This window comes from Sunxiuqinia rutila, from assembly GCF_050589705.1.
Lineage (GTDB): Bacteria > Bacteroidota > Bacteroidia > Bacteroidales > Prolixibacteraceae > Sunxiuqinia > Sunxiuqinia rutila.
Map to the genome: position 1 here is coordinate 230,259 of NZ_JBNGOT010000007.1, position 57,671 is coordinate 287,929.

General features: G+C 43.9%; 44 protein-coding genes, 2 tRNA genes and 1 riboswitch (2 of these 47 cut by a window edge). Of the genes, 38 read left to right on the top strand and 8 right to left on the bottom strand.

The genetic code is table 11. The annotated features are described in order from the left end of the window. Both ACRD6K_RS11075 and ACRD6K_RS11080 read right to left on the bottom strand, forming a co-directional pair. On the bottom strand, positions 1-30 hold the start of the coding sequence (locus ACRD6K_RS11075) for a hypothetical protein (protein WP_430973306.1). The gene continues 534 nt to the left of window position 1, outside the view; only the first 30 of its 564 coding nucleotides appear in the window; its start codon is at positions 28-30; the stop codon falls past the left edge of the window. Positions 31-416: 386 nt separating this feature from the next. Further along, positions 417-1,484 carry a hypothetical protein gene (locus ACRD6K_RS11080; RefSeq protein ID WP_430973307.1) on the bottom strand — a complete coding sequence of 356 codons (1,068 nt, stop codon included), beginning with the start codon at positions 1,482-1,484 and terminating at the stop codon, positions 417-419. Between the two features lie 773 nt (positions 1,485-2,257). On the opposite strand from ACRD6K_RS11080, the gene ACRD6K_RS11085 reads away from it, so the two are divergent. After that, positions 2,258-3,007: a DUF6261 family protein gene (locus ACRD6K_RS11085; protein ID WP_430973308.1), complete on the top strand. Its 750-nt coding sequence runs from the start codon at positions 2,258-2,260 to the stop codon at positions 3,005-3,007. An 810-nt stretch (positions 3,008-3,817) separates the two neighbouring features. Here the strand turns inward: ACRD6K_RS11085 and ACRD6K_RS11090 are convergent. Then, a complete protein-coding gene (locus tag ACRD6K_RS11090; protein ID WP_430973309.1) occupies positions 3,818-4,762 on the bottom strand; it encodes a S41 family peptidase in 945 nt (314 codons plus the stop codon). A 1,052-nt stretch (positions 4,763-5,814) separates the two neighbouring features. Between ACRD6K_RS11090 and ACRD6K_RS11095 the strand changes: the two genes are divergently transcribed. The 18 genes from ACRD6K_RS11095 to ACRD6K_RS11180 all read left to right on the top strand — a co-directional run bounded on the left by ACRD6K_RS11095 (position 5,815) and on the right by ACRD6K_RS11180 (position 23,312). After that, a complete protein-coding gene (locus ACRD6K_RS11095) occupies positions 5,815-6,393 on the top strand; it encodes an RNA polymerase sigma factor (RefSeq protein WP_430973310.1) in 579 nt (192 codons plus the stop codon). Positions 6,394-6,449: 56 nt separating this feature from the next. Continuing rightward, entirely contained in the window at positions 6,450-6,866 is a 417-nt protein-coding gene (locus ACRD6K_RS11100; RefSeq protein ID WP_430973311.1) for an anti-sigma factor family protein, read from the top strand. Next, positions 6,866-7,381, top strand: coding sequence for a periplasmic heavy metal sensor (locus ACRD6K_RS11105; RefSeq protein ID WP_430973312.1), 516 nt, complete (start codon positions 6,866-6,868; stop codon positions 7,379-7,381). Before ACRD6K_RS11100 ends, ACRD6K_RS11105 begins: the two co-directional genes overlap by 1 nt. Positions 7,382-7,870: 489 nt before the next feature. Next, positions 7,871-8,368, top strand: coding sequence for a hypothetical protein (locus ACRD6K_RS11110; RefSeq protein WP_430973313.1), 498 nt, complete (start codon positions 7,871-7,873; stop codon positions 8,366-8,368). 19 nt (positions 8,369-8,387) lie between these two features. Continuing rightward, positions 8,388-9,218 (top strand): DUF2202 domain-containing protein, encoded by an 831-nt coding sequence (locus ACRD6K_RS11115; RefSeq protein WP_430973314.1) that lies wholly within the window; start codon positions 8,388-8,390, stop codon positions 9,216-9,218. A 240-nt stretch (positions 9,219-9,458) separates the two neighbouring features. Further along, positions 9,459-10,733: a hypothetical protein gene (locus ACRD6K_RS11120; RefSeq protein ID WP_430973315.1), complete on the top strand. Its 1,275-nt coding sequence runs from the start codon at positions 9,459-9,461 to the stop codon at positions 10,731-10,733. Between the two features lie 400 nt (positions 10,734-11,133). After that, on the top strand, positions 11,134-12,060 hold the full coding sequence (gene mdh / locus ACRD6K_RS11125) for a malate dehydrogenase (RefSeq protein ID WP_430973316.1): 927 nt from the start codon (positions 11,134-11,136) through the stop codon (positions 12,058-12,060). A 63-nt stretch (positions 12,061-12,123) separates the two neighbouring features. Beyond that, entirely contained in the window at positions 12,124-12,558 is a 435-nt protein-coding gene (locus tag ACRD6K_RS11130) for an aspartyl protease family protein (RefSeq protein WP_299582375.1), read from the top strand. 84 nt (positions 12,559-12,642) lie between these two features. Next, entirely contained in the window at positions 12,643-13,050 is a 408-nt protein-coding gene (locus ACRD6K_RS11135; protein ID WP_430973317.1) for a hypothetical protein, read from the top strand. Between the two features lie 113 nt (positions 13,051-13,163). Then, entirely contained in the window at positions 13,164-16,160 is a 2,997-nt protein-coding gene (gene secDF / locus ACRD6K_RS11140) for a protein translocase subunit SecDF (RefSeq protein WP_299582369.1), read from the top strand. A gap of 123 nt (positions 16,161-16,283) precedes the next feature. Further along, entirely contained in the window at positions 16,284-16,724 is a 441-nt protein-coding gene (locus ACRD6K_RS11145) for a twin-arginine translocase TatA/TatE family subunit (protein WP_430973318.1), read from the top strand. A 9-nt stretch (positions 16,725-16,733) separates the two neighbouring features. After that, positions 16,734-17,771 carry a calcium/sodium antiporter gene (locus tag ACRD6K_RS11150; RefSeq protein WP_299582363.1) on the top strand — a complete coding sequence of 346 codons (1,038 nt, stop codon included), beginning with the start codon at positions 16,734-16,736 and terminating at the stop codon, positions 17,769-17,771. 32 nt (positions 17,772-17,803) lie between these two features. Further along, complete coding sequence (locus tag ACRD6K_RS11155) at positions 17,804-18,457, top strand: ABC transporter ATP-binding protein (RefSeq protein ID WP_299582360.1); 654 nt, start codon at positions 17,804-17,806, stop codon at positions 18,455-18,457. A 129-nt stretch (positions 18,458-18,586) separates the two neighbouring features. Beyond that, the gene (locus tag ACRD6K_RS11160) at positions 18,587-19,351 is read left to right on the top strand and encodes a TIGR02757 family protein (RefSeq protein ID WP_430973319.1); all 765 of its coding nucleotides are present in this window, start codon (positions 18,587-18,589) and stop codon (positions 19,349-19,351) included. Between the two features lie 83 nt (positions 19,352-19,434). Further along, entirely contained in the window at positions 19,435-20,211 is a 777-nt protein-coding gene (locus ACRD6K_RS11165) for an NIPSNAP family protein (RefSeq protein ID WP_430973320.1), read from the top strand. A gap of 281 nt (positions 20,212-20,492) precedes the next feature. Beyond that, a complete protein-coding gene (gene nhaA / locus ACRD6K_RS11170) occupies positions 20,493-21,791 on the top strand; it encodes a Na+/H+ antiporter NhaA (RefSeq protein WP_430973321.1) in 1,299 nt (432 codons plus the stop codon). A 235-nt stretch (positions 21,792-22,026) separates the two neighbouring features. Next, the gene (locus tag ACRD6K_RS11175) at positions 22,027-22,569 is read left to right on the top strand and encodes a DUF4251 domain-containing protein (RefSeq protein ID WP_430973322.1); all 543 of its coding nucleotides are present in this window, start codon (positions 22,027-22,029) and stop codon (positions 22,567-22,569) included. Positions 22,570-22,871: 302 nt separating this feature from the next. After that, on the top strand, positions 22,872-23,312 hold the full coding sequence (locus ACRD6K_RS11180; RefSeq protein WP_430973323.1) for a zinc-binding dehydrogenase: 441 nt from the start codon (positions 22,872-22,874) through the stop codon (positions 23,310-23,312). Here the strand turns inward: ACRD6K_RS11180 and ACRD6K_RS11185 are convergent. Then, positions 23,297-23,881 (bottom strand): RNA polymerase sigma-70 factor, encoded by a 585-nt coding sequence (locus ACRD6K_RS11185; protein ID WP_430973352.1) that lies wholly within the window; start codon positions 23,879-23,881, stop codon positions 23,297-23,299. The genes ACRD6K_RS11180 and ACRD6K_RS11185 overlap by 16 nt on opposite strands. A 223-nt stretch (positions 23,882-24,104) precedes the next feature. On the opposite strand from ACRD6K_RS11185, the gene ACRD6K_RS11190 reads away from it, so the two are divergent. From ACRD6K_RS11190 to ACRD6K_RS11240, 11 genes are all read left to right on the top strand, one after another. Further along, positions 24,105-25,091, top strand: coding sequence for a FecR family protein (locus ACRD6K_RS11190; RefSeq protein WP_430973324.1), 987 nt, complete (start codon positions 24,105-24,107; stop codon positions 25,089-25,091). 190 nt (positions 25,092-25,281) lie between these two features. Beyond that, the gene (locus ACRD6K_RS11195; RefSeq protein ID WP_430973325.1) at positions 25,282-28,638 is read left to right on the top strand and encodes a TonB-dependent receptor; all 3,357 of its coding nucleotides are present in this window, start codon (positions 25,282-25,284) and stop codon (positions 28,636-28,638) included. 14 nt (positions 28,639-28,652) lie between these two features. Further along, positions 28,653-30,494 (top strand): RagB/SusD family nutrient uptake outer membrane protein, encoded by a 1,842-nt coding sequence (locus tag ACRD6K_RS11200; RefSeq protein WP_430973326.1) that lies wholly within the window; start codon positions 28,653-28,655, stop codon positions 30,492-30,494. 21 nt (positions 30,495-30,515) lie between these two features. Further along, positions 30,516-31,403 carry a discoidin domain-containing protein gene (locus tag ACRD6K_RS11205; RefSeq protein ID WP_430973327.1) on the top strand — a complete coding sequence of 296 codons (888 nt, stop codon included), beginning with the start codon at positions 30,516-30,518 and terminating at the stop codon, positions 31,401-31,403. A gap of 329 nt (positions 31,404-31,732) precedes the next feature. Then, positions 31,733-34,621, top strand: a complete 2,889-nt coding sequence (locus ACRD6K_RS11210; protein WP_430973328.1) for a M60 family metallopeptidase — start codon at positions 31,733-31,735, stop codon at positions 34,619-34,621. 44 nt (positions 34,622-34,665) lie between these two features. After that, the gene (locus tag ACRD6K_RS11215; RefSeq protein ID WP_430973329.1) at positions 34,666-37,290 is read left to right on the top strand and encodes a beta-N-acetylglucosaminidase domain-containing protein; all 2,625 of its coding nucleotides are present in this window, start codon (positions 34,666-34,668) and stop codon (positions 37,288-37,290) included. A 59-nt stretch (positions 37,291-37,349) separates the two neighbouring features. Then, positions 37,350-38,645: a DUF3472 domain-containing protein gene (locus ACRD6K_RS11220; protein ID WP_430973330.1), complete on the top strand. Its 1,296-nt coding sequence runs from the start codon at positions 37,350-37,352 to the stop codon at positions 38,643-38,645. Positions 38,646-38,861: 216 nt separating this feature from the next. Next, positions 38,862-41,363, top strand: coding sequence for a glycoside hydrolase family 95 protein (locus tag ACRD6K_RS11225; RefSeq protein ID WP_430973331.1), 2,502 nt, complete (start codon positions 38,862-38,864; stop codon positions 41,361-41,363). Between the two features lie 203 nt (positions 41,364-41,566). Then, complete coding sequence (locus ACRD6K_RS11230) at positions 41,567-43,471, top strand: sulfatase family protein (protein ID WP_430973332.1); 1,905 nt, start codon at positions 41,567-41,569, stop codon at positions 43,469-43,471. A 68-nt stretch (positions 43,472-43,539) separates the two neighbouring features. Beyond that, entirely contained in the window at positions 43,540-44,670 is a 1,131-nt protein-coding gene (locus ACRD6K_RS11235) for a glycoside hydrolase family 43 protein (RefSeq protein ID WP_430973333.1), read from the top strand. A 26-nt stretch (positions 44,671-44,696) separates the two neighbouring features. Beyond that, complete coding sequence (locus ACRD6K_RS11240) at positions 44,697-46,232, top strand: sulfatase family protein (RefSeq protein WP_430973334.1); 1,536 nt, start codon at positions 44,697-44,699, stop codon at positions 46,230-46,232. Positions 46,233-46,355: 123 nt separating this feature from the next. On the opposite strand, the gene ACRD6K_RS11245 is transcribed toward ACRD6K_RS11240, so the two are convergent. The 3 genes from ACRD6K_RS11245 to ACRD6K_RS11255 form a co-directional block, all read right to left on the bottom strand. After that, positions 46,356-46,430, bottom strand: a tRNA-Val gene (locus ACRD6K_RS11245). Between the two features lie 191 nt (positions 46,431-46,621). After that, positions 46,622-46,696: transfer RNA gene (locus ACRD6K_RS11250), tRNA-Val, on the bottom strand. 87 nt (positions 46,697-46,783) lie between these two features. Beyond that, entirely contained in the window at positions 46,784-48,085 is a 1,302-nt protein-coding gene (locus tag ACRD6K_RS11255; protein ID WP_430973335.1) for a bifunctional folylpolyglutamate synthase/dihydrofolate synthase, read from the bottom strand. A 126-nt stretch (positions 48,086-48,211) separates the two neighbouring features. Between ACRD6K_RS11255 and ACRD6K_RS11260 the strand changes: the two genes are divergently transcribed. From ACRD6K_RS11260 to ACRD6K_RS11290, 7 genes are all read left to right on the top strand, one after another. Next, positions 48,212-49,549, top strand: coding sequence for a PhoH family protein (locus ACRD6K_RS11260; RefSeq protein WP_430973336.1), 1,338 nt, complete (start codon positions 48,212-48,214; stop codon positions 49,547-49,549). A 60-nt stretch (positions 49,550-49,609) separates the two neighbouring features. Beyond that, a complete protein-coding gene (mtaB, locus tag ACRD6K_RS11265; RefSeq protein ID WP_430973337.1) occupies positions 49,610-50,911 on the top strand; it encodes a tRNA (N(6)-L-threonylcarbamoyladenosine(37)-C(2))-methylthiotransferase MtaB in 1,302 nt (433 codons plus the stop codon). Between the two features lie 26 nt (positions 50,912-50,937). Further along, positions 50,938-51,729, top strand: a complete 792-nt coding sequence (locus ACRD6K_RS11270) for an inositol monophosphatase family protein (RefSeq protein ID WP_430973338.1) — start codon at positions 50,938-50,940, stop codon at positions 51,727-51,729. 110 nt (positions 51,730-51,839) lie between these two features. Continuing rightward, positions 51,840-52,262: a hypothetical protein gene (locus ACRD6K_RS11275; RefSeq protein ID WP_299582289.1), complete on the top strand. Its 423-nt coding sequence runs from the start codon at positions 51,840-51,842 to the stop codon at positions 52,260-52,262. Between the two features lie 13 nt (positions 52,263-52,275). Next, complete coding sequence (locus ACRD6K_RS11280; RefSeq protein ID WP_430973339.1) at positions 52,276-53,304, top strand: glycosyltransferase family 2 protein; 1,029 nt, start codon at positions 52,276-52,278, stop codon at positions 53,302-53,304. Between the two features lie 70 nt (positions 53,305-53,374). Continuing rightward, positions 53,375-54,340 (top strand): zinc transporter ZntB, encoded by a 966-nt coding sequence (locus ACRD6K_RS11285; RefSeq protein ID WP_430973340.1) that lies wholly within the window; start codon positions 53,375-53,377, stop codon positions 54,338-54,340. Positions 54,341-54,498: 158 nt separating this feature from the next. After that, a complete protein-coding gene (locus ACRD6K_RS11290) occupies positions 54,499-55,143 on the top strand; it encodes a hypothetical protein (RefSeq protein WP_430973341.1) in 645 nt (214 codons plus the stop codon). Positions 55,144-55,203: 60 nt separating this feature from the next. Here ACRD6K_RS11290 and ACRD6K_RS11295 read toward each other — a convergent pair whose 3' ends face one another. Beyond that, positions 55,204-55,638 carry an Hsp20/alpha crystallin family protein gene (locus tag ACRD6K_RS11295; protein ID WP_299582281.1) on the bottom strand — a complete coding sequence of 145 codons (435 nt, stop codon included), beginning with the start codon at positions 55,636-55,638 and terminating at the stop codon, positions 55,204-55,206. Between the two features lie 246 nt (positions 55,639-55,884). Beyond that, a riboswitch (TPP riboswitch) is annotated at positions 55,885-55,982 on the top strand. 42 nt (positions 55,983-56,024) lie between these two features. Between ACRD6K_RS11295 and ACRD6K_RS11300 the strand changes: the two genes are divergently transcribed. Then, positions 56,025-57,671, top strand: the 5' portion of a protein-coding gene (locus ACRD6K_RS11300) for a TonB-dependent receptor (RefSeq protein ID WP_430973342.1). 762 nt of this gene lie beyond the right edge of the window; 1,647 of the gene's 2,409 nt are visible here — the first part of the coding sequence; it begins with the start codon at positions 56,025-56,027; its stop codon lies off the right edge, out of view.

The window sequence follows — 57,671 nt, forward strand, 5'->3', positions numbered from 1 at the left end:
CTTGGATAATATTTTATTAGTCAAGTCCATTTTGAGTTGATTTAGTAATTTTGTGTTGGTTGTTAGCTAGTTGTTGCGGGTTTGTTTATATAGCCGTTAACCCCGCGCTGCCGCGCGATTGCATTGCGTGGGCTTTAGACGCTACTTTACAACGATGACATTATTCAATGCCCGCTCTGCTCTTTGTTTGAGCGAAGCGGTCACTAGGGCGAGCTGTTTTTGAGTTTGTAACTCCATCTACAATGTTGTTTGCACATTTACGAATCCTTTTTCACCCGCATAGTTCCGCGCCGCACTGTAAATTGATTAAAAGATATTCATTGTTGTTTTTCAATGCAGTTGGTCTGTGTATTGTCGTTACAAACGACAAACAGTTTACCCCTCGGCACCGCTTCGCTAAGACGAGGGGGAGTGTATTAGCAACCGTTGTTTCTTCCTAATTTATGTATATGACTTTCTCTTCTAATCCATGAGCCAATTGTCCTTAAAACTCTACTGTGCTGAAATTTAAAATTTCTTGTATTACTCAAGGATGATTTCGAAATAAGTCTGCGTTTTTGGCCATCAAAGTCAGTTAGTATTTCAATTCCATCAAATCCAAGTACATAGTTGTTGATAAACTTGATTGCTTCTTTTGAAGAGTCTTCATTTATAGGGTTAAACCTTGCATATGTTAATCTTAATGGCTCTCTGTCAATATTTGTTTTAAACATTGTCCATGCTATTGCGTCAGGGTGACTCATATTATATCTAAGTTTAATGTCAATTGGAGAGGAAACATAGATAAAACACTTGGGCAAATTAGGAAAGTCAGATAGTAAATCTTGAAGCTCATCGTCAAGTTTTGCGCCAATTGCTGGGAAAATGATCCCAAGTTGATTAATTCCACTATTTAAACACAATATTCCTGTCAATTCTTCAATTTCTGGTGCACCTTCGTTGTGAGAATACCGTAGATACTCATCATAAACAGGTTTTGAAACAATTAGTGGAATTCCATAATCACAGTGCCAGTCATTTACAGAAACGGCGTTAAGCAACATGCAATAATCACTATTTGTTCTTGGTTTTATTCTCACTGACCCAAAACCTCCTGTCATCATTTTACCTTTTCCAGATGGGCCAAGGACATTATAAATTTTGTCATGGATATTAGTTTCTCCAACAACGTCTTGAATTCCTTCTATTAAATTCATCTCTCCATCTCTTGTCCAGACTCTACCTGGTAGTTTAGGAGTCCATTCTGTTAAAAAGAAATCTTTTAGCTTGACTATTTGATTATTTTGAAGCTTCGGTTGATTGTTTCTTGAACATTTAAATTCATTTTGCAAGATAGAGCTCCAAAATGATTCTGAAGTTGTAAAAGTAATTGTCAGCTTTGTTGCCTGACGAATTCGCAATTTCAAGTAATCATATACTCTGTAATATCCGAATGTGTCATCAATTAATTTCTTAAAAAAATGTTGTTGGGTCTCGTTTAACATCTTATTTAGTTTTTGCACTCATCAATGGCAGCTTATTTTGATAAAAAAGTTTTACGGATTTTATTTCCACTTTGTCTATCTTAAAGGTGACTTTATACCAAGTCATGCAGGGTATAAGCGTAGTTGGTAACTGTTGACCATATCAAGATCATCTTATCCATCATGATAATATGCTGTTAAATTAGCAATAATAATTGACATTGCTACTCAGTTTTTTTGATGAAAAAAGAATGAAGGATAAAATGGTGTTGGAGGCCTGCCAGCTAGCTCTTGCCCGGAATCAGTGACTTTCAGCACGTAATAGAATTGCAGGTCGCTGTAACTGCCTGATATTTGGGTTCCTGCAGTCGTGCGGCAAGCCAGGAAATCTGTTGGCTCGCTTGCCGCAGTACTGCAGCAAGCAAAAAAATGTTCCGGCTAGCTTGCTGCAGCGCTGCAACATGCTCGCAAACTTCTTGGCTTGCTTCCCGCACGGCTGCGGCAAGCAAAAAAATAAATTGGCTCACCTCTCGCACAGCTGCGGCAAGCCAGCAAACTTCTTGGCTTGGCTCCTGCAGGCGTGCAGCATCCAAACTTTATAAAAAATGAGCTAGTCTTGAAACTTAGTCAAGGGTCAAAATGCTGTGAAGCATAGTTTTAGTCATTGACTTAAGTAATCATTTCCACTAATTTTATTCAATACTTGATCCAAACTCGAAACCATTCAGTGCTTTTCGAGTCCGTAAACAAATAGCCTTTTAGAACATATTCATTTAATCTTTAACTAAAACAACATGATTAAAATTTTAAAACTTCTACTGTATCAACTCCGCAACGGGGAATACTTTCAGTTTATGAGCGATGTTAAAAATTTGCTCCTGGCGCTTAACCCGGCTGCCATCCATTCGGAAGCCGAATTTACGAAGTTTGACAATTCTCTGACCAAACTTGACGAGGAGTTGCGTGTAGATCAGGGCAGTGTATTAACCGAAGAACTGCAAAACCTGGATATGGATCGCGACAATATGTGGCGTGCGATGGATATGCGCATCAATGCGACCTTGCAGTGCACGATTGCCGAAGAAGAGGAAGCAGCCAAGCGCCTGAGGCGACTGTTTGATTTGTATGGCGACCTTCGCCGAATTTCATATAACGAAGAAACAGCAGGTTTGACCAATTTGCTGGGCGATTTGGCCAAGCCGGAAAATGCCGGTTTTGTGACTACTTGTGGGCTCGACACTTGGGTGTCGCGCTTAAACGAACTGAATGTGGCTTTTAAAGCGAAACAAAATGAACGCGACACCGAGCTGGCCAATAAAAACAGCGGCAACGCCAAGGTGGTTCGCCTTGAAATTGATCCGTTGTATGAGTTGATGGTCGAGCGGGTAAATGCTATGATCAGCCTAAACATGCAAACGCCTGAAATGGAGAATTTCGTCAGGGAGCTTAACCAGAAAATTAAAACCCTGGAACTGACCCTGGCTGCCCGCGAGGGGAGAAGTGAGAGCCAAAGAGAAGCGTCGTTGTCCTCCGAAGTCGATTAACCCGATTGTCAATCATCGGCTTTGTTTTTAAAAGCTTAACAGAAGCATCTTTCCTTGGGGGAGGGTGCTTTTGTTTTTGGCTGAATGCAGAGAGCAGCGAGGAAAGCGGAAAAAGGAAACTGGAGATCGCGTTGGGCGCAAAGTCGATTGTCTGGCTAAGAGGATAAAAAAGCAGCTGGGATTCAAGGCAAACATAACAAATCGACAAACACATGAACGTACAAAGGCCGAAGCTAGCAAAACCTAACTCCCCAACTTCACCACCAGGTGAAAAGGATTGGCCTACGAGGGTTTTGAAGCCGGAAACAAGGGAAGGAATCCGCGCGTGCCCTGCTAAGAAAACCCTGTTTGACGACCAACGGGAGGAGTTGGTTTTCGGGGAGTGACTGACCCGTAGTTTTCGTTCAAAAGCATCGTCAGCCTTGATCTTTTCGTTCTTTTGGATCAAACCAAAAGGACAAGTTTTCTTAATGCTGACAACAATCATCCTAACCGCAAAGAACGCAGAGAAAGCGCTAAGAGAGGAAAACACGAACTCAAGAAGTCACGAACGCAGGAACTAAAAAACACCTCTTTTCGCGTTGGACGAAACTCTATTGTCCGGCTCAGGCCGATTTCCCCGCCTGACAAGGAGGGGTGTTCCCGACTTGTCGGGGACGGGGTGGTCAAAACCTGCACCAAGAAGGAACCTGACTAATTCTGAATTGGCAACAAAACCACCTCGTCACTGGTAAACCGGTGCCACACCTCCTTGGAAACAAAGGAGGAGAAAAGAGCAGCCTGCACCTACCCGTGAACCCAGCTATGCTTTTAGGGCGTACTTTTAATCCATGCAATTGCTTGGGGCAAACTTTCTTCTTCGGGGCATTCAACATCTGGAATTATCCCTTTTTGAATGATCGCTTTGTTTTTATCGCAATATTTTTCAACGGCCAAAAGCAGCTTGGCATTACTTTTAAACCCAAATAACCGGCAGTGTGACGTTAGTCCTTTGGTTTCGCTCCCGAAAATTCTGGACTTCTCCTGAAAATCAAAGGCAAGTGCAAGAAATTCGCCTGCACTTGACGTTTTCTCACTAACCAGTACGGCAATCTTTTTCCCTTTATTTTTGAGTTGTGACTCATAAATAAGACTGTCCATCTTAAATTCGCCAAAATAGAAATAGCCATCCTCACATCGAATATTCCGAAAGGCGTTTTGGTTATTGCATGAAATTCCGATTAAGGAATTTTCAAAGAGAGGCGCGAGAGCTAAGCTTTCATTTGACATTTTGCCTCCCCGGTCTTTCGTTAAATCAATGATCCAGCCCGAAAGAGGGGCTGTGTTGTCAAGTTCCAGCAATGACTTTCTTATACTTAAAGCATATTGCCTCGATAGACTATCATTGGCCGTAAAGCCGGGAAGTTTGATGTAGGCAATATCTTCGTTAATAATTCTCGATTCTATTGTTGGAACTGAAAAAGTGTCGATTGTTAATTTGTTGGGGGTGTACGGATCAGCAAAAGAGCTGTGTCCATCATCAATAAGTGTTAACAGATAACCAATCGCATCATATACGGCGTCATTTGAGTTAAAATGAGTTATTGAATCTTTTATCGTTTCTTTTACCTTTTCCCAGTCTGTTTCATTCTTCTTTATCGATTCATTCTTAATGATGGAAAATGCTTGTTCGAAGAAGGGTTCATAGCTGGCTTGTTGCTCCCTTTTGCAGGAAAGCGATAGTATAACGAGTATTAGTAGAAGTTCTATTCTCATAGGTGTCTGTTAGATCTTTTTAGCTTTGGCCGATCAAGTTACAAAACTTTACAAAACATATGCATGAGTTAATTCAGTTTGTTCTTGGTCTATACAATTGGTGTTTTTGATGAACAAGCTCTGGAAGAGAGTCAAGAACAAAGAGCATGGGGCGAAGACCTAAGTGTAAGCTTTGGAAAGAGGAGATTATCGAACCCACAAAGGGCCGCAATTAGTAAAATCTGTTTCTTCAACTTCACCGGCAGGTGAAAAACGTGGCTGGGGTAGTGCGTTGACCAACAGAACCACCACCTCCCTTTCGCGTTGGGCGAAAGTACTCCTCCTGACCAGGAGGAGAAAGGAGTATCGAGCAGTTAATTGCGAATGTACGAATCCAAATTCCAATTATCGGTACAAGGGGAAAGGATTGGCCTACGAGGGTTTTGAACCAGAAAACAAGGGAAGGAATCCGCGCGTGCCCTGCTAAGAAAACCCTGTTTGACGACCAACGGGAGGAGTTGGTTTTCGGGGAGTGACTGACCCGTAGTTTTCGTTCAAAAGCATCGTTCGCCTTGATCTTTTCGTTCTTTTGGATCAAACCAAAAGGACAAGTTTTCTTAATGCTGACAACAATCATCCTAACCGCAAAGAACGCAGAGAAAGCGCTAAGAGAGGAAAACACGAACTCAAGAAGTCACGAACGCAGGAACTAAAAAACACCTCTTTTCGCGTTGGACGAAACTCTATTGTCTGGCTCAGGCCGATTTCCCCGCCTGACAAGGAGGAGAAAAGAACGCATCGGTGAACGGTAGCCCATAACCTGACAACGTCGGAAGGTCCTGTCAGCGTTTAATCGAAACCGACAACTTCTGACCAGTAACAGATCCTGAAACAAGTTCAGGAAGACGCTCAAAGCGGATAACCGAAGACACGAACGTATGAACTCACGGAACTGATAACGGATAACTGACAACTGAAAACTCTCAACTCTCAACCGCGAACTAAAAAAAGTTTATGAATGCACCGCAAGTTTTTTTGCTAACTTGTGTCTGGTAGGTAATGGACTTTGCCCCATGGATGAACGAGCGTTAATTCGAGCCATACAAAACGGAGAAGAACAAGCTTTTAAACAGCTGGTTGACAATTACCAGTTGCTTGTTCGCAACACATGCCTGAGCTTTGTGCGTGATCGGTACGATGCGGAGGATCTTGCCCAGGAAGTGTTTATGGAAGTTTTTCGATCGGCTTCCAAATTCAGGGGCGAGTCTAAGTTGTCCACCTGGATTTACCGCATCGCCGTCAATAAATCACTCAATTTTCAGCGGGATCATAAACGGCGCAATTTTTTCCAGTCGCTGGGTGATGCCTTGTTTGGTGCCGAAAAGGTGCTGGAGGGAGCAACTGCCGCTGTGGAAGAGCATCCGGAGCAACATATGGTGAACCAGGAACGGAAAGAGCGGATTTACCGGGCCATTGAAGAACTGCCGGAGCGGCAAAAAATTGCGTTTAGCCTGAGTAAGCTGGACGACTTGTCGTATCAGGAGATTGCTGAAATTATGCAGTTGTCGCTTTCGTCTGTCGAGTCGTTGATTCACCGGGCGAAGCTCAATTTGCAAAAGAAGTTGTATGCGTGTTATAAAAAAGGCATTTAGGACAGCAAGTTTTTAACTTGTTTGGTGTCAAATAAACCAGAAGTAAGGAGGTTGAAATGAAACATCGAGCCACAAAAGAGAAGTTACTGTTTTTCCTGGAAGACACGTTGTCGGCCCCGGAAAAGCAAAAGGTTGCCGAACACCTGAGTGGGTGTGTTGAATGCCGGCAGCTGTTGGAAGAGCTGCGGCAGGATTGGATGTTGCTGAAGCTTGATAAATACAAGGAGAATGATCCTTATTTTTACACCCGGCTAAAAGCACGGATGGAAAAACCGGTGACTTCAGTTGCTCGCCGGGTATGGCAGCCGGCTTTGTTTGGGGTGCTGCTTGTGCTGGCGGTTAGCCTCGGAACGCTTGTGGGTAAGCAATTCTCGGCAGAACCAGCAGCCGATGTGCGCTTTACTTCGGAGTTGGTGTCTTTTGATGGATTGCAGGAAGAGCCGATTGAACAATTTTTACTAACTTTTGAGTGATGTTTACAAAAGCAAAAATATGGATGTGGTTGGTGATCATTCTGCTGGTTACCAATATTTCTACAATCATCTCATTCCGCTATTATTCACAGAAGGAAGCGCGGCTACCGGCAAAAATGGAATCGGTGGAGGTGCCGGGCGAACAACGAACGCGCTTTTTTAAGGAGCAGCTTGACTTAACACCAGACCAGTTGGTGTTGTTTCGCGAGGCCAACCGGAATTTCAACCGGGAAGCAAGAGCGGTTACGGGGGAGATGGAGCGCCTGCGTGCCGAATTGGTTGCTGAAATGGTTCGAACGGAATCAGACACCCTGCGGCTGGAACAGCTTTCGGCTTTAATTGGTGAGCAACATAAGCTGTTGAAAACAATTACCTATTCCTTTTTTCTGGAGTTGAAAGCCATCTGCTCGCCGGAGCAGAATGAGCAATTGGCTCGTATTTTTCAATCCCTGATTTCTGACGATCAAAATATCCAACTTCCACAGCGGGGTATGCGTCGCAATGGACGAAGGTAAGCGGGGAAGGCCGGAGTCAAGAACCAGGAGCCAGAACCGGAGTGGCTAAGGGCTGAGGTATTTGTGCTTTGACCTGCTTCATTCGTGCGTTATTCACAATCTGAATATTCGGAAGTCCGTTAGCCCGAAAAGCTTCGCTGTTTTAAAATATCCAGACAACGAGCTAGGGTATAATTCTCTCCTCCATTATTTCTAATCGGAAACTCAAGCATTAAACGGCTTTTAAATATTTTCTGAAAAAAAGCATGCCCCTGCGCAAGTTTTTCAGGCAAGCGGTGTCCTATTGGTAAAAACAGTAAATAACCAATTGCTGATGGAGGGGAAGAAATCTTAGGCGCCCGACCAATTCCCGAATGAGCAATTGAAAACAACAATCCATGTCGGATAAGAAAATACGCGCAACAGCCGGTTGTACGAATGGAAAGGTGTAATCAGAAACGGAGAGTTGCTGGGGAATTTTCGGACCGGAACAATTAAAAAGTAATCAAGATGAAACGAATGAACTATTTAGTAGGATTGGTTTTGGCGATGGCCATGGCAACCAGTGTAAGCGGACAAACACAGTCTGGTAAAAATCTCCCATGTTTGAATGGAATCAGCAACCTGACGGCAGATCAGCAAAAGCAGATTGGGGAGTTGGAGCAGACTTATCAGACTCAGATGGAAGCTTTCAGAAAAGAACGGAGAAGTACTTCAAGCCTGGAAGAAAAGCAGCAGGTGTACGAAAAGATGCAAAAAGCGAAAGGAACACACCGCACCCAGGTGCTGAACGTGTTGGATGAAGGACAGAAGCAGGAATACCTGGCTTTGCAGGGAAATGGAAAACGTCAGTTTCAGGCAAATCGCAATGGCGGAAACCGGCCATGCAATGGCGTGCGCGGAAATAGACGTGGAAACGGCCAGGGGAACTTTAAAGGCAAAGGCGGAGGCAATTGCCAGGCTGTTGGAAGAGGTCAGGGACGAAGTGGCCGGAATAGCAATTGGTAATCATTAACGAATGGAAGCCATGAAGAAAATAGCTTATATCATCGCGATAATGGTTGGTGTTCTGGGAGCATGTACTGAAAATGAAATGACGGGAGCAGAACTGAAGAGTGCGTCTCTGCTATCAGTTGCTGCGGATGGAAGCACCTCTGTTAAACTCACTCAGTTGAACGCTGTTTTGGCAGGTGAGGAAACAGAATTGTCGGAAGAAGAATTGGCCGGGCTGATCTGGATGCGTGAGGAGGAAAAACTTGCAGGAGACTTGTATCAAGCTTTTTATGGTTTGTACGATTGGCGAATCTTTGGAAATATCTCTCGCAGCGAGTCTACACATGTTGCTGCAGTACTGAGGTTGTTTGACCTGTTTGGAATTGAAGACAGCACGCCGGATGAAGTTGGCGTTTTTGCCAATGCCGACATTCAGAAATTGTATGAAGACCTGAAAACATCGGGAGAAGTTTCTTTGGTAGAGGCCTTGAAAGTGGGGGCTTATGTTGAAGAGTTGGATATCCTGGACCTGGAAGAGCGGTTGGAGGCAACAAGCAATGCCGATATTCAGCTGGTTTATGAGAACCTGCTGAGGGGATCCCGCAACCATTTGCGTGCGTTTACCCGGGTGCTGGCTCAAAACGATGTTTACTATCAGCCTTTGCTCTTGTCCGATGATTACTTCAATGAAATTGTTGAGGGAGCCATGGAAAGAGGTTCGCAGAACGGGAATTGTGCCTTGGGCTATGGATATGCCAACCGAAATGGTAACAACAACCGGGCTCAGTATAATTCCGAAGATTGTGAAGGCAATCCCCAAAATGGCGTTGGCGGACAACAAAAAAGATACCGGGGAGGAAACTAAATCAACTTCACAGCGGGTTGGTTTTTAGTAAATGGGGTTTGAAGCGTAGAAGTTTCAAGCCCCTTTTGTTTGGTGTGAAGCGGTTTCTGGTTTGTTAGCGATCGGTTGAGAGAAGTAAAGGGGCCTGGTTTTAATTTTGAACGGAATAGAGAAGGAGCTCAACTTCCTTGATTCGGGTGATTTAACCAACAATCGCTTCTCTAATGCGTATAGGATTATTACCTGATAAAATAAAAAGCCATGAAAACTTCATTTTTTAAAAAGGGAAGATTGCAGCCCGTTTTCCTCATCTTATTAACGTCAGTATTCCTTTTGGGCTGTCAAGGAAATTTTATGGAAGCTGAAGAAGAGTTGAACTTAGCGCTGAAAGATGCTCATATCACCGAGATTGACAGCGAGGGTACCCTGCCGGATGGTGCAGCCTATGAAATTGTTCTTCCGGAAAGCTGGAATGCGCTGCCTCTTAAAATTCTAATTGTGTATGCGCATGGCTATGTTGATGTGACAAAGCCGGTAGCGCTGCCTGCCGATAAAATAGATGGGGTTGAAATAAAGGACATTCTTCTTAATGGCATCGATTATATGGGGCAAACATTGCCTGTAGGTTATGCTTCAACAAGCTACCGGGCCAATGGCTTGGTTGTGCTCGATGCTGTTGAGGATATTTTGCAGCTACGCAGTTTGCTGACGACTTTTTTTGAGCAGTCTGAATACGACGAACCAGCTGCAATGCTATTGGCCGGTGTTTCTGAAGGTGGGTTAATTACGGTACTAACCACTGAGCAGAACCCCGGATTGTTTGATGCCGCAATCGCCACTTGCTGTCCTATTGGTAATTTCTATGATCAGCTACAGTATTATGGTCATGCGCATGTGTTGTTTAAGTATTTCTTTGGGCCAAGCGTGAGCGGCATCAACATTGGAAGCCCACGGGGAGTTTCAAAAAATACCATGTACGCCTGGGAAGCAGGTGAGTTGCCTAGGGCTATTGCTGAGGTTCTTCAAAACGATTACAGGTATAATGGAGGAAATAAAATCAGGCAGTTTATTGCCTGTGCCGGTATTCCTGTGAACATGGCAACCCAGGCGCCGGAAGATGTCATTCGTTCATTGGTTGAAGTGTTGCGATTCCCCATCATGGCTACCAATGATGCCATCATGAGGCTGGGAGGAAATCCGTATAATAATAAATACCCACCCGTTCAATACGAGGGATCGGATAACGATCGCAAGCTGAACTTGACGGTGGATCGTATCTGTCGTCCAAACTGGGAGCGGGCTAAAGAGGAAATCGCAAACTATGAAACAACAGGTCTGTTGTATACTCCGCTATTATCCATGCATACTGAATTCGACCATGTCTCCTTGTTTAGTCATCAGGGAGAATATGCAACGAAGGTTGGTGCAAACCCCTTATTTATTCCTGTGCCGGTGTTGGATCGATATGGACATTGTAACTTCACAGTAAGTGAAATTCATGAGGCAATTGGAACCTTGTTAAGTGGAATGCCCTAATCGGGTTTTATGTATTTAAAATAAGACCCCATCTCTGGGTTTTATGCCTCTTTTGAGAGGAGCATTGATGAGCGAAAGCCTTGCTGAATGAAGCAACCTTTTTTTGTTCGGATGAACTTACAATTTGACAGCAAGCAGGAAGGTCCGGATAAAAAAAGAAACGAAAAATAAGGCTTTGCTAAAGGTTCATTTGTAGCCGGAATAAAGGAGGCCGGATCAGGATCATATGATGCCGCTTTTAACCAGCCGTTTTTCAGAGATTATGTGCAGGTCGTAAGATTGAAACGGTTTATCAATCAGTTATTAAATTGTTAACCCGAATCAATATTTTTAGGCTATTTGAAAATACATTTTATCTTTGTCAACGTTAAATTTTTTATAAAATAAAAAAGAAAAAATTATGAAAGTAACAGTTGTTGGTGCAGGTGCTGTAGGTGCTAGTTGTGCTGAATATATCGCCATTAAAGATTTCGCGGACGAGATTGTCTTGGTTGACATCAAAGAAGGTTTTGCCGAAGGGAAAGCCATGGACTTGATGCAAACAGCATCGTTGAATGGTTTCGACTCAACCATTACCGGAACGACAAACGATTATTCAAAAACTGCTGGTAGCGATGTAGCTGTGATTACAAGTGGAATTCCACGTAAACCAGGAATGACTCGTGAAGAATTGATCGGAATCAACGCCGGAATCGTTAAAACCGTTTCAGAAAATTTGATCAAATATTCTCCAAACGTGATCCTGATTGTGGTAAGTAATCCAATGGATACAATGGCTTACCTGGCGCACAAAGCAACTGGTCTTCCTAAAAACCGGATCATCGGTATGGGTGGAGCTTTGGATAGCGCTCGTTTCAAATTCCGTTTAGCTGAAGCGTTGGATTGCCCACAATCTGATGTTGAAGGTATGGTTATCGGTGGTCACTCTGATACAGGCATGGTTCCATTGATTGAGAAAGCCGTACGCAACAGCGTTCCTGTTTCAGAATTCCTGACAGAAGAAAAAATGGCTGAAGTTGTTGAAGCAACTAAAGTTGGTGGTGCTACTTTAACCAAATTGCTGGGAACAAGTGCATGGTACGCTCCAGGTGCTGCTGTTTCTGAATTGGTAAAAGCCATCGCTTTGGATTCTAAAAAGATGTTCCCTTGTTCAGCTTTGTTGGAAGGTGAGTACGGATTGAACGACATCTCTTTGGGTGTTCCATGTATCCTGGGTAAAAACGGTATTGAGAAAATCGTTGAGATTGAGCTTTCTGACGCAGAAAAAGCCAAATTGGCTTCCAGCGCCGAAGGTGTAAGCAATGTGAATGCTTTGCTTGAACTGTAGTAAATCGGATTTTATTATACTATATTTAGTGCCTCTGCATGTGCAGGGGCACTTTTTTTATATATGGCAAAAATACCTGTTGAGTTGATTGAGTTGGAGCACCAAAACTACCACATGTTGGTGCAGGGAACCTTTGAAGATGGAGAAAAAGGCTATTGGATTGTGGATAGTGGCGCGTCAAAAACCGTGTTTGACCGGCAGTTGGAGCAGTATTTTAGCTTGATTGAGCCGACTTCGGATGAAGAATACCAGAGTGCCGGAATCAGCGAAGGCATGGTAGAAACAGCTGTGGGGCAATTGGGGCCGGTGGCTTTCGGGAAACTCAAAATCAAAGAACAGAAAGTGGCGCTGATCAACCTGGACCATGTCAATGAAATTTACCGGAAATACCGCGATATCCGGATTTGTGGTCTGTTGGGAAGCGATTTGTTGAAAAAGTATCACTGCGTGATAGACTACAAGTACGAAACAATTTCATTTTCAAGGCCTCGGAAATGACCGGAACTGTTGTAAAATACGTGCATGTTTTCCATCGATATTTCCCAAAAATGAATATATTTGCGACCAGTTGAATAAAATCTGGTGAAAAGAAGAACACACATATCCAAAAAAATCATGCTGCGCTTGGTGGTGCTTATGGCGCTTGTTGCCGGTGCGGTGGTGTTTGACTTGTGCCACGATCAGCTTCCGGAGCAGGTAGCCAGCCAAACGCAGGATACTTCGGAACACCTGTTTGACCAGTCTCAGGTGGCCTATTGTAACCCGTTGAGCAGTTTTAAAATGCGCACCGGTTCCGACCGATTGATTTCAAAAATATTATTCTCCAAGGGCCAGGATCGTTTCCTGTCGGCCTACCACAACCAGAAAGCGTACCATGTGCTTAAGGCTGAGTCGTTGAACGAACGCTTGCCGCAAAGTGCCCGGATTCATTTTCTGGAATTCATGATTTGTCATCACGCCAGCTCGGATGACAATCCTCCTCTTGCTTAAGATTTTATTCGAATATTAATTCGTTTAAAGGGCTTATCCTAAGTCCTTGTCGGCTGTATGGTTGACTTCATTCAAGAAAATAAATAAACACATACAATCTAAATTTTAGACAAATGCAAAACAAAGGATTAATCAGAACTTTTGCCATTCTACTGGCTTTGGTTTGCGTTTACCAGCTCACCTTTACATTTAAAGCGAAGCAGGTTGAACGCCATGCCCAGGAGTACGCTCAGGGCGATAAAACAAAAGAACGGAATTACCTGGACTCCATTGCCGGTGAGGAAGTTTATAACCTCTTAGGTCTGCGTAGTTATACCTACAAAGAAGTGAAAGCCCTGGAAATGAACCTGGGTCTTGACCTGAAAGGTGGTATGAACGTAACGCTGGAAGTTTCAGTGGTTGACTTGATCAAATCTCTGTCAAACTACAGCGCCGACGAAACATTTAATGCAGCCCTCAAGCGTGCACAGGAATTGCAGCGCGACAGCCAGGACGATTTCGTAACGCTTTTCGGACGTGCTTTTGAAGAGATTGATCCAAACGCGCGTTTGGCAGCCATCTTCAACACCCTGGAGCTGAAAGATAAAGTGAAGTACAACTCAAGCAACGCCGATGTGTTGCAGGTTATTCGTCAGGAAACGGATGCAGCCATTGAAAACTCATTCAACATTATCCGGACTCGTATTGACCGTTTTGGTGTAGCGCAGCCCAATGTGCAGCCATTGCAAACACGCGGTCGTATTTTGGTTGAACTACCAGGAGTTGACAATCCGGAGCGGGTACGTAAACTGTTACAAGGAACAGCGAACCTGGAATTCTGGGAAACTTGGGATAACAGCGAAGTGTATCCTTATATGATGCAAATCAACCAGCAGTTGAAAGAGATTCAATCGTTGGAAGCTGCAGGTGCCAAAACTGAAGAGGCTGCGCAAACAGAAGCTGATCAAACAGCGGATGACGCAACAAGCGAAGATGGCAGCTTGCTGGAAGAGTTGGAAACAGAAGTTGCTGACTCAACTGCCATGGATAATATGGCTGATATCAGAAAGAATTTCCCTTTGTTTGCCGTGTTAACGCCAAGCACAACTGCTGACGGACAATTGTTCCCCGGGCCTGTTGTTGGTACAGCGCATGCCAAAGATACTTCTACAGTAAATACTTACCTGAACATGCCTCAGGTAAAATCAATTATTCCACGAAGCCTGCAGTTTAAGTGGACTTCAAAAGCCGTTGATGAAGGTGGAAACTATTTCCGTCTGATTGCAATTAAAGTTACCAGCCGTGATGGCCGTGCTCCACTGGAAGGCGATGTGATTGTAGATGCCCGTCAGGATTACGAACAATTTGGCAGCCGCCCGGAAGTAAGCATGACCATGAACTCGGAAGGTGCTAAGATCTGGGCTCGTTTGACGAAAGAAAATGTAGGCAAATCAATTGCCATTGTTTTGGATAACTATGTGCGTTCATTCCCCAATGTAAACGGAGAGATTACCGGAGGACGTTCAAGCATTTCCGGACTGGAATCAGTTGAAGAGGCGAAAGACTTGGCAAACATCCTGAAATCAGGTAAAATGCCGGCACCTGCCCGTATCCTTCAGGAAGAAATTGTTGGACCTTCACTGGGACAAGAAGCCATTAGCAGTGGTATGTGGTCATTCTTCATTGCCTTCGTTTTGGTATTGGCCTATATGTTCTTCTTCTACAGTAAAAAGGCTGGTTTGACTGCCAACATGGCGTTGCTGGCCAACTTATTCTTTGTGATTGGTGTACTGGCTTCCTTGGGAGCTGTTTTAACTCTGCCTGGTATTGCCGGTATTGTATTGACGATCGGTATGTCGGTGGATGCCAACGTGCTGATTTTTGAACGTATTCAGGAAGAGCGCCGTGCCGGTAAAGGCTTGAAACTGGCGATTGCCGATGGTTATAAAAACGCCTATTCTGCGATTATCGATGGTCAGGTTACCACGTTGTTGACTGGTATCGTGCTTTACATGTTCGGTTCTGGTCCGATTAAAGGATTTGCGACAACCTTGATTGTGGGTATCTTCACTTCCTTGTTCTCTGCGATTTTCTTGACACGCTTGGTTTTCGAACGTCAGCTGGGTAAGGATGCCAAAATTACCTTCACCTCAAAAATGACGGACAAATGGTTGAGACATTCCGATATCAAATTCCTGGAAAAACGGAAGATTGCTTATATCGTTTCGGGAACCTTGATTGTTATCTCTATTTTTTCCTTCGTTGTACGTGGGTTTAACTATGGTATCGACTTCAAAGGGGGACGTACCTACGTAGTGCGCTTTGACGAGGATGTGAAAGTGGCTGATGTGGGTAAAGCCCTGACAGCAGTTTACGGAGAAGCTCCTGAGGTGAAAACATTTGGTGGAGACAACCAGGTAAAAGTCACCACGGAATATAAGATTGATGATTTGACCGATGATGTGGATAACGAAGTAGAACAACTGTTGCTGAAAGGTTTGCAAGACGGTGGTTTCATTGAGCAAATGGATATGGATACCTTCATCGATGATCACCGGATGAGTTCTCAAAAAGTAGGACCAACCATCTCCGATGATATTAAGAACGATGCGTTGATTGCCATCTCTTTCTCGTTGATTATCATCTTCCTCTACATCCTTATTCGTTTCCGCAACTGGCAGTACGGACTGGGAGCAGTAGCTGCACTGGCGCATGATACCATTATTGTATTGGGAATCTTCTCCGTATTCTATGGATTGTTGCCATTCTCACTGGAAATTGATCAGGCCTTTATTGCGGCGATTTTGACCGTATTAGGATATTCGATTAACGATACTGTGGTAGTCTTTGACCGTATTCGTGAGTACATTGGATTACATCCAAAACGGAACCGCGAAGAAAACGTGGATGATGCCATGAACTCAACCTTACGTCGTACCTTCAGTACGTCATTGAGTACATTCGTGGTATTGCTGGCCATCTTCCTGTTTGGAGGTACATCCATCCAGGGCTTCACCTTTGCCTTGCTGGTAGGGGTGGTGATTGGTACTTATTCTTCGTTGTTCATTGCAACACCGATTTCGTACGATACCCAAAAAAGAGCGGTTAAAATTGCTGCCAAAAGAAAATAATTAACAGCGTTTTAGAAGGGAGCCCTGACTGGTTTAGTCAGGGCTCTTTTTTTTAAAGCGAAAAGTCACTTCGGTTACCGATGTACTGAACTTGTTTGTATATTTGTTGAAAATTTTGAAAAAATGACCCTGCATATGCTGTTTATTAGTGGTGGTGAAATTGTATTGGTGATGATGCTCGCGCTTTTGTTTTTTGGTTCAAAAGCTATTCCGGATATTGCCAAAACCCTGGGAAAGGGAATGCGTGAATTTAAGAAAGCAACCAACGAAATTAAGCGCGAATTTGAAGATAACACCGGCGATTTCAAACGGGATATCGATGATATTCGGTCAACGGTAAAAAGCGAAACTCAAAAAATTGGTCAGGATATCGACCAGGTTTCTTCACGGATGAAAGAAGAAACATCTAAACTATCGCATGAAGTTGAATCAATTTCAGCGCAAACCGCAGAAAAAACGAACAAGCTTGTTGATGAAGTTGAAAAAGCCTCCGTAACAAGCGAGGAGACGAATGCTGACCTTCCTGAAACGAACGACGAAAAATTAAAGGACGGAACCCTTTAACGAAAAATCATGCCAACTCTTTTATACAGTTTGGCAATGCTGCTTTGTTTTGTTTTACTGGCACGCATTGTTGACAAGTTTTTTGTTGTCTCGCTGGATCGTATTTCCAGCGATTTGAAGTTATCGTCTGATGCAGCCGGAGCTACCCTTATGGCTGTTGGCTCCAGTGCCCCCGAGCTGTTTGTAGCGCTTTTTGCTGTTCTGAAAAAAGGAAATCACGAGGCTATTGGAATCGGAAGCATTGTAGGAAGCGCCCTGTTTAACCTACTAGGGATAATCGGCATGGTGGCCTTGGTGCGTAAAACGGTACTAACCTGGCAGCCCGTTGTTCGTGATATCATGTTCTACCTGATTGCCGTTGCTCTTTTGTTGTGGGGCATTTTTGATGGCAGCTTTAGCATGTGGAATGCGGTTGCTTTCCTGATTGTTTATGTCATTTACGTGGTGGCCGTTGTTCGCTGGCGAAAGATATTTCCGTATAAAGATCATGAATATACAGCCGATGAGACTACAGAGGCTGAGGATGAAGCAGAGTCTGCCAATGTGGTTGACAAAGCCTTGGGGCTTTTCTTTCCGAAAGCGGAGAGGTACTACCTCGTTTTCTTCATGTCTATTGTTCTGATTGCTGGTTTAAGCTGGGTGTTGGTCGAGTCGGCCATTCATATGGCTCATGTTCTGAACATTCCGGAAGCCATTATTGGATTGACCATTTTAGCTGTTGGAACTTCGGTGCCCGATTTAATTTCGTCACTTATTGTGGCCAAACAAGGGCGTGGGGATATGGCGGTCAGCAACGCCATAGGATCCAATATTTTTGATATTCTGGTCGGACTGGGGTTCCCGTTTTTGGTGGCGATGCTGCTTTATGGAGGAACAATCAATGCCGGAGGACAGAATCTGCTGGAGTCTTCATTTATTCTTTTTGCATCGGTGGTGGGCTTTGCCTTATTGCTGCTGCTTAAGCGATGGAAAATTGACTGGGTAACCGGCGCAGTGCTGTTGGGCTTATATGTCTTCTATTTGGCTCGCGAAATCATCTTACTTTAATTATCTTTAAAGCTCATTAAAAACTATTTCGTTTGATTGAGGTTCAAAATATAACCAAGTCCTTTGGTAAGCTTCAGGTGCTTAAAGGCATTGATTTGCATATTCCGCAAGGAAAACTTTACAGCATTGTTGGTCCTAGTGGGGCCGGAAAAACCACCCTGTTGCAGATTATGGGTACGCTAAGTAAGCCGGACTCGGGCGAGTTGGCTATTCGCGAGCAAGCTGTTTTTACGATGGATGAAAAACGTTTGGCTGCCTTTCGTAATCGGGAAATTGGTTTCGTGTTTCAGTTTCATTACCTGTTGCCCGAGTTCAATGCCTTGGAGAATGTCTGCATTCCGGCTTTCATTGCTAAAAAATCGAAAAAAGAGGCTGAAGCCAAAGCGGAGGAACTGCTTCATTTTTTGGGGCTGAAAGACCGAATGACTCATAAACCTTCGGAACTGTCTGGTGGCGAACGCCAGCGCGTAGCGGTGGCCCGGGCATTGATCAATGATCCGGCAGTTGTGTTAGCTGATGAGCCATCAGGTAATCTGGACTCCAAAAACCGGGAAGATTTACACGATTTATTTTTTACACTTCGCGACCAGTTTAATCAAACGCTGGTAATCGTTACGCACGATGAAGACTTTGCGCGCCAATCGGATAAAATTATTCGTATGCGCGATGGCTGGATTGAAGAGTAGAAGTTAGTATTTCCATTGTTCGGGCGGGATTGAACAGCTCCTCGTATTTCTTGTTATGTAGTTTTGATGTTGCACAAGGCGTTTTCCGATGCGAGAAGAGCCTTTGCACAATTGGATTAACAAAGGAACATGGAAACATACGAAGAATTGCGCCAACTGCTGGATGAAAAGGCCAGTCAATACAATCACCCGGATTTTATAGCTTCTGATCCCATTCAGATTCCCCGCCAGTTTGCGCAGAAAGAGAATATCGAAATTGCCGGATTTCTCGCTGCTACTATTGCCTGGGGCCAACGGCCAACCATCATCAAAAATGCCTTTAAACTGATGGCCATGATGGATCAAAAACCCTACGAATTTTTAATGCATACTGAGGAACAGGATTGGGGCCACTTTCTAGACTTTAAGCACCGCACGTTCAATGGGGTCGACTGCCTGTTCTTTTTGCGTTCACTTCAAAATATTTACAGGAAGCATGAAGGCTTGGAGGCTGTTTTTACCAAGGGTTACCAAACAGATCAGTCGATGGCATCGGCCTTGCGTTATTTTAGGCAGGTGTTTTTTGAAGTGCCTTTTGAAGCGCGCTCGCAAAAACATGTTTCCAATATTGATAAAGGAGCTTCAGCCAAGCGGCTGAATATGTATCTGCGCTGGATGGTGCGTCAGGACGACTGTGGGGTGGATTTTGGCTTATGGAAGCAGATTCCGATGTCGGCTTTGCTTTTGCCGCTGGATGTCCACACGGGGCGTCAGGCACGCCAACTCGGTTTGCTCACTCGCAAGCAGGATGACTGGAAAGCAGTGCTGGAATTGACCGAAAAACTGCGAGCGTTTGATCCGCATGATCCGGTGAAATATGATTTTGCGCTTTTCGGAATGGGGGCTTTTGAGTAAGCTGCAGAAGATGATTGAGTTATTGCGGATTATTCCGGGTGGTTTTGTATCTTCAAGTCGTTAACCTCTAAACCAAAAAACGAATGAAAAGACGAAACTTCCTGAAAGGCTCGGCCGTATTGGCCGGAGCTACCGTAAGCGGACAGCTTGCAGCGAATGTAGTCGCACCACCTTCAGAAAAGGAAATTTACGAATGGCGCGTGTATCATTTTAAAAATAGCGGACAGCACAATAAGGTCGGTCGCTTTTACCAGGAAGCTTTGATGCCGGTGTTGAATGAAAATGGCGTGAAAGTGGGGGCTTTTGGCGAGTATGGTAAGACTGATCCGCCGACGGGTTATTACTTGATGGTATATCCTTCCATGGCTGAATACTCCCGAGTGAAGAAAGCGGTCTGGAAAAATGAAACTTTCTTAAAACAAGCAAAAGAATATTTTGACGAAACTGCGGAGTATGGCACTTACAGTCGTTTCGAGACTTATTTGATGGAGGCATTTGATGCCATCCCTCAGTTGCGTCAGCCTGATCAGGCACGCGGATTATTTGAATTACGGACTTACGAGAGTAATAACGAAGAAGCGGGGCAGCGTAAGATTAAGATGTTTAATCAGGAAGAACTGGCCCTGTTTGAGCAGGTTGGCTTGCATGCCACATTCTTTGGTGAAATTCTTGCCGGGCCGCAAATGCCGGCTTTGATGTATATGCTTTGGTTCGAAAATATGAAAGAACGCGATGCCAACTGGAAAAAATTTGTTGGCAGTCCGGAGTGGAAGGTCATGAGCCAAAAAGCGGAGTATGTGCATACTGTTAGTGTGGTCAATAAGAAATTTTTGATTCCGTTGGAGTATTCTCAGATTTGACCAGGTGTGCAGAACGAAGATGCAGAAACTCCGAAATTGTTTTCTTGAATAAAAGAAGTGAATAGCATCATCATTTCAGTATTAAATCGACGTTATTTCGGAATGTTTTTGTGAACTTTTTCCCGATTTCTTTGATATGTTTATAGCGATAATTCATCATAAGTGATTCTGACTGGTCACCGTGAAAAGTTTTGTTTGCGGTTTGGCGATTTTGTTTTCACCAATTTTGTATAACGCTGACGATTGAACAGGCTTGAAACGTTGGCACAAATTCTTCATTCATGATTCAGAAAATAATAACACCTTTTCAGAAGTTTGTTAAAATTGAGAGTTTTAGCGGGATTCTCTTATTAACGGCTACCATTTTAGCGTTAGTTTGGGCCAATTCACCGCTAGCCCACCTGTACGAGTCGCTTTGGGACTACAAGCTGGGGTTTACTTCCGAACATTTTAGTTTGAATAAACCCCTGATCCTATGGGTGAATGACGGGTTGATGGCCATTTTCTTTTTTCTGATTGGTCTGGAAATCAAGCGTGAATTATTGATTGGAGAACTGAATTCAGTTAAAAAAGCTGCTTTCCCTTTCTTTGGAGCGATAGGGGGGATGATTGTGCCGGTGGCCTTGTTTCTTTTTCTTAATAAAAACCCTGAAACAGCGCAAGGATGGGGAATCCCGATGGCCACTGATATTGCGTTTTCGCTGGCCATTCTGAATGTGCTCGGGAAACGGGTACCTGTCAGCCTGAAGGTGTTTCTGACTGCCTTTGCAATTATTGATGATTTGGGAGCAGTTATAGCTATTGCCATTTTCTATACGGCCGGCATGCAATGGTCATTACTCTTATATGCCTTTGGCTTACTGGCTCTGCTCTTTATTTTATCTTCGCTGAAATTCTATTCCAAATACCTGTTCTTTGCAGTGGGCGTTGTGGTTTGGGTTCTGTTCCTGAAATCGGGTGTTCATCCAACCATTGCGGGTGTACTAATGGCCTTTACCATTCCTATTCGTCAACGAATTGATGTGCCCAACTACACCAGCAAACTGAAAGGAATATTGGAAGGATTGAAACTGTCGAAGTCAACTTCTACACCAATTTTAACCAATCAGCAGATTGAACAAATGGATGAGCTGGAAGACCTGACAGAAAAGGTACAATCGCCTTTGCAGCACCTTGAACACAGTCTGCATGGCTGGGTGGCTTATTTTATTATTCCTGTTTTTGCTTTGGCCAATGCCGGAATTTCAATTGGAACGGATGTGCAGTTGGATGTGGCACTGATTACTTCCATCGTCGTTGGTTTGGTGGTTGGCAAAACAGTGGGCGTAAGCTTGTTTGCTCTTCTCGGACAAAAAATGAAGCTGGTTGATTTCCCTGATGGCGTGAACCTGAAGAATATTTTAGGCGTTGCCATGCTGGCTGGAGTTGGATTTACCATGTCCATCTTTATCTCAAACCTGGCTTTTGCTGATCCGATTTTGACCGATTCTTCCAAGGTCGGGATTTTGCTTGGTTCGCTGATTGCTGGTGTAGCGGGTTATGTTTTCTTGTACTTCAACGGGACGAACAAAACATCCTGACCTGCTTATTAGTCGATAAAATACATTTTTGGGAAAGCCTCCCGAAATAGAAGATAGATAGCCTGGTAGTTGAAATGCCAGGCTATTTTTGTTTTTGGGAGTTATATCGTAAGGTCATGTCTGTTCCTATTCTGGAATGGAAATGAGGTTAAATTGTGTTAACAGCTGGCGACATTCTATATTTTTGGAATAAAACTTGTATAGTGCTTACACATAAAAGGATAAGGAGGGTAAGATGAAAAAGCTAGTTGTAATTTTGTTGATACTTATGGTTTCGCCAGGAGTATGGGCGCAGCAGGAATCTGAAAGCTCAGCCCCTAGCAAAAAGGAAAAGCGCCAACTGGAACTGGAACAACAGTTTCTGCAAACCCAGGCTTTGCTCGAAAGCCGTGATTTTGTGCTTGAAGCTGATTTCCTGCAAGATCGCTATGGCAATCGAGTGTTCGTAAGTTCCATCATTAACTTCATTGCCATTGATAGTACCGAAGCTGTTATTCAGATAGGATCGAACCACAGCTTTGGCCCGAATGGGCTTGGAGGGGTAACGGCTAAAGGAAGGATTACCAACTGGGAATTGAAAACCAATGAGAAGAGGAAATCATTCCGATTGACCGTGAACGTAATGACCAATATTGGTTTGTATGATGTTAATTTCTCGATCAGTGCATCCGGAAGAGCCACGGCATTACTTACCGGATTAAGACGAGGCAATTTGTCATTTGAAGGAAACCTGATTCCTCTTCAGGAATCATCTGTTTTTGAGGGGAATTCGATTTGAATCAGGACTTGAATATTGAATAGAATCGTTATCTTTTTGAATGAAAGGGTAACGATTTTTTTTTAGGAGAAAGGATAGTTTTTGATTCATTGAATAAAATTATAGGTTACAGTGTTCAGATGTTATGACAAGTAACGTGGTTCAGATAATTCGTAATGCCAATACTATGAGATTGAATGTTTTAATAGTCCGGATAATTTGCTGATGAAAACATGTTCGCTTCCTGTTGTTAAGGATGATGAGGTTTGAATACAAATTGAATAAATCAGTATTTATCGCGTGGACTTCAGAACTGCGAATTGGTGTTGTCGCTCAAAGCCAACGAGCATGTTGATTACCAGACAAAGCCATTTGAACAAGAAGTGAATGATATTGATTTCGTCCTCGATACTATTGGTGGAGATTATATCGATTGCTCCTTAAAGGTAATTAAATCGGGAGCTACAATCATTAGCATCGTTTCAGGACTGAATGAAAGTGTTGTAGAAAAAGTCTCAAGGAAGAAGATGAATGAGCTAACGATGGTTGTGAGATCCAATAGTGATGATATGGAGTGGCTTGCCGACTGGTTTTCTAAGGGGCGTTTATGGGCTCATATTTCCAAAATCTTTTTTTTGGAGAGATGGCAAATGCTCATTTTCTCTTGGATTCCGGACATACAGATGGGAAATTTTCGTAATTCCTTAAGAATTGGGGACTATTGTTTATTGTATAAAACTTCGATTTGTTATAGGTACAAGTAAAGAGGAAGCAGATAAAGGTAATCTTTCAGGTGGACACGCATAATCGTTAATGCTTTGGAGATATGGTACTCAACTGTTTTTACCGAAATATCCAATTCATTAGCAATTTCAGCATAGGTTTTCTCATTGTGACGGCTCATCATGAATATCTTTAAAGTCAGCTCTGGCATTTTCTTAAATGCCAGATTGATTTTTTGCTGAATCTCCTCAATTTCCAAATCACTCAGGTTTGGTGGGGCTTCCACGGTTAATAGCTCAAGCGTTAAATAACGTGCTCCTTTTTTCTTTTCCGTTTTCAGAACATCAAGACATTTATTTCGAACTACTTTGTACAGCCATACTTTTGTTGCTTTGGTAGAGTTAAACTGCTCCCTGATCTGCCAGTAATTCATAAAGGTATCCTGAACAAGATCCTGACTTTGGTCAAAGTCTTGAACAAAGCTAAAGGCGAAATGGCAAAGTTCCGCAAAGTACCGGTCAAATACCTTTCTAAATTCGTCGGATGTAATTGCTTTGTTGATAACTAATCTCCTTTCCCTTTTTTTATTTAATACATCGGTAAAAAGTATATCCTTCGCTTTAAAATATTAATAATTAGAAGAATAATTCCGGTTAATTGCTCGGATAGTGTTTTTTTCTTTTATATACTTTGGTGTGAAAAAAAACACGGCATTAACCTTTTGATATGTAGAGTGTTAAGCGCTGGACGTTACAAAATTAGCAAAAAAAATTACTTTTCAGTTAGGGTGACATCATGTTTTGTCGTTTATGTACTACATAGAAAGATATAACATGAATATGTTTCAGAAGTTGCTTGATGGCTTTATAATAGGAAGAGAAAACAGTCAAATTGATGACAAATTCTTAGAGCGGCTGAGAAAGTCGCCGGAAGATCGGGCAGATGCTCGAAGAAAACTCTATGGAATGTACTTGGTCTTTGGAAGTAAGGCAAGCCAAAGCTGGTTGGATGCTAACTTTATTCAGACTCAAAGAAAAATAAGGCAACGTTTACTCTTCAGAATGGTTTCAAGAGTTGCGGCAGTTGTTGTCGTACTATTATCCCTTGGAGGTATTTTATGGTGGCAACTAACTCCTGCTTCTTCGCTTGAATGGAATAAGGTGGTATTGGGAAGGGGGGAGCATCGAACTATTCTTTTGCCCGATAGCAGCAAGGTAACATTGGCTCCTGCTTCGACATTTGAGTACCCGAATGAATTTTCCGAAACTACCCGAAGAGTGATGATTGATGGTGAGGCTTACTTTGAAATTAGAAAGAATAACGGAAAACCTTTTATTGTAGAGACTCCTCGAAGCCTGGTTCAGGTTACAGGAACCAGTTTTAATCTGCGAAGTTATACAGCTGACTGGAATGAAGAAGTCATGTTGGTTGAGGGAGGAGTAGATGTGCGTTACTTCAGTACGACCGGAGGCATGGTTGGAAAGTGTACTCTTACTCCCTACCGGAAAGCCTTGTTCAATAAAGCAAAAAATACCATTGAAGTCAACAAGTTCGATGTTTCAGAACGACCACTTTGGATGAATGGAACACTCTCATTTCGTGATGTGCGCTTTGATCTTATTGCAAAGATACTGGAAAGACATTACAATGTTGATATTGTTTTTAATGATGAGGCTTTGAGGTCGTTAAAGCTTAATGGCGATTTCAAAAATGAAACGATTGTTGATATCCTTGAGGCAATTAAAATATTGACCCCATATGACTATAACTATAATCAAAACACACAAACAATTTATTTATCAGCCTATCGAGACGAGTAAAATGTAGGGACTAGGCATCCCATTTAAAACAAGCGAAGCATGCGCCAACATGCTTCGCAGAATAACTATGCTTCCGATCAAGGAGGCAAAAATTAAGTTAAGTAAAAATTCAATGTCCTAATTTATGAAAAAAAAATGTTTCAGCCATGCCTGCTGCGATATTTCGCGGTGGCCAAAATGGTTTGTATTTATGAAATTGACAATTTTTATTTTATTAGCCAACATCTTTCTGGCAACTGCCAGTGAGGGGTTTTCTCAAGCACAGCGATTAACAATCAATGTGCAGGATGTGGCGCTGAATGAGGTCTTTAAGCTGATTCGTGAATCCTCCGATTACAAGGTTTTGTATAAGTCAGAAGACGTGGATGGAAATACCTTGGTTGATTTGAAAGTAAAGGATGCCTCCATTCAGGAAGTGATGGACTATTTGTTGAGTGGAAATAAGCTGGGATATACCATTCGTGGAAATCAAGTAGTCATTCATCAAGTTAATAGGAAGGTAGTCCAACAACAATCGAGAACTATTAAAGGAGTGGTAACAGACACCGAAGGGGCACCGATTCCAGGGGTAAGTATCTCCATAAAAGGAACCACTACGGGAACTATTACAGATGCTGACGGGAATTATTCATTGGATGTATCAAAAGGAGATCTTGTTGTATTCTCGTTTGTGGGAATGGAAGCACAGGAAGTACCTATTACTAGTCAGTCGGTCATTAATATATCATTGCGTGAAGAGACCCTTGGCTTGGATGAGGTAACTGTTGTTGGGTATGGAACCCAGCGTAAGGTAAGTATTGTTGGTTCGGTTCAGTCAATTGAACCCGATGTACTGAAAGTTCCCTCCAGTAATATTTCGACTTCATTTGCAGGTAAGCTAGCCGGGGTTATTGCCTTTCAGCGTACTGGCGAACCCGGTGCTGATGGTGCCAACTTTTATATTCGTGGTATTTCAACCTTTAGTGGCGCTACCAACCCTTTGATTATTGTGGATGGGGTGGAAGTTTCTTCTGGAGATTTGAATTCCCTGCCCCCTGAAGTTATTGAAAGCTTTTCAATTCTTAAAGATGCTACTGCAACGGCTTTGTATGGTACGCGTGGTGCTAACGGGGTGATGATTGTAACGACCAAAAGTGGGAAGGACCTGGATAAAGTAAAAGTAAATGTCCGGGTTGAAAACTCCATTTCTGCTCCTACGTCTGTTCCTCAGTTTGCTGATGGGGCCAAGTTTATGGAAATGTACAATGAAGCTGTTATTGGACGAGGAACAGGTGATGTGCCCTACTTGCAAAGTAAAATTGATGGGACACGCCAAGGGATTGATCCTTATCTTTTCCCCAATGTTGATTGGTATAGCGAACTGTTTAAAGACTATACCATGAACCAGAGTGCCAACGTCAGTCTGCTAGGTGGTGGAAAGAAAATGGACTATTTCATGAACGTTTCGGCCAATATGGATAACGGTATTCTGAAAAAGTTCGATATCAACTCCTATGACAATAATGTGAAGGTGAAGCGATACACCTTTCAGAACAATATTAATGCTTATCTGACTCCAACTTCACGCGTTTCCCTTCGCTTAAATACGCAATTACGCGATTATCATGGTCCAGCCATTGGCGCTCAGGATGTTTTTGGCTTAACCATGGAAGCAAACCCGGTTGACTTTCCGATTATGTGGCCCGAACGGATGATTCCTTCTTCCTTTGGAAATGATGGTGTGCTCGACCACATTGCTTTTGGAGGTAAGTCAGGAGGACGATTTAATGATGGGTACCGCAACCCCTTTGCCGAAATGGTAAAAGGATATGCCGATGGTTTTCAAAGCACGGTTATTGCAACCCTTGACGGAGAACAAAAACTGGATTTTGTAACCAAGGGGTTGACATTTAGAGCGATGGCTTCATTCAAAAACTGGAGTAATACAACGGTTAATCGTTCTGGAGGAATAAACCAGTATGCAGTCTCCAATATTCGTGAAAATGATGAGGGCGGTTATGACTACGACTTTGAAATGGTAGGAAATGTGCAGTCTCCTACCCTGGGAACCAGCACTGGTACGTCTGGAGACCGTTCGTTGTATTTTCAAACACAGTTCCAGTACGATCGTACGTTTAACACGCATAACGTATCCGGGATGTTACTTTACACACAGGATGAATACATGGTCAATAATCCTGACGGGCTAATTGCCTCATTACCACAACGTACACAGGGTATTGCCGGGCGTGCTACGTATGGTTATGATGACCGGTACCTGTTTGAAGTTAACTTCGGATACAATGGAAGTGAAAACTTTGCCAAAGGAAAACGCTTTGGATTCTTTCCTTCCGCAGCTGTTGGTTATGTGGTGAGTAATGAAAAGTTTTGGGAGCCTTTAAGTAACGTGGTCTCCTGGCTGAAATTGCGGGCATCATGGGGAAAAGTAGGGAATGACCAAATTGGAGGTGAGCGTTTTGTTTATTTGTCTGATATTAATCTAACCGGCGCGGGCTATACAACAGGTATTGATCAGAACTATGGACGCAGTGGCCCGGTGTATAATCGGTATGAAAACAGTAATATTTCGTGGGAGGTTGGTGAAAAAGTTAACTTAGGGGCTGATTTCCGCTTGTTTGATAAAATTAATGTGGTTGCCGATTTCTATCGGGAAGTGCGTGATGGAATTTTTCTGTCCCGCCAAGTTATCCCAACATCATTTGGAACTGATGGAACAAATATCTATGGAAACCTAGGTAAGGTTGAGAATAAGGGGTTTGATATGTCATTGGATGTCAACCATAAATTTTCATCGGACTTCTCCATGCAGCTAAAAGGTACATTCACTTATGCGCGTAATAAGGTGTTGGAACGTGATGAGCCTGCTTTTAGCCAATACCCAAATCTATCCAGAGTCGGACATCCTGTTAATACCTTGTGGGGGTATGTCGCTGAACGCTTGTTTATCGATGAGGCTGAAATCGCCAACAGTCCGACACAGCAGTTGGGAGGGACGGTTTTACCTGGAGATATTAAGTATACTGATATCACAGCGGATATAGATGATCTGAACCTTATAAACAGTGATGACCGTGTGGCGATGGGGCATCCCACTGTTCCGGAAATTGTTTATGGTTTTGGTCCGTCATTCCAATATAAAAAACTGGATTTCTCGTTCTACTTTCAGGGAGTGGCCCGTACTTCATTCTTTATTAACGGGTTTCATCCGTTCGGTACGAGCAGCATTCGCAACGTCTTGGATTTTATTGCTGAAGACTACTGGAGCATTGAAGATCAAAATGTATATGCGTCTTATCCTCGTTTGAGTAAGTTGGATCATCCCAACAATACGGCCAATTCTTCTTACTGGTTGCGAAATGGCGCATTCCTGAAACTCAAGAATCTGGAAGTTGGCTACACTCATAAGTTTGTACGTGTTTACCTGAGTGGAATGAACTTGCTTACCTTTTCTGAATTTGATTTATGGGATCCGGAAATGGGGGGTGGAAATGGATTGAGATATCCGACTCAGCGTGTATTTAATATTGGTATTCAAATGTCATTGTAAAAAGAAACCGAGTTATGAAGAAAATGTATAAATTATTGATAGCATTACTTTGGGTGACAGCTTTGGCTGGCTGTACGGACTATCTGGATGTTGTTCCGGATGAACGTCCGACGGAAGCAGATGCTTTTAAGAATGTCTATGCTGCCGAGAACTTTCTGTACTCGTGCTACAGCTATATTCCCAATCCACGATCCGGAACCTCTTCTATTGACTTTATGACAGCTGATGAGGTGGTTACCGCATTTGAACATGAGACCTTTGCGCATTTTCCCAAAGGGAACTTTACGGCTTCAAACCCGGTTATTTCTTATTGGAATACCTTATTTAAAGGAATCCGTCAATGTTACCTGCTGATTGATGGAGTTGATCAAACTCCTGGGCTGTCTGAGCAAAACAAAGCGCTTTACAAGGCTGAAGCTAAATTTTTGATTGCTTATTATCACTTCCTGTTGGCGCGCAATTATGGGCCAACCATTATTGTAACTGAAGTAGCTGATATTAATATGGCTTTTGAAGACTTTCCTTCGCGAGCCCATTTTGATGAAGTGATTAATTTTATTGTAACCACACTTGATGAAGCAGCTGCTGATTTACCAGTGCGGTATTCGGCAACAAGTGCTTACGGTCGTGCAACCAGCATTGCCGCTAAGGCAATGAAAGCCCGTACATTGTTGCTGGCTGCCTCGCCTCTGTTTAACGGTGGTGGAGAAGATAAAACCAGCTTTTACACAAATTTTACCGATAAGGAAAACAACCAGTTGATTAGCACGGTTTATGATCCTCAGAAATGGAAAAAGGCAGCAGATGCAGCCAAGGAAGCCATTCAGCTGGCTGAGGCAAACGGTCATGCGTTGTATACTTATAATGAGTCATTGGGTGATTCTTATCCATTGGACGAGGCCGAACGTAACCTGCGTTATACGTTTATTGATCGTTACAGCGAGGAAATCATCTGGGCTGATACGCGTCGGGAAGGATACTATGATTTACAGAATAAATCAACACCTTTCATTCAAGGGCGTGCCTGGAATGGAGTAGCACCCACTTTGAGTATAGTTGAAGCATTTTATACCGAAAACGGCTTGCCTATTGATGTTGATCCGGAGTTTGACTACGATAACCGTTATTCGATTGCAACCGGACCTAACGGGACAACTTTGAAATTGAATCTGGACAGGGAACCTCGTTTTAATGCGTGGATTTCATATCACAACAGTTTTTATGAGGTGATTAGAGATGTGGATGGAGAAGTGGTTGAACAGATTAGAACACAGTTCAGACGTAATGATAACTGTGGAATTCAGGGGCGTAGTAATAACTACTCGCCAACCGGATACTTAAATAAAAAGGGTGTTCACCCCAAACTGGAGCAACCCTCACTAACAGTGCCTTCTCAGCAATATCCCTGGCCGGTAATTCGTTTGGCCGATCTATACCTGATGTATGCCGAAGCACTTATCGAATATGGAAGTGGAGCGGAGTTCAATATTGCCAAACAATACCTTGACTTGGTAAGAGAGCGTGCCGGAGTTCCATCGGTAGATGAAGCATGGGCTGCAGTTGGTGGAGCAACGAACAGGGCTACACTGCGACGCATTGTTCGGGATGAACGAACAATCGAATTCTATTTGGAGAATCAACGATTTTGGGATTTAAGACGCTGGATGGTTGCTGAGACCCATTTGGGAACTCAGGCTGAAGGGATGAACATTCAGGGAGCGACCGACGATGAATTTTTCCGGGTGACAACGGTTCCTTTTCAACGTCAGTTCCGTTCACCGGCTTTCTATCTGATGCCTTTACCACAATCTGAGATTGACAAGAATGAAAAATTGGTTCAAAATCCAGGGTATTAATTAATTTAAAAGCTTTTGACAATGAATAAGATATTATTATTTATCCTGTCTTCATTTTTCCTGGCCTTTGTTGCAGGATGCAATGATGACGAAGACGATAAAACTTACCAGCTCCCCTCACAAGTGAGTGAGATTTCTGTTGAACCAAGGATTGGGGGGGTACTGGTGTCATGGACTATCCCTACTGATTCAAACTACTTCTATGTACAAACCCGTTATGAGAAAAATGGGCGTACAATCAATACCAATTCCAGTATTTATACTGATAGTGTATTGATTGATGGTTTGATAAATAAGAATGAATACGTGTTTGAACTACAAACTTTCAATGAAGCTGTGATTGGTGGAGATATTGTAACAACAGATGCAGTTCGTCCTATTCGTCGTCCGTTGGATATTACTTATGACATCGAAAATGCAACCATGTTGGAGTTGACGGAAGACATGATTGAAACCTTTACACAGGAATCCAGTGAAGGTCCCAAGAAAAACCTGTTGGATGGCAACATCAATACCTATTGGCATTCGGCTTGGTCTTCGGGAGTTGCCCCGCTTCCGCATTATATCCAGGTTACTTTTGCAGAAGTAACCAAGCTTGGTGGAATGCATTATACATTCAGGCAGAATGGTGATAATGGAGGTCGTCCGGATCAGTTTGACTTGCAGGTTAGTGAAGATGGAATAGAATGGGAGACCGTATGGGTTTCATCTGAAAACCTGCCAACAACTCCGGTTGATGATGAAAAAACACTCACGTTTGGTAAAAATCATGAATCGCGTTATTTCCGTATTCGAATTATTTCCAATCCGGGTAATAAAACTTATACACATTTAAGCACGATCCATTTATTTAGTATGGGTGAGCGGATTATAGATCTGGAAGAAGAAGCCGAAAAAGATTACCGCTAGTTTTAGTTGCTGAATTTTATTCAGTTAAGTTTGTGCCGGCAGGTCGGGAATCCTGACCTGCCGGCTTTTTTTATACCCAAAAGGAACCGGAGTTCATTTCCTGATTTCTCGTTCAATGAAATTTTGTTTTTGAGAGTTTACGCCCGAAGCCGTTTGAAAATAGAGTCAACCCCATTCTGTTCGATTTTTTTAGAGATCGCTTTTCTCAATGGTGGAGCTCTGAAGTTTCAGCGATGTTGTAAGATTGTAGTCTGTAGCTTAACTTTCTAGGCTAGATACAAGGGGATTCCGGTAAAGCATTTAATTATTGTAGAACTAAACATGAAACGATGAAAAAAATGAAATTGATCCTGTTATTGATGGGAATACACCTGATGTTGCTCCAGTCGTGCAGCAAAAATTCTGAAGTAACCTTAGCTACTCCCGTTCTTGAGATCGACCAAAGCAAACTTGAAATTGGCTTTTTAGCTCAGGAATCCTCCTCGAACATCCAAGTCAATACCAATGCAGAGAACCTGCAAATTGAAAGCTCTGCCAGCTGGTGTATGACCAGTTACAATAGCCAATCGAAAAACTTAAGTATTTCGGTGGACGAAAATGCGGCTTTAGCATCGCGCAGCACAACAATAAAACTAACGCATGGCAACTTAAGCCAAACCATTTCGGTAATGCAGTTTGGTATTGAACCTTCCATTTTTGTTTCCATCGATACTTTAATGACCGATTTTAGGTCGAAAGATCTTACCATTGAATTGTACTCCAATGTTGGAGTGAAAGCTGAAAGTGAAGTGGATTGGATGGAAAATACGACCCAGCTGAAAAGTGTATCCATCAATCCGGTGAAGTATACCTTCACCTTTAATATTAAAAACCTTTCAGACAGTGATGTTCGTGAGGGACACCTTTATTTCTCGCATGAAGAAGGCGATTTGGCAGATACTGTGTTTGTAAAGCAGTTGATCGTGGTGTCTGATGATTATGAGCCAGGGTCTTCCGATGTTTTTGAGAAGGATCAGAAGCTGCCTGTGCTTTCAGCGACTCTTACACCATCAGATAAGTTCCAGGGTGGCCAGAATATTGACATGAGCTTGGATGGGGAGCTTGGTACTTTATATCACTCACCATGGGGAGGTATGCCCGACAAGCCGGCAATTACATTTGAATATATGCTGGATCCGGAACAATCTTCGGTGATGAATTACCTGGTGCTTCATCCACGGATCAGTGGAGCCAATGGGATCATTAAAACGGCTACTGTGTGGGTGAAAACTCAGGAGAAACCCACCTATGAAAAGGTGGCTGACATTGCTGCAGCCAATAGCAATAATCCTGTGGTCGTGTCTTTCGAAACACCTGTTTTGAACCCCCGAGGGGTTAAAATTATCGTGACCGATGCCTACACGCATGATGCCGGTAAATATTATGTTTCTCTCGCCGAGTTCGAATGTTATGAAAGTAAGTCGCTTAATGCCTTGGATCAGGATTTGAAATTCTTTACTGATGCAACCTTCTCAGAACTTGCTCCTGGCATTGGGATCAATGACCTGGCTCAAATTAAAAACCAATTCTTACAAAATATTGCAGCTTACCTGTTGACCGGGAAATATCCGAAGGAGTTTCGTGTACAGGAATATGAACCATATCGGCCTTTTGGAGAATTAGCTTCAGAGTTGAAAACCAGTGCTTATAGTCAGTTTGAGAATCCAACAGGAATCTATTTTTCTGCCGAAGAAGAAGTGATCCTGTTTGTTGGCGAGAAACAAGGAGCTGACATGCAGTTACGAGTGAAAGACTTTGGCCCATCGGGCGATGACAATTCTTATCCTTTGAAGGAGGGATTGAATGTATTGAGTATGAAAGGCCAGGGAAATGGCTACATTAGCTATTATAGCAACGACTATGAAAGCTTGCCAAAGGTTAAAGTGCACATTGCCTCCGGACAAGTTAATGGCTACTTCGATATAAGCAGACACTCCAACGAAGATGGGCGAACACTTTTGGAGCAGGCTGTTAGTGGGATTATGGATATCAAGGGCGAGCGTGTGCAATTGGCCTATAGTGTCAACTCACTGAAAAACTACAGTCTGAATAGTTTGCACGAACTGACAACCATTTACGACAGTATTGTGAGTAGCCAGCAGACTATGATGGGACTTAGGAAATATAACCGGCTACCTAAAAATCATATGTTGGGGCGGGTTATTTGGGAAGGTTACATGCATGCTGATGGTTGGGGGGCTGCTTTTCATGATAATACCATGAGTACCATCGCCGATCCGCAGAAATTAAGAAATAGCAATTGGGGCCCGGCCCATGAATTTGGTCATGTTAATCAGACACGCCCCGGACTGGTTTGGGTGGGTACCACAGAAGTAACCAATAATATTTTCTCCAAGTGGAGTCAGTTTAACTATACACCCTACAGCATGCGTTTGGAGCATGAGAATGTTGGAGGTATGGTTGGGGGGCGTTTCAACGCTTACATGAATAATGCCTTTATAAACCAACAGGAATGGGGGCTTCAGGCGGGGCCTGATGCAAACTATGGACCCAATGCGAATAATATATGGGGAGGCGACGTGTTTGTTAGTTTGGTTCCGCTGTGGCAGTTGCAGTTGTTTTTTCATATTGCTGGTGAAGGCAATGAATGGCATCGACCTTACTTCTATGCTGATGTTTTTGAAGCCGTTCGGAATACGAATGAGTCTGGGATGCCTCATGGACAGTTGCAATTGAATTTTGTGAAGAATGTATGTGATGCAGTACAATATGATTTGACCGACTTTTTTACTCAAATTGGAATGCTAACACCTGTTGATAAAATGTTTAATGATTATACTAACCGGCAAAAAACCATTACTCAAAGTATGGTTGATGAAACGGTGAGTTACATCAGTCAGTATCCCAAACCGGAGTTGAATCATTCAATACAATATATTTCAGTCAATAGTTATCAGGCCTACAAAAACCGTTTGCCCGTAGTTGGAACTTATGGAGAGGGAGTCGTGGCTCTGAGTAATCAGGTAAAAGTAGATCATGCGGCATGGAGAAATGTCACTATATTTGAAACTTTCTCCGGAGATGAGCTTAGCTGGATAACCATGGTAGGCACAGGCGATGCCAACAATCGGTCTACCTTAGTTGCCTACCCTGCAGGTGCAACCCGAATTGAGGCAGTTGCATTTGACGGTGCGCGAACGCTGGTTTACGGAGAATAGAAGAATACTACTTTTATTACTCTACTACTAATTATTGAAAACAAATGATGTTTAGAAAATGGAGCTTGTTGCTGCTTGGTCTGGAATTGATGGCAGCGACAAGCGGAAGCGCGACGAATGTGCAAGTGGAAGTTGAGGAGACGAAGTCGGATGTGGCGGCCTTACTGGCAGATCAACGACAGTCCGGTTTCGAAATGCCGGACATCTATCCGGTTCCTCAACAAGTGAATCCGAAAGGAGAAAATGTTTTACTGAAGAAAGGACGTACAAGTTGGAAATTAAGTGACCAGCTTGATGCGGCCAGCAGGCAGCTGTTGCATGGCATGCTGGATGGTTTTTCAGTGAAAGTGGTAGCTGCTTTGGCTGGCGAACCGGGAACGAAAAACTACAGTAAGGTTCCGGAACAGGCCGAGGGCTATTTTTTAGCGGTTTCTGCAAAGAAGATTATTCTGGTAGGACGCGATGCTGCGGGGGTTTTTTATGCCGCGCAAAGTTTAAGTCAGCTGTTGGAAAAAACAGAGGATGGCTTGAGCCTGCCGGCCGTTGAGATTGTCGATTGGCCCGATGTTGAATTTCGTGGTACTGTTGAGGGATTCTACGGCAAGCCCTGGAGTCATGCGGACCGACTGAGTCAGCTTGAATTTTATGGAAAGTATAAGCTGAACACTTACATTTATGGGCCGAAGGATGATCCTTTTCACGGGTTTTCCGACCAATGGCGGGAACCTTATCCTGACGATAAAGCCGCTCAGATTACCGAGCTGGCCGAAACGGCCTTGCAAAACCAGATCAACTTTGTTTGGGCCGTTCACCCGGGGAGAGATATTCACTGGACCGACACTGATGGCGACGGATTGATTGACGACTTTGTGGCTTGTTTGCAAAAGTTTGAAATGATGTATGAGCTTGGGGTGCGTTCGTTTGCGGTATTTTTTGACGATATCAGCGGAGAAGGGACTGATGCTTCGCGACAAGCTGAAATGTTGAATTACCTGAATGCCGAATTTGTGCGAAAAAAGGATGATGTTACACCACTGATTATGTGCCCAACGCAATACAATCGAGCCTGGTCGGGTGGTGACTACCTGTCAATTTTGGGTAAGCAGCTGGATCACGATATTAACATCATGTGGACCGGCAATTCGGTGTGCGCCGACATTGAGCGCGATGGCATGGATTGGATCAATGCTCAGATAAACCGGAAAGCCTTTATCTGGTGGAACTGGCCGGTAAGCGATTATGTGCGTACCCGCTTGCTTTTAGGACGAACTTATGGATTGGATCCCAATAATCTGGGAACCCTTTCAGGCTTTGCTTCCAATCCAATGGATAAGCCGGAAGCATCGAAGATTGGCTTGTTTGGAGTAGCTGATTACACCTGGAATATGGCTGGTTTTCAATCGCAGCAGTCGTGGATTGACGGGATTCTGCGTTTGTTTCCGGAGCTGCACAACGAGATGTTGCTTTTTGCAAGTCATAACAGCGACCAGGGACCGAACTCTCATGGCTATCGGCGCGAAGAATCAGTTGCCATTTTACCCTATACTTCGGCTGCCTTGGCTTCCTGCAAGGAACAAAACAACATGACTGATTCTGTGAAAATACGATTGAAGGACGAGTTTGATCATATCATTCAAGCTGCACACCGGCTTCAAAGTCAACTTCCCGAAGTCAATCCGGCACTTTATGATGAGTTGGAGTATTGGTTACTATCGTTTGAAGCTTTAGGCCGGGCCGGAAAAGAGACCATGGCTTTAGCCGAAGTTTCAGCGGCGCAGCCAGAAGATATGTTTAGCCAAATCAACAAGGTGTTTGGGCAGTTGCAGGCAATGGAGCAATACAGCCATCAGCAAAAGTTGAAAGGTGCTCCTGATCGCTGGGCTCGCGGGTGCGAAGTGGGGGGAACCGTGCTCACTCCTTTTGTAAATCAACTTTTTCAGCAATTAGCCCAGGAACGTTTTGCAAAATTTACGGGCAACCAGTATGCTGACATCGCTAACGACAGTCAGGAGCAATATCAGTTGTTGACTTCGGTTGAGGCTTTGAAGCGTGTTCCGGTGAGTCGTCAGGGTAAGTTTGTTACGATAAAACCCATGCTTGAAGTGATTGCCTTGCAGCCGGATGATTTTATAGGCATTGAACTACCGGACGGTATTTATGCCAACTACATTCACCTAAAACTGGACAATCCGGAAGTGAGCGAGCGCGGAGAAGTGCAGGTTTCAACCGATGGAGTGGAATGGAAAACCCAGCCAATGCATAGTGATGAAGCCGAGTTGCAAGCAAGGTTGGATCAGAAGCATCAAATCCGTTATATTCGTTTCCGGAATAAATCTGAAGAAAAGCTTGAGCTTAAGGTTAATCAATTTAAGGTAGATGTGCCGGAAGATGCACGTATCAACAGCGAAACGGCTCTATCTGATGGCGACTTGTTTTCTTTCTACACGGTGCCTCAATCAAGCGAAGCCTTGGTAATTCCAAAGCCGGAAACTGCCTCCGGATCACAAGTATGGGTTGTGGGTGACACCAGTGGTGTGGAAATTATTTATGCCAATGGAACACGGGTGCACTATTCGGATAAAACGGCAGATAAGAGTCAGAAAATCACTGGAGTTCGTATTCTCAATTCAAAACAGCCTACTCAGCTTCAGGAAATTATTTGGGAATAAACGCCAACCTGTGAATGATAATACAAATCAAACAAGTAGAAAAAACTAACAGTAAACATATGAAAAAGCAAAATCAGATTGTAAAAATGTTTGTAGCGGCTTTGCTGGCTTTAGCGCTTCAGGCCGGAATGGTGGCAAAAACGCTTCAGGCTCAGGTATTCATTCCAACCACCGGCAACAGCTGGGTGATCAATAATGGTTCGAAAACAACTGAAAACATTGGCCCGGATGGGATTCACATTCAGAATGGTTATTCTAAAGTATTTCGGACTTTTTTTTATGCTGAAGAAACCGGCACAATTCAGTTGGGAATTAAGGGCCACGTGATGAATGGAAAAGCGCGGCTAAAATTGGCAATGGGGGCACAAGAGAAAACGGTCGAGTTGACAAACGAAACGCCGACCATTCTTTGGGCAGGCGATTTCACGGTGAACAATCCGGGGTACCAACAGCTGGACATCAGCCTGCTTGATGGCGATGCAACTGTTCAAATCAGTGATGTGGCAGTGAACGGAGTGCCGACCGAAAAGGGATTCTATTTTGCGAAAGATGACTTTTACTGGGGCCGCCGGGGACCATCGGTGCATTTGCGTTATCTGGTTCCCGAAACGGTAAAGGATGTTACTTATTTTTACAATGAAATTACTGTTCCTGTTGGCGAAGATGTGATTGGCTCTTACTTTATGGCCAATGGTTTTGGTCAGGGCTATTTCGGTATTCAGGTGAACTCTGCCGAAGAACGTCGTATTTTATTTTCTGTTTGGAGTCCGTTTCATACCGATAATCCCAATGAAATACCGGAAGATCAACGAATCAAAATGCTTCGAAAAGGAGAAGGTGTTCATACGGGTGAATTTGGGAATGAAGGCTCCGGCGGACAAAGCTATAAGAAGTTTATGTGGAAGGCCGGAGTTACTTATGGCTTTTTGTTGAAGGGTGTGCCTAATGGTGATAATTCCACCACATTTACAGCGTGGTTCTTTGATCCTGAAACAGAAGACTGGTCACTGATTGCCAGTTTTGAACGCCCGAAAACAGATACGTACCTCACGGGTTTGCACTCGTTTTTGGAGAACTTTATTCCGCAGGCCGGAACATCGAGCCGAAAGGTGCATTACACCAACCAATGGGTGGTGGATGCGAAAGGAAATTGGACTGAATTGAATCAGGCAGCCTTTTCAGCAGATGCTACGGCTCGCAAAAATTCGCGTTTGGACTATGCCGGGGGCCAGTTTGGCGATACCTTCTTCCTGAAAAATTGTGGGTTCTTCACCGGGAAAACGGATTTTGGCGCACAGTTTACCCGCGAGGCTAAAGGGAAGCGCCCTGCAATTGATTTTAATTCACTGCCTTAATGCAAAAACAGGAGAGACATTCAGAAATAATTGTAGAAGCTTGCAAAATGTAGCTGAAGCTATGAACGCGGGACTTGTTGATTTTTAGTCAACTTTTCCCGTGTTTTATTTCAGATAAGCACCTCTTTGAAGGTTTTCTATTGAATGAAATTATCCTATTTTTAAAACTTTATTTTCAAATCCTGTTTGACTAATCGATATAAAAACACGAAACGAATGATTAAAATAACAATGAAACACCTTATGCTGATAACCTGTTTATTGGCACTTTTGGGGCCTGTTCAGGCCCAAACAACCTACACCAAAGGCTTGTCGGTTTGGTTTGATGAGCCGAATGATCTGAGTGGAAAAGCCATTTGGTACAGTGGTGATGAAAGTCGCTACAAAGGAGAGGACAAACCCATATCTGCTGGAAATTCAGCCCGAAATGCTGATCAGGACTGGGAATCCAAATCGTTGCCTTTGGGTAACGGAAGCCTGGGGGCCAATGTGATGGGATCGGTTGCCACTGAGCGCATCACTCTGAACGAAAAAACGCTGTGGCGGGGAGGTCCCAATACGGCTAAAGGAGCAGCTTATTATTGGAATGCCAACAAGCAGTCGGCTCATTTGCTAGACGATATTCGTCAGGCTTTTGTTGATGGCGACCAGGCGAAAGCAGCCCGCTTGACCCGTGAAAACTTCAATGGTCTGGTGCCTTATGCATCCGATGCTGAGAAACCGTTCCGCTTTGGCAATTTCACAACCATGGGGGAGCTGTACATTGAAACCGGAATTGATGAAACAGCGATAAGCGATTATCAGCGCATTCTGTCAGTGGACTCGGCTTTGGCTGTGGTGCAGTTTCAGGCCGATCAAATTCATTATCAACGACGAACTTTTATTTCTTATCCGGACCAGGCGATGGTCATCCGGTTTTCGGCCACTGAAAAAGGGAAGCAAAACCTGAATTTGAGTTATGCCCCCAATCCGGTGTCGGAAGGTACGATGCAGGCTGATGGACAAAACGGATTGGTTTATACCGGCCGTTTGGATAACAATAACATGCAGTTTGTGATTCGGATTCAGGCTACTGCGAAAGGCGGAACTTTTTCGAATGCGGATGGTAAGCTGAAGGTAACCGGAGCCGATGAAGTGGTTTTTCTGCTTACGGCAGACACCGATTACCAAATGAATTTTGATCCGGACTTTTCAGATCCGAAAACCTATGTGGGAGTTGATCCGCTTGCAACCACTCAAAACCGTATGAAACAGGCAATGAGCAAGGGGTACGATCAACTTTTTAGCAATCATTACCAGGATTATTCCACCCTGTTTAACCGCGTTCGTTTGAACTTGAACCCAACGACAGAAAGCCCGATGTTGCCAACCAACAAGCGTTTGGAGCGTTACCGTGCGGGAGAAAAGGATTTTCACCTGGAAGAATTGTATTACCAGTTTGGACGTTACCTGCTCATTTCCAGCTCTCGGCCAGGTAATTTGCCAGCTAACCTGCAGGGGCTTTGGCACAATAATGTGGATGGTCCATGGCGGGTCGATTACCACAACAACATCAATGTACAAATGAACTACTGGCCAGCCTGCGCCACCAGTTTGGATGAATGTATGCTGCCGATGATTGATTTTATTCGCACGTTGACCAAACCGGGTGCCGAAACGGCCAGGTCCTATTTTGGTGCTCGTGGATGGACTGCTTCCATTTCAGGAAACATCTTTGGTTTTACGGCTCCGCTAACCAGCCAGGATATGTCGTGGAATTTTAACCCAATGGCCGGACCGTGGCTGGCGACCCATGTTTGGGAGTATTACGATTATACGCGCGATAAACAGTTTCTGAAAGAAACAGGCTATGAGCTAATCAAAAGTAGTGCGCAGTTTGCGGTGGACTATTTGTGGCACAAGCCTGATGGAAGCTATACCGCAGCGCCGTCAACGTCTCCGGAACATGGCCCGGTTGATCAGGGAACCACCTTCGTACACGCAGTGGTTCGTGAAATCCTGTTGAATGCCATGGAAGCCAGTGAGATTTTAGGAGTCGACAAGCAGGAACGCAAGCAGTGGGCTGAGGTTTTGGAAAAACTGGCTCCTTATCAAATTGGGCGCTATGGTCAATTGATGGAGTGGTCGGAAGATATTGATGACCCGAAAGATAAGCACCGCCATGTGAACCACCTGTTTGGCTTGCATCCGGGACATACGATTTCGCCTATTGCGACTCCCGAACTGGCAGAAGCTTCGCGCGTGGTTTTGGAGCATCGGGGCGATTTTGCTACCGGATGGAGTATGGGCTGGAAGCTAAACCAGTGGGCGCGCCTGCACGATGGCGATCATGCCTATAAATTGTATGGCAATCTGTTGAAAAACGGAACGCTGGATAACCTGTGGGATACGCATCCTCCGTTTCAGATTGATGGAAACTTTGGCGGGGTAGCCGGAGTTACTGAAATGCTGCTACAAAGTCACATGGGCTTTATTCATTTGTTGCCTGCTCTTCCTGCGGCCTGGGGAAGTGGATCAATCAGCGGACTTTCGGCACGCGGTAATTTTCAGGTTTCATTGGAGTGGAAGGATAACCAACTCTTGCAAGCCACAATTATTTCAAATGCTGGTGAAACTTGCACGGTTCGTTATCTTGATCAGGAATTGACTTTCAAAACAAAAAAAGGAAAAAGCTATAGCATCCGCCAGCGTGATGGAGCATTGAAGCTGGAAAACTAGTCCTCAGAATGGAGGAGATGATTTTAGAAGACCAGGCTTAAAAGCCCTGGCGGAAAAGAGAAGCATTTTTCCGATGCTTCTCTTTTTTTTTAGATCATCCTGTTAAATAGTTCGGCTTTAAATTGATCAGAATCAATTAATTTAGCATATTTATTTCAAATTAAGTTGCTGAAATAAAATAGCCTGAACTAAAGTTACCTCCTATGAACCTCACTAAACCACCGAGAATACTGCTTTGGATACCGTTGCTAGTTGGAAGCACAGCATGGGCACAGCCCAAACCCAACATTTTGTGGATCACCATCGAAGATACTTCGCCCCAATTTATTGGATGCTATGGCAATGAAGATGCCCGGACACCTGTTATTGACCGGTTGGCCGGCGAAGGCGTTCGTTTTACAAATGCGTTTTCTACCGGAACAGTTTGTTCGCCCAGCCGATCAGCCATTATAACCGGCGTGAAGACCTATAAAACAGGCACCGGAAATCACCGGAGCAACTATCCGGTTCCGGAGTTAATCAAAGGATTTCCTTATTACCTGAAATCGGAAGGTTACTACACCACCAACAACAGTAAAACTGACTACAATGTAGCCCGGGCTAAGGACTTTATTAAAGAAGCCTGGCATGAAAGCTCGGGCAAGGCGGGCTGGTGGAACCGACAGCCGGGACAGCCCTTTTTTGCCGTTTTTAACTTGGTAGATAGTCACCAGTCCCGAACGATGACAGAAAGTTATGCGTGGTATGAACAGCATGTGCTGGAACATCTGGAAGAAGCAGAACGCATTGGCGATGACGATTTTGAGATGCCACCATTTTACACGGATAACCCTGAAATGCGCAGGCAGATGGCCCGTGTCTATAATTCCATCAAACTAACGGATAATAAGATTGGAGCTTTGTTGACCCGGCTGAAAAAGGATGGATTGAAAGACAGTACGATTATCTTCTTTTATGCCGATCACGGAGAGGGCATTCCGCGCGGGAAAACCAATGGGATTAACCTGGGGTACCGGGTGCCATTTGTGGTTTGGTTTCCTGAAATGTACAAGGATCTTTCGCCATGGGGAACGGGCGTGGTTACCGATGAGTTGGTTGATTTTACGGATCTGGCACCAACGATGATCCGTTTGGCAGACGGGGAGCCGGCTGCCCATTTGGAAGGCCGAAGCTTGCTGGGGGCCAATCGCTCTGAAAAGGCCGATTACCTGTTTTTATCTTCAGATCGCTCAGACAATGGAATCGATAAAGTGCGAACAGTGACGGATGGTAAGTTTGTGTATTCCCGAAATTTCATGCCGTTTATGCCTGAAGCCAGGTACATCCGCTACATGGAAATTGGGGAGATTAAACAGCAAATGCGCAAGGACCTGGCTGAAAACAAACTGAATGACTTGCAGCAAAGCTTGTTTGCAGAACGATCCGCTGAATTTTTATATGACATTGAAAATGATCCTTGGGAAACCAAAAACCTGGTTGCTAATCCTGATTTCAAGCCTGTTTTGGAGCAAATGCGTAGCCAGTTGAAAATGGAGATTCTTCGTGCTCGTGATGTTTTGCTTTTGCCTGAATATGAAATTGGCTTGATTTCAGAGACAACAACGCCTTATGAATTCCGACTGAATGATCAAAACTATCCGGTTGAGGAAATCTACAAGGCTTCTTCCTTGTCGGGAATGCGAGGCAAAAAGGTGGCTAAGCAGCAGTTTGAATTGCTTCAGTCCGATAATAAAATCGTTCGCTATTGGGCTATGATTGGCTTAAGGTCGCAGCACTCGGAAGATTTGAAAGCATTCGAGCCTGAAATTGTTGAGGCCATGACAGACAGCTATCCTCCCGTGGCAATCACGGCTTCGGCCATTGCTTTTCAGCTTTTTCAAAATGAATTGGCAGAAAACCGGCTGAAACAATTTTGCCTCAGCAACAACATGGACCTGGCCTTGATGAGCCTGAATTTCTTGCTATATGTTGACAATAAACAGCCATTTGTGGAGGTCGTCAAGGCCGTTCGTGAAAAGAAGGCAAGTATTTACAATGTGAAGGCGGCCTGTGCTGATTTTTTGGGGAGTTTGGGGCTTATCTCTAATAATACCGATTTCAGACAATAGCGAGTTTTGCAATAGAATTAAGAAGGATAAACGATGAGCAGACTTAAAAACTTAACTAATTTTAGAAAGTGAAATTATCCAAAGAACTAACGACCCTGACTTTTGTTTTGCTGAGTTTGTTTTGCTCGGCTCAAAACAACAAGCAACAACACTTCGAGCCCGGAGCAATCTGGCCCGATAACAACGGTGTTCATATCAACGCACATGGAGGCGGCTTGCTGGAGTTTGAAGGAACCTACTATTGGTACGGCGAACACAAGATTGAAGGCAAAGCCGGTAATCAGGCCAAGGTGGGGGTGCATGTTTATTCTTCCACCGATTTGTACAGCTGGAAAGATGAGGGAATTGCCCTTCGGGTTTCCAATGATCCTGAGAGCCCGATTGTGCAAGGATGTATCATCGAACGTCCGAAAGTTATTTTCAATAAAAAGACGGGCAAATTTGTGATGTGGTTTCATCATGAATTGAAAGGAATGGGGTATTCAGCAGCAAAAACCGGCTTGGCCGTTGCTGACTCACCTATTGGTCCATTTACCTATCAACACAGTGTCAATCCCAATGCGGGGCGGTGGCCGATGAATTTTACGGCAGAGCAAAAGCAAATGCGTTTTCCTGAAGACTTGAAGAGCTGGTCGGAGGAATGGCTCGCTGCCGTTGCTGATGGCTTGTTTGTTCATCGTGATTTAGAGAAAGGACAAATGGCCCGTGATATGACCCTTTTTGTGGATGATGACGGGAAAGCCTATCATATTCATGCTTCGGAAGAGAATCTGACCTTGCATATTGCTGAGTTGAATGAGGAATACACGGACTTTTCCGGGCGCTATGTTGCGGTATTGCCTGCCGGGCATAATGAAGCACCGGCTATTTTTAAGAAAGACGGCAAATATTACCTGATTGCTTCTGGTTGCACGGGGTGGGCGCCCAATGCAGCCCGCTCGTTTGTGGCTGACTCCATTTGGGGGCCGTGGAAATCTTTGGGGAATCCCTGTCGGGGAACCAGTGTGCAACAACAAACTACCTTCGATTCCCAGAGTACCTTTATTTTTGAAAATCCGCATAACCCGGGTGAGTTTATTTTTATGGCTGACCGTTGGAGCCCTGAAAATGCCATCGATGGACGCTATATCTGGCTACCCATCATGTTTGAAAATGACAAACCAGTTATTCACTGGCAGGAAAAATGGCAACTGAAATAAGCACTAATTCTCAATATTAATAAGTAATGAAAAATCTACTACTGACTACTACTTGTATGGCCGCGGTTACGGCCTGCACAACAAGCGAAAAACAAGCGACAGAGCTTAACCCCAACATTGTTGTAATTTACCTCGATGATTTGGGTTATGGGGATGTGAGTGCCTATGGGGCAACTCAGCTTAAAACGCCAAACATGGATGCCCTTGCCAATGGAGGCGTTCGGTTTACCGACGCTCATGCCACCTCGGCGACCTGCACGCCCAGCCGTTTTGGCTTGTTAACCGGCGTGTATCCCTGGAGAAACAAGGATGCTAATATTCTTCCGGGAACGGCACCTTTAATTATTGATACCGCACAGGTAACTATTCCTAAAATGCTTAAAAAACAAGGTTATCACACCGGAATCGTGGGGAAATGGCACCTTGGCCTGGGAACCGGAGTGGTTGACTGGAATGGGCATATCGCTCCCGGACCAAATGAAATGGGGTTTGATGATGCTTACATTATGGCTGCTACACAAGACCGGGTTCCAACCGTATATATCGACAATGGTTATGTGGATAATTTGGATCCTAATGACCCGATTGAAATCAGCTATCAGCACAACTTTGAGGGTGAGCCAACAGGAAAAGATAATCCGGAATTGCTGACCATGAAATGGCATCATGGACATAACAATAGCATTGTGAATGGCGTTCCGCGTATTGGATTCATGAAAGGCGGGGAAGCGGCTAAATGGAGTGATGTGGACATGGCCGACCACTTTTTGATAAAAGCGCAGGAGTATGTGAGAAAGCATAAGGATGAGCCCTTCTTCTTGTATTATGCCATGCAGCAACCGCACGTGCCACGTACGCCACATCCTCGTTTTGTAGGTTCAACCACCATGGGCCCCCGTGGGGATGTAATTGTTGAGGCCGACTGGTGTATTGGTGAATTTGTTAAAACACTGGAAGAAGAGGGCTTATTGGAGAATACGCTGATTGTATTGAGCAGTGATAACGGGCCTGTAATTAATGATGGTTATTATGATGATGCTGTTGAGAAACTTGGAAGTCATACGCCGTCAGGTCCTCTTCGGGGTGGAAAATACAGTTTGTTTGAAGCGGGTACACGCGTGCCGTTTATCACTTACTGGAAAGGTAAAATTACTCCTCAGGTATCTGATGCTCTGCTTTGCCAGATGGACTTGTTAGCTTCTCTGGCTTCCTTGGCTGGCACGGAAGAGAAGACAACCGATAGTCAGGATTTATTACCCGTGTTGCTTGGTGAAAGTGCTGCCGGACGGGAGGAGTTGGTGCTTGAAGCCACTAGCCGTACTGCCCTGCGTAAAGGCGACTGGCTGATGATTCCTCCTTACAAAGGACCAGCAAAGATCAAGAGTGTCAATATTGAGATTGGAAATTCGAAGGATTTTCAACTGTATAATCTGAAAGATGATTTGGGACAGCAGCAAAATCTGGCTCAGGAACAACCGGAAAAGCTGGAGGAGATGATTAAAACCTATTCCGCACTCCGCGGTGTTGAAAAATCGAAAATACAACCAATCGAATTAAAATAACTAGCTGTAAACGAATTAAAAGCTTATTAATACCATGGGGGAGACCTCATGGTATTTTTTGAAGGTGCTCTAAAAAACAGAGCATAAAAAAAGAGAAATACCACTTGGATATTTCTCTTTTTGTGGGCGGTGAGGGATTCGAACCCCCGACCCTCTGGGTGTAAACCAGATGCTCTGAACCAACTGAGCTAACCGCCCGAATGTTTTCTGAACTCACCTCCTTTTCAGAAAGGCGTTGCAAATATAGAGTCTTTTTTTGCGATACCAAAATAACTTTGAAAATAATCGAAAAAAAATGTCAGAGACTCGGAGTCGCCTGTGTTTTCTGTATTCTTCAAGATTATTTGAGGCATAAAAAAGAGAAATACCATTTGGATATTTCTCTTTTGTGGGCGGTGAGGGATTCGAACCCCCGACCCTCTGGGTGTAAACCAGATGCTCTGAACCAACTGAGCTAACCGCCCGAATGTTTTCTGAACTCACCTCCTTTTCAGAAAGGCGATGCAAATATAAATCCTTTTTTCAGGCAAGCAAAAGAAAAATGGAAAAAATTAAGAAAAATAATCAGCCACCACAAAGGTGCTTCCGCCAATATAGATCAGGTCTTCGGCTTCTGCCTGCGCTTGGGCTTTTGCAACTGCTTCAGAAACAGGTGAGACTACTTCTCCGTGTAGCCCGAAAGCGGCTGCCTGCTTAGCCAGGTCAGCTGCAGGAAGCGCTCTGGGGATACTGGCCTGGGTGAAATAATAGTTGGCTTGTTTAGGCAGAATCGCCAATGCCAAGTCCAAATTTTTGTCGTTGACCATGCCTAATACAATATGTAGTTGCTTCCATGGAGTCGCATGCATTTGTGCAACCACCGCTTTTAGTCCGGCTTCGTTGTGCGCCGTATCACAAACCATCAACGGATTGTTTCCAACGACTTCCCAGCGGCCCCGAAGTCCGGTATTGCTAGATGCATTGGAAAATCCCTCATAAATTGCTGACCGGGGAATTTCCCAGCCCTGTTGGGTTAACAGCTCAAGTGCTTTCAAAACCCCAGAGGCATTTTTTTGTTGGTAGTTGCCAAGTAAGTCCATTTTCAGATTCGGGAAAACAAGTTCTCCGTTTTGCTGAAAATTGAAAAGTTGTTTTCCTTCTGGCAAGAGCATCGAATAGCCTGCTTGAAATTCCTGATCGGCAAAGGAGATGGGGCTGTGCTTTTCGTGGGCGACTGCCTCAAATACGAAATTGTAGGCATGGTTGCTTTCAGAAATGACCACAGGTACATGGGGTTTTATAATGCCTGCTTTTTCAGCTGCAATCTGCTCAATGGTGTTGCCCAGCAAGGCGGTATGGTCGAGGCTTATGTTGGTAATAAGTGCCAGTTCAGGATCAACAATGTTGGTTGAATCCAGTCGTCCGCCCAAGCCAACTTCTACAATCGCAACGTCAACCTGCTGGTTTCTGAAATAATCAAAAGCCATGGCCACCGTAATCTCAAAAAAGGAAGGCTCTAGTTGCTGAAGCTCTTTCGATTGGCGGAATTGATCGACAAATGCGACCACTTGCTCTTCTGGAATCATTTCGCCATTAATTTTAATTCGTTCCCGGAAATCAATTAAGTGGGGCGAGGTGTAAAGACCAACTTGATAACCGGCTTCCTGCAAAACCGAAGCCAGCAAGTGGGAGCTTGACCCTTTCCCATTGGTGCCGCCCACATGGATTGTTTTAAACTCCTTGTGAGGATGGCCAAAAAATTGGTCTAAAGCCAGCGTATTGTCCAGAGTGTTTTTGTAGGCTGCCGGCCCTGTTCGCTGGTACATGGGTAAGCGCGTATATAAAAAATCGAGGGTGTGTTTATAACTTGTCATTGCTAATCATATATTTACCGAAAAATGAGTTTAAGGTGTTGATAAGATTTGCTTTGTTTTGAGTCCTTCAATAAGTGCATGTCAGCTTTTTTTTCGTTAAATTTAGCAAAAGCAAAACTTGGAACTATGGCAGCAAAAAAGCAGATCGACACCAAAGTATTTGTACTCGATACAAATGTCATTTTGCACGACCACACGTGCATTTACCAGTTCAAAGATAATGATATCATCCTTCCGTTAACGGTGCTGGAAGAACTCGACAAATTTAAGCGAGGAAATGATCCGATCAACTTTCAGGCACGGGAATTTGTGCGAATTTTGGATGGCGTTGTAGGAGAAAAGTTGTTTAATGGCGGAATTCAGTTGGGCGAAGGGCTTGGAAAACTGATTATTGCAACCGGCAAGCCTTTCACCGAAGCCATGAAGCAATCGTTCAAAGAAGATATTCCTGATCATCGGATTTTGGCGGTGGCCGAATATGTGAAACACGAAAATTCCAACCGCCAAACCATCCTTGTTTCCAAAGATATCAACTTGCGGATGAAGGCCAAATCGTTGGGTATTCTGGCTGAAGATTATCAAAACGATAAGATTAAAGATCCTCAGGTGTTTGAAAAAAGCATTAGTGAAGTGGATAACTACAAGGATCAGTTGATTGACCGTTTGTACAATGAAGGGACGCTTCCTTATGCCGAGTCGGAGGTTGACAAAGAACCGATGGCCAATGAATACTTCATTCTGAAAGGAAATAGTTCAAGTGTGCTGGCTCGCTATAACCGCAACTCACAGCGGCTTGTGCGCGTGGAGAAGCGCGTGGCTTATGGCATTAAACCACGCAATGCCGAGCAAACCTTCAGCATCAACTCGCTGCTGGATCCGGACGTTAAACTTGTTTCGTTAACCGGAAAGGCCGGTACGGGGAAAACCCTGCTGGCACTGGCTGCCGCTTTGGAGCAAAACAAACAGTATGAACAGATTTTGCTGGCTCGCCCCATTGTGGCCTTGAGCAACCGCGACCTGGGGTTTTTGCCGGGAGATGCTTCTGAAAAGATCAGTCCATATATGCAGCCGCTTTTCGATAATTTATCCGTCATTAAGCATGCGTTTAACCCGCGTAGCCAGGAGTATCAGAAAATTGAAGAGCTACTGAAGGAAGAACGCTTGCTGATTACGCCCCTGGCTTATATCCGGGGACGGAGTTTATCCAACGCTTTTTTTATTGTGGATGAAGCTCAGAACCTGACACCGCACGAAATCAAAACCATTATTACACGTGCCGGAGAAGGAACGAAGATGGTCTTTACCGGCGATATGCAGCAAATTGATTCGCCTTACCTGGATATGAAATCGAACGGATTGGCTTACATGACCGATAAAATGAGGGAGCAGGAATTGTTTTCACATGTCAACCTGGTTAAAGGAGAACGAAGTTATTTAGCTGAGTTGGCTAGCGATTTATTGTAAATCACGCTATTTCGCCGGATTTTTATACTTTTGCCCGATTATTTAAACGAAAGGGATTTCATGGAGTTTTCAGGCAAAAAAGCAGCGTTTTTTACCTTGGGCTGCAAGCTCAATTTTTCAGAAACGTCAACCATCGCACGTCATTTTGAAGTGAAAGGTTTTGATCGGGTAGGGTTTAAGGAGAAGGCAGATGTGTATGTGATCAATTCTTGTTCGGTAACTGCCGAAAGCGATAAAAAGAGCCGGAATATGATTCGTCAGGCTATTCGGCGCAATCCGGAGGCTTTGGTGGTTGTAACGGGTTGTTATGCACAGTTGCAGGCTGATGTAATTGGTGAAATTCCCGGGGTGGACTATATCCTGGGAACCAATGCCAAGTTCCGGATGACGGATTTCTTTGATGATTTTAATAAACGTGAACAGCCTTTTCGTTTGCTTCAGTCGCAGGCTAAAAACCGCGATTATTATCACGCCGCCTCTTGGGGCGATCGCACACGCAGCTTCCTGAAAGTGCAGGATGGCTGCGACTATTTTTGCACCTACTGTACCATTCCCTTTGCCCGTGGGCGGAGCCGAAACGACACCATCGTCAACACGGTGGAAAAAGCACGGGAAACCGTGGGCAATGGCATCAAGGAAATTATACTGACTGGGGTAAACATTGGTGACTTTGGAAAAAGTACGAATGAAACCTTTATTGATTTGTTGAAAAAGCTGGATGAAGTGGATGGCCTGGAAAGGCTCCGGATTTCATCGGTTGAACCCAATTTGCTGACTGATGAAATCATTGATTTTGTGGCTGGCTCGAAACGCATTGCCCCACACTTCCACTTACCCTTGCAAGCCGGATCCAACGAGGTGTTGGAGTTGATGAAACGACGCTACAAACGCGAATTATTTGCTGAGCGGGTGGCCAAAATCCGGTCGGTGTTGCCTGATGCGTTTATTGGCATTGATGTTATTGCCGGGTCGAATGGCGAGACCGAAGCGCTTTTTCAAGATGGCTATAACTTTTTGATTGATTTGGATGTTACGCAATTGCACGCGTTCCCTTATTCGGAACGGCCGGGAACCAAAGCCTTGGAGTTAAAGCCTGTTGTTCCGGTGGATGAACGTAAGGAAAGGACCCGTCGTTTAATTAAGCTGTCGGAAAAGAAATTGCGGGCTTTTTATGAAAAAAATGAAGGGCAAACGCGTTCGGTTCTTTTCGAAAATGAAACCACCGGAGAGCTGTTGCACGGTTTTACCGACAATTACATTCGGGTCGAAACCCCTTTCGATTCCCGTTTGGTTAATCAGGTTCGGGAGGTGAAGCTTTCAGAAATAAATGACGGGGGGAATTTTGAAATTGAACTGATTTAGCCCAATTTCAAACTAAAAACAAAGAGATGGAATTAAAGACAATTTGCCAGTCTATTGAAATATTGGCCCAGGAAGTTGGGCAATTCGTTCGTCAGGAACGACTTAAAATAACCAACGACGACATTGAATTGAAAGGCAAGGCCAGCCTGGTAACCTATGTGGATAAGAATGCCGAGGAAATGATTGTGAGTGCGCTTCGGAAATTGCTCCCCGAAGCTGGTTTTATTACCGAAGAAGGCACAGCATCGGCCTCGGGCGAGCAGTTGAAATGGGTGATCGATCCGTTGGATGGAACAACCAACTTTATTCATGGAATTTTTCCACATTCGGTGTCTATTGCCCTGATTGACGGTGAGGAGCCCGTGGCAGGCGTGGTTTATGAGATTGGGCAGGATGAGCTTTTCTTGGCCTGGAAAGGTGGCGGCGCCTGGCTTAACGGGCAGGCCATTTCGGTGTCGAAAACCGAAAAGCATGAAGATACCTTGCTGGCAACAGGTTTTCCGTATTATAACTTCGACATGCTGGGCAATTACCTGAAGTTGCTGGAGTTTTTTATGATTGAAACCCGTGGAATGCGCCGCATGGGCTCGGCTGCTGTGGATCTGACCTATGTGGCTTGTGGCCGCTTTGATGGCTTTTTTGAGCATGCTTTACATGCCTGGGATGTGGCTGCGGGAATCATTATCCTGAAAGAAGCCGGGGGTAAAGTTTCCGATTTTAAAGGGGGAGATGACTTCCTGTTTGGAAAAGAAATTGTGGCTTCAAACAAAAATTACTTTCCGGCCTTTTTTCAAAAGGTCAATGAATTTTTGGGATAGTTTTTCAGCACAAGGTGTTGTACAACGTCGGGCAATAGAGTAAATTGCAGAAAAAAGCAATGATGGCTGAAAAAGAAATTGCCTTACTGAGACAGCAAAAAGAAAAGCTGATGGAAAAAAGTTTTGATCTGGAAGCCTGGAAAAACCAGACCATGCTTTTTTTGCAACGCATATTTGGTGCCGACCACAACATTGTAAAAATGATTGGCGCCCTGAAGTATGATTATTCCAGTTGGACTTTACGCGACGCTACCGGGAATGAAAAGACGGATGATCCGGTAAAAATGCAGGCCGATGAGATTTTGGAAGCAGCCATTATGGAATTGGAAAGCCTGGGTTTGCCGCAACCTGAATCCTCGGTCGAAAAAGCCTGGGAATTGATGGAAGAAGAGCTAACAGGCAAACAGTTTAAAGAGATAAAAGCCATCATCGAGTCGGGCAAAAAAAACAAACTGGCCAAGGTACAGGAAATGCTCAATCGGCTTGAAAAAGAAAACCTGATTAGTATCCTTTCCCGGATTCTGATTTCCTGACTATATTTGCGGCATGAATTCACCGCGTGTTGCCATTGTTATTCTCAACTGGAATGGTCGGAAACTACTTGATCAATACCTCCCCTCTGTTATTCAGTATAGCCAGGATGAAGGTGTCAGCGTCGTTGTTGCTGATAACCATTCCGATGATGATTCATTAAGTTTCCTTCAGGAAAATTATCCTCAGGTTGAGCTTTTGCATTTGGAGGAAAATTATGGCTTTGCCAAAGGGTACAATGTGGCTCTTCAGCAAATTGAGGCCGACTATTACATTTTGCTGAACTCAGATGTAGAAGTTACAGTCGGGTGGGTAAAACCCTTGATCGATCGGATGGAAAGCGATCCGACAGTTGCTGCGGTGCAGCCCAAAGTGTTGAGCTGGAAACGCAAAGATGAATTTGAATACGCTGGAGCTGCCGGTGGTTTCATAGATAAACTGGGCTATCCGTTTTGTCGCGGGCGAGTTCTGAATGTGTTGGAAAAGGATGAAGGCCAGTTTGATCAGGTGACTGATATCTTCTGGGCTACCGGTGCCTGTATGGCCGTCAATGCCCGTTATTTTCACGAGGCGGGAGGATTCGATGCTGACTTCTGGGCGCACATGGAAGAAATAGACTTATGCTGGCGCCTGAAAAACAGAGGTTATAAAATTCAGTTTACTCCGTACAGCCGGGTGTATCACCTGGGGGGTGGAACGTTGGCTTACGATAACCCCAAAAAGTTATTCCTGAATTTTCGAAACAGTCTGTGGTTGCTGTATAAAAACCTGCCCCGACGTAAATTCTACAAAGTGTTGGTGGTCCGCATGATTCTGGATGGCGTAGCGGCTTTTAAGCTTTTGTCTGAAGGAAACGGAGGAGGCTTCGTGAGCGTGCTGAAGGCGCATTATGCTTTTTACCGATCACACAAGCAGCTTCGCGCAAAACGCAAAGCGCTGAGGAAGGCAGCCACCCCTCAGTGGCATGATGAAGTGCTTTGCAAAAGCATCATTTGGAAATTTTACCTGCAAGGGCGGAAAACCTTTCGCGAGATGAGTCGCTAAAATCCTTTCATCAACTTTATGCTTAATCGCAAATCCTTTGTATCTTGATTGAAATTAATAGGATTTCATCATGGCATTACTTCACGGATTTAATATTTTTCCTGCGGCAAAAAAGCTTGAGCATGTCCCCGAAAATCAGATTGATCAGCCTGTTCCGGAACAGACTTACCAGTGGCTGCAATTCGATTTGAACAGCCCGAATACGCCCCAAATACTTCGCTCGCTTAAAGGCATTGATGAATTGTTTATCGATGCCTTGCTGAAAGAAGAAACACGCCCGCGGATTTCGGTATCCGGTGATGATTTGTTGGTAATTTTGCGTGGGGTGAACCTGGCTGAAGGAGCTGATCCGGAAGATATGGTGGCTATCCGCATGGTAATTACCAAGAACCGGATTATCAGTTGTCAACGGCGGAGTATGATATCGGTAAATGATGTCATACAACAGGTTGAAGCTGGAAATCCTCCCAAATCAACAGGCCATTTCTTGGTTTTTCTGTGCGAGCGCCTAATCTTCCGCATGAGTGATGTGATGGAAGATATCGAAGATCGTTCAGCTGAAATTGAGGAGTTGGTATTGGATGATGAAGAGCATGATTATCACAATGAGATTCATAATGTGCGACGTCAGATTATTCAGTTGAAACGTTTTTTGGTCCCCCAGCGTGAGGCGTTGTTACGGCTTCAGTTGGAAAAAACAAGTTGGCTGACCGTTAAGCAACAACATCGTTTCCGGGAGATTACCGATCAGCTTATCCGTTTTCTGGAAATGCTGGATGCCGCGCGCGAGATGGGGACGGTGAGTCAGGAAACGCTTTATAATCGGCAAAATGAGCAGATGAACAAACGCATGTATGTGCTTTCCATTGTGGCTGCTTTTTTCCTTCCTCTCGGCTTTTTTACGGGTTTGCTTGGCGTGAACCTGGCAGGTATTCCCAAAGCGGAAAGCCCTGTGGCTTTCCTGGGATTTATAGTGATTCTTTTGGTGGTGGTGGGGTTTCAGTTTTGGTTGTTTAAACGCAACAAGTGGTTGTAAACAACTATCGGAATCCAATTTTCTGTAGTAGTTGCCGAAATTGTTGGTGGTCGTTTAAGTGCAAGCCTGTTTAAATAATTTGGAAGTAAACTTACTTTTTTATTTTTGTTAACTTCGAATGCACTTTTATCCAAAGTCTCATGTTAATAAGAAAGTTGTTGATTATACTACTCGTTGTCGTTTGTTGCTCTTGCGCTGTAAAACATCGGACGCTTACACGTGTTCAGGATTGGTCGTATCCTGTGGGGCAGATGGATAACCAATTGAGTTTTAGTTATGTTGATAATGTTATTGAGAAAACCAACAATAAGCAAGGAGCACGGTGGGCAAAACGAAAAAACATTCATGTTGTCAGCATTCGTTTAATCAACAACAGCAAGCACCCAATCCATGGAACGCAACTTTCCTTTTTTAATGGTGATGAGCAGGTGGAGCTAGTGCACAATGCCTGGCTGGCTCGGAAGGTACGACAGCGTATATCTCCTTTGATGTTTCTTTTTTTTCCGGTGGCATTGATTGAAGTCATGATCTTTGATGACGACGATGATGAGGGATATGATGATCCGTATGAAGAGTATGATTCACTTACCATGTCTGTTGCGGAACAAGTTGATGATTTTCGGATTAAAGAAAACTCAACATTAAAAGATGAGTTAATGAATTTTCAACTGGCGAACCAGATTTTAATGCCAGGAAAACCGGTTTACGGGATTATTGGGGTGCGTAGTAAGTCAGAATTAAAAACTTTGCGGGCGGTATGCCGTAACAGCAATTTCGAGATTCTTTCCAATCAGTTGCAATAAAAAAAAGCCCCGCCGTTTGGCGAGGCTTCAGAATTACTAACTAAACTAAACCTTTTGGGATCATGAAATTTCAATCATGCGAGATACTTGTTTTTTCAGTTCTTCCCGTTTGGGAAGTGTGATTTTCAGTACTCCGTTTTTGTGTGTTGCCTTGATTTTGTTGGCATCCACACCTTCCGGAAGCCGGAATGACCGGCTGAATGAAGAATAGTTAAATTCGTTAAAAACCACTTTTTCGCCATCCTTCTCTTCCTTGGTTTCTTGTTTCTCAGAAGAAACGGTCAGAATATTGTCTTTCAGATCAATGTGGAAATCTTTTTTATCCAGTCCTGGTGCTGCAACTTCAATTTCGAAGTCATTCTTTTTCTCATAAACATTTACGGCTGGATTTGAGTTCCACTCGGTTCTATCAAAAACATCATTCCAAATATTTCTTCCAAAGAAATCGTCCAATAAACTTGGAACACTTTGCTTGTTTCTGATTAATGGTAACATAACTAAATCCTCCTTTATTTTTGTTTAACTTCAGCGTCAACACTTAGTCTCCAGCAAAGCGCATTCCAGTTTGTTATTAAGCACAGAAGTCTGTAGTTATGATAATTTGTGTTGTCAAAATGTCGTTTTTGAAGTCAAATTTTCATCTTTTAAGCGGTTGGTTCTGAATTATTTTCAGGTTTTAGGGAAGCTGGTTGGACTATTTAGAATGAAGAGTTTGTTTTTTCTTCCTACCTTTGCGGCAACATTTACGCAATGGGGTGTCCAAGATTTTACGGACTGAGATCATACCCAATGAACCTGATCCGGTTAGTACCGGCGTAGGGAGGGCGAAAGGAAATCTATTCCTACCTCATTGGTTATTATTTAACCAAAATTATCACAAAATGAAACGTTTAGGATTAATGCTGCTTTTGCAGTGTTTGTTTGTGTATTCATTCGCACAGTTTTCGGTTTCCGGAAAAGTGATGAATGAATCGGGAGAGAAACTGGTTGGCGCTAATTTAGTGCTGTCCGGAACTTACAAAGGAACATCGGCTGATGTTAATGGAGCTTATAAGTTTGAAAATGTAAAAGCCGGAAATTACACGCTCCGGATTTCTTACATGGGCTACGAAGCCCAGAGTATCAATTTGAAAGTGACTAAGAATGTTGTTCGGGATGTCGTTTTGGTTCCGTTGGATATTCTTGCTGAAGAGGTGATTGTTTCGGCAACCCGGGCCGGAGCTAAAACACCGGTTGCGGTTTCAGATTTAAGCCGTGAGGATATTGAAGCCCAGGCAGCGGGACAAGATATTCCTTACCTGCTAGGATTGTCACCATCGGTTATTACTTCGTCGGAAGCCGGAACCGGCATTGGCTATTCTGCTCTTCGGATTCGAGGAACGGATCCTACCCGAATCAATGTTACAATCAATGGAGTTCCGCTGAATGATTCCGAATCGCAGGGAGCTTTTTGGGTGAACATGCCCGACTTTGCCAGCTCGGTTGACAATGTGCAGATTCAGCGTGGGCTGGGAACTTCCACTAACGGAGCTGCCGCTTTTGGGGCCACTATCAATTTCCAAACCGAAACGTTTAATGGAGATCCATATGCGGAAGCTCAGAGTTTGGTCGGTTCATTTGGAACCAACAAAAACAGCATAAAAGCAGGAACTGGACTTATTGATGGTAAGTTTACAGTTGATGCGCGCTATTCCAAACTCAATTCAGATGGTTATGTAGACCATACGTTTGTGGATCATGAGTCTTACTTCATCAGTGCGGCTTACTATACCGAAAAGAGCCTTATCAAGGCAAACATTATTAGCGGAGATCAGCGTACCGGAATTAGCTGGTGGGGAAATCCAAATCCGGAAGAAGACCGGAAATATAACCCGGCAGGAGAGTATACCGACGAATTTGGGAATAAACAATACTACGAAGATCAGACGGATAACTATTTCCAGGATCACTACCAGGTATTTTATTCCACCCAGTTAAGCGCGTTTACCAACCTGAATGTGGGCATGCACTATACGGCAGGAGAGGGCTACTACGAACAGTACAAGGAAGATGAGGCTTATGCCGACTATGGTTTGGAAAATGTAACGATAGGTGGAGAGACCCTGGAGGAAACGGATTTGATTCGCCGGAAGTGGTTGGACAATGACTTTTATGGAGCCACTTTTTCGTTGAATTACAACCGGAATAAACTGGATGCCAGTTTGGGGGGTGCCTGGAATAAGTATGATGGCGATCACTTTGGACAGATTATTTGGATGCGCAATGCCGGAACCACTGAAAAAGACCACGAATGGTATTTCAATGTGGGCGAAAAAACGGACTTCAACGTTTTTGGAAAGTTGAACTATCAACTGGCTAAGAAACTTAATGTTTACGGAGACTTGCAATATCGCAGAATCAATTACGAGATGAGCGGGCAGGACGACGATCTGATTGCTTTGGATCAGACGCATGAATACGATTTCTTCAACCCTAAAATGGGCTTGTTCTATGATTTGGCTCAAAACCAGGAGGCTTATTTTTCCTTT

Bases quoted from the DNA above. Each gene is read 5' to 3' on its own strand.
- ACRD6K_RS11080 (WP_430973307.1), bottom strand. From the start codon at position 1,484: ATGTTAAACGAGACCCAACAACATTTTTTTAAGAAATTAATTGATGAC.
- ACRD6K_RS11085 (WP_430973308.1), top strand. From the start codon at position 2,258: ATGATTAAAATTTTAAAACTTCTACTGTATCAACTCCGCAACGGGGAA.
- ACRD6K_RS11090 (WP_430973309.1), bottom strand. From the start codon at position 4,762: ATGAGAATAGAACTTCTACTAATACTCGTTATACTATCGCTTTCCTGC.
- ACRD6K_RS11095 (WP_430973310.1), top strand. From the start codon at position 5,815: ATGGATGAACGAGCGTTAATTCGAGCCATACAAAACGGAGAAGAACAA.
- ACRD6K_RS11100 (WP_430973311.1), top strand. From the start codon at position 6,450: ATGAAACATCGAGCCACAAAAGAGAAGTTACTGTTTTTCCTGGAAGAC.
- ACRD6K_RS11105 (WP_430973312.1), top strand. From the start codon at position 6,866: ATGTTTACAAAAGCAAAAATATGGATGTGGTTGGTGATCATTCTGCTG.
- ACRD6K_RS11110 (WP_430973313.1), top strand. From the start codon at position 7,871: ATGAAACGAATGAACTATTTAGTAGGATTGGTTTTGGCGATGGCCATG.
- ACRD6K_RS11115 (WP_430973314.1), top strand. From the start codon at position 8,388: ATGAAGAAAATAGCTTATATCATCGCGATAATGGTTGGTGTTCTGGGA.
- ACRD6K_RS11120 (WP_430973315.1), top strand. From the start codon at position 9,459: ATGAAAACTTCATTTTTTAAAAAGGGAAGATTGCAGCCCGTTTTCCTC.
- mdh (WP_430973316.1), top strand. From the start codon at position 11,134: ATGAAAGTAACAGTTGTTGGTGCAGGTGCTGTAGGTGCTAGTTGTGCT.
- ACRD6K_RS11130 (WP_299582375.1), top strand. From the start codon at position 12,124: ATGGCAAAAATACCTGTTGAGTTGATTGAGTTGGAGCACCAAAACTAC.
- secDF (WP_299582369.1), top strand. From the start codon at position 13,164: ATGCAAAACAAAGGATTAATCAGAACTTTTGCCATTCTACTGGCTTTG.
- ACRD6K_RS11145 (WP_430973318.1), top strand. From the start codon at position 16,284: ATGACCCTGCATATGCTGTTTATTAGTGGTGGTGAAATTGTATTGGTG.
- ACRD6K_RS11150 (WP_299582363.1), top strand. From the start codon at position 16,734: ATGCCAACTCTTTTATACAGTTTGGCAATGCTGCTTTGTTTTGTTTTA.
- ACRD6K_RS11160 (WP_430973319.1), top strand. From the start codon at position 18,587: ATGGAAACATACGAAGAATTGCGCCAACTGCTGGATGAAAAGGCCAGT.
- ACRD6K_RS11165 (WP_430973320.1), top strand. From the start codon at position 19,435: ATGAAAAGACGAAACTTCCTGAAAGGCTCGGCCGTATTGGCCGGAGCT.
- nhaA (WP_430973321.1), top strand. From the start codon at position 20,493: ATGATTCAGAAAATAATAACACCTTTTCAGAAGTTTGTTAAAATTGAG.
- ACRD6K_RS11175 (WP_430973322.1), top strand. From the start codon at position 22,027: ATGAAAAAGCTAGTTGTAATTTTGTTGATACTTATGGTTTCGCCAGGA.
- ACRD6K_RS11190 (WP_430973324.1), top strand. From the start codon at position 24,105: ATGAATATGTTTCAGAAGTTGCTTGATGGCTTTATAATAGGAAGAGAA.
- ACRD6K_RS11195 (WP_430973325.1), top strand. From the start codon at position 25,282: ATGAAATTGACAATTTTTATTTTATTAGCCAACATCTTTCTGGCAACT.
- ACRD6K_RS11200 (WP_430973326.1), top strand. From the start codon at position 28,653: ATGAAGAAAATGTATAAATTATTGATAGCATTACTTTGGGTGACAGCT.
- ACRD6K_RS11205 (WP_430973327.1), top strand. From the start codon at position 30,516: ATGAATAAGATATTATTATTTATCCTGTCTTCATTTTTCCTGGCCTTT.
- ACRD6K_RS11210 (WP_430973328.1), top strand. From the start codon at position 31,733: ATGAAAAAAATGAAATTGATCCTGTTATTGATGGGAATACACCTGATG.
- ACRD6K_RS11215 (WP_430973329.1), top strand. From the start codon at position 34,666: ATGATGTTTAGAAAATGGAGCTTGTTGCTGCTTGGTCTGGAATTGATG.
- ACRD6K_RS11220 (WP_430973330.1), top strand. From the start codon at position 37,350: ATGAAAAAGCAAAATCAGATTGTAAAAATGTTTGTAGCGGCTTTGCTG.
- ACRD6K_RS11225 (WP_430973331.1), top strand. From the start codon at position 38,862: ATGATTAAAATAACAATGAAACACCTTATGCTGATAACCTGTTTATTG.
- ACRD6K_RS11230 (WP_430973332.1), top strand. From the start codon at position 41,567: ATGAACCTCACTAAACCACCGAGAATACTGCTTTGGATACCGTTGCTA.
- ACRD6K_RS11240 (WP_430973334.1), top strand. From the start codon at position 44,697: ATGAAAAATCTACTACTGACTACTACTTGTATGGCCGCGGTTACGGCC.
- ACRD6K_RS11255 (WP_430973335.1), bottom strand. From the start codon at position 48,085: ATGACAAGTTATAAACACACCCTCGATTTTTTATATACGCGCTTACCC.
- ACRD6K_RS11260 (WP_430973336.1), top strand. From the start codon at position 48,212: ATGGCAGCAAAAAAGCAGATCGACACCAAAGTATTTGTACTCGATACA.
- mtaB (WP_430973337.1), top strand. From the start codon at position 49,610: ATGGAGTTTTCAGGCAAAAAAGCAGCGTTTTTTACCTTGGGCTGCAAG.
- ACRD6K_RS11270 (WP_430973338.1), top strand. From the start codon at position 50,938: ATGGAATTAAAGACAATTTGCCAGTCTATTGAAATATTGGCCCAGGAA.
- ACRD6K_RS11275 (WP_299582289.1), top strand. From the start codon at position 51,840: ATGGAAAAAAGTTTTGATCTGGAAGCCTGGAAAAACCAGACCATGCTT.
- ACRD6K_RS11280 (WP_430973339.1), top strand. From the start codon at position 52,276: ATGAATTCACCGCGTGTTGCCATTGTTATTCTCAACTGGAATGGTCGG.
- ACRD6K_RS11285 (WP_430973340.1), top strand. From the start codon at position 53,375: ATGGCATTACTTCACGGATTTAATATTTTTCCTGCGGCAAAAAAGCTT.
- ACRD6K_RS11295 (WP_299582281.1), bottom strand. From the start codon at position 55,638: ATGTTACCATTAATCAGAAACAAGCAAAGTGTTCCAAGTTTATTGGAC.